At 65.4% G+C, this 57,671-nt stretch carries 44 protein-coding genes and 2 riboswitches (2 of these 46 cut by a window edge); of the genes, 26 read left to right on the top strand and 18 right to left on the bottom strand.

Features of this window, described 5'->3' with window-relative positions; genetic code table 11:
• The 13 genes from mnmG to R2N03_RS13370 form a co-directional block, all read left to right on the top strand.
• Positions 1 to 119, top strand: partial view of a tRNA uridine-5-carboxymethylaminomethyl(34) synthesis enzyme MnmG gene (gene mnmG, locus R2N03_RS13310; RefSeq protein WP_316658121.1) — the end only. Its footprint begins 1,825 nt before the window's first position; 119 of the gene's 1,944 nt are visible here — the last part of the coding sequence; its start codon lies beyond the left edge, outside the window; its stop codon occupies positions 117 to 119.
• Positions 119 to 787, top strand: coding sequence for a 16S rRNA (guanine(527)-N(7))-methyltransferase RsmG (rsmG, locus tag R2N03_RS13315; RefSeq protein ID WP_316658122.1), 669 nt, complete (start codon positions 119 to 121; stop codon positions 785 to 787). Before mnmG ends, rsmG begins: the two co-directional genes overlap by 1 nt.
• Positions 788 to 808: 21 nt before the next feature.
• A complete protein-coding gene (locus tag R2N03_RS13320; RefSeq protein ID WP_316658123.1) occupies positions 809 to 1,594 on the top strand; it encodes a ParA family protein in 786 nt (261 codons plus the stop codon).
• Between the two features lie 18 nt (positions 1,595 to 1,612).
• Complete coding sequence (locus R2N03_RS13325; RefSeq protein ID WP_316658124.1) at positions 1,613 to 2,527, top strand: ParB/RepB/Spo0J family partition protein; 915 nt, start codon at positions 1,613 to 1,615, stop codon at positions 2,525 to 2,527.
• Positions 2,528 to 3,032: 505 nt separating this feature from the next.
• Entirely contained in the window at positions 3,033 to 3,461 is a 429-nt protein-coding gene (locus R2N03_RS13330) for an ATP synthase subunit I (RefSeq protein ID WP_428984408.1), read from the top strand.
• Positions 3,462 to 3,684: 223 nt separating this feature from the next.
• The gene (gene atpB, locus R2N03_RS13335; protein ID WP_316658126.1) at positions 3,685 to 4,566 is read left to right on the top strand and encodes a F0F1 ATP synthase subunit A; all 882 of its coding nucleotides are present in this window, start codon (positions 3,685 to 3,687) and stop codon (positions 4,564 to 4,566) included.
• Positions 4,567 to 4,647: 81 nt separating this feature from the next.
• Positions 4,648 to 4,914, top strand: coding sequence for a F0F1 ATP synthase subunit C (gene atpE, locus R2N03_RS13340; RefSeq protein WP_003262709.1), 267 nt, complete (start codon positions 4,648 to 4,650; stop codon positions 4,912 to 4,914).
• 107 nt (positions 4,915 to 5,021) lie between these two features.
• Positions 5,022 to 5,492 carry a F0F1 ATP synthase subunit B gene (locus R2N03_RS13345; protein ID WP_045205302.1) on the top strand — a complete coding sequence of 157 codons (471 nt, stop codon included), beginning with the start codon at positions 5,022 to 5,024 and terminating at the stop codon, positions 5,490 to 5,492.
• 2 nt (positions 5,493 to 5,494) lie between these two features.
• On the top strand, positions 5,495 to 6,031 hold the full coding sequence (locus R2N03_RS13350) for a F0F1 ATP synthase subunit delta (protein ID WP_009239555.1): 537 nt from the start codon (positions 5,495 to 5,497) through the stop codon (positions 6,029 to 6,031).
• Between the two features lie 73 nt (positions 6,032 to 6,104).
• Positions 6,105 to 7,646, top strand: a complete 1,542-nt coding sequence (atpA, locus tag R2N03_RS13355; protein ID WP_004628633.1) for a F0F1 ATP synthase subunit alpha — start codon at positions 6,105 to 6,107, stop codon at positions 7,644 to 7,646.
• A 64-nt stretch (positions 7,647 to 7,710) separates the two neighbouring features.
• The gene (atpG, locus tag R2N03_RS13360) at positions 7,711 to 8,586 is read left to right on the top strand and encodes a F0F1 ATP synthase subunit gamma (RefSeq protein WP_316658128.1); all 876 of its coding nucleotides are present in this window, start codon (positions 7,711 to 7,713) and stop codon (positions 8,584 to 8,586) included.
• Between the two features lie 42 nt (positions 8,587 to 8,628).
• Entirely contained in the window at positions 8,629 to 10,032 is a 1,404-nt protein-coding gene (gene atpD, locus R2N03_RS13365; protein ID WP_024542535.1) for a F0F1 ATP synthase subunit beta, read from the top strand.
• A gap of 91 nt (positions 10,033 to 10,123) precedes the next feature.
• Entirely contained in the window at positions 10,124 to 10,540 is a 417-nt protein-coding gene (locus R2N03_RS13370; protein ID WP_316658129.1) for a F0F1 ATP synthase subunit epsilon, read from the top strand.
• An 83-nt stretch (positions 10,541 to 10,623) separates the two neighbouring features.
• Here the strand turns inward: R2N03_RS13370 and R2N03_RS13375 are convergent, their stop codons facing one another.
• Complete coding sequence (locus R2N03_RS13375) at positions 10,624 to 12,930, bottom strand: DUF6600 domain-containing protein (protein ID WP_316658130.1); 2,307 nt, start codon at positions 12,928 to 12,930, stop codon at positions 10,624 to 10,626.
• Positions 12,931 to 13,489: 559 nt separating this feature from the next.
• Between R2N03_RS13375 and R2N03_RS13380 the strand changes: the two genes are divergently transcribed.
• Genes R2N03_RS13380 through R2N03_RS13390 form a run of 3 tightly spaced genes read left to right on the top strand, consistent with a single transcriptional unit; the run spans position 13,490 to position 16,134 of the window.
• Entirely contained in the window at positions 13,490 to 14,644 is a 1,155-nt protein-coding gene (locus R2N03_RS13380; RefSeq protein ID WP_316658131.1) for an RsiV family protein, read from the top strand.
• Positions 14,645 to 14,656: 12 nt separating this feature from the next.
• Complete coding sequence (locus tag R2N03_RS13385) at positions 14,657 to 15,118, top strand: CoA-binding protein (protein ID WP_316658132.1); 462 nt, start codon at positions 14,657 to 14,659, stop codon at positions 15,116 to 15,118.
• A 56-nt stretch (positions 15,119 to 15,174) separates the two neighbouring features.
• Positions 15,175 to 16,134, top strand: coding sequence for an alpha/beta hydrolase (locus R2N03_RS13390; protein WP_316658133.1), 960 nt, complete (start codon positions 15,175 to 15,177; stop codon positions 16,132 to 16,134).
• A 9-nt stretch (positions 16,135 to 16,143) separates the two neighbouring features.
• Here the strand turns inward: R2N03_RS13390 and R2N03_RS13395 are convergent, their stop codons facing one another.
• From R2N03_RS13395 to R2N03_RS13405, 3 genes are all read right to left on the bottom strand, one after another.
• Positions 16,144 to 16,347, bottom strand: a complete 204-nt coding sequence (locus tag R2N03_RS13395; RefSeq protein ID WP_316658134.1) for a DUF3562 domain-containing protein — start codon at positions 16,345 to 16,347, stop codon at positions 16,144 to 16,146.
• 172 nt (positions 16,348 to 16,519) lie between these two features.
• Positions 16,520 to 17,581 (bottom strand): phosphate ABC transporter substrate-binding protein PstS, encoded by a 1,062-nt coding sequence (gene pstS, locus R2N03_RS13400; RefSeq protein WP_316658135.1) that lies wholly within the window; start codon positions 17,579 to 17,581, stop codon positions 16,520 to 16,522.
• Between the two features lie 354 nt (positions 17,582 to 17,935).
• Positions 17,936 to 18,865, bottom strand: a complete 930-nt coding sequence (locus R2N03_RS13405) for a sterol desaturase family protein (RefSeq protein ID WP_316658136.1) — start codon at positions 18,863 to 18,865, stop codon at positions 17,936 to 17,938.
• Between the two features lie 243 nt (positions 18,866 to 19,108).
• On the opposite strand from R2N03_RS13405, the gene R2N03_RS13410 reads away from it, so the two are divergent.
• On the top strand, positions 19,109 to 20,911 hold the full coding sequence (locus R2N03_RS13410) for a methyl-accepting chemotaxis protein (RefSeq protein WP_316658137.1): 1,803 nt from the start codon (positions 19,109 to 19,111) through the stop codon (positions 20,909 to 20,911).
• Positions 20,912 to 20,947: 36 nt separating this feature from the next.
• Here R2N03_RS13410 and R2N03_RS13415 read toward each other — a convergent pair whose 3' ends face one another.
• Positions 20,948 to 21,781, bottom strand: coding sequence for a bestrophin-like domain (locus R2N03_RS13415; RefSeq protein ID WP_316658138.1), 834 nt, complete (start codon positions 21,779 to 21,781; stop codon positions 20,948 to 20,950).
• 135 nt (positions 21,782 to 21,916) lie between these two features.
• Positions 21,917 to 22,264, bottom strand: a complete 348-nt coding sequence (locus R2N03_RS13420) for a GFA family protein (protein ID WP_316658139.1) — start codon at positions 22,262 to 22,264, stop codon at positions 21,917 to 21,919.
• 263 nt (positions 22,265 to 22,527) lie between these two features.
• On the opposite strand from R2N03_RS13420, the gene hemE reads away from it, so the two are divergent.
• The 6 genes from hemE (at position 22,528) to R2N03_RS13450 (ending at position 35,009) form a co-directional block, all read left to right on the top strand.
• Positions 22,528 to 23,622 (top strand): uroporphyrinogen decarboxylase, encoded by a 1,095-nt coding sequence (gene hemE / locus R2N03_RS13425; RefSeq protein ID WP_316658140.1) that lies wholly within the window; start codon positions 22,528 to 22,530, stop codon positions 23,620 to 23,622.
• A 583-nt stretch (positions 23,623 to 24,205) separates the two neighbouring features.
• A complete protein-coding gene (locus R2N03_RS13430) occupies positions 24,206 to 26,503 on the top strand; it encodes a primosomal protein N' (RefSeq protein ID WP_316658141.1) in 2,298 nt (765 codons plus the stop codon).
• Between the two features lie 708 nt (positions 26,504 to 27,211).
• On the top strand, positions 27,212 to 31,183 hold the full coding sequence (putA, locus tag R2N03_RS13435) for a trifunctional transcriptional regulator/proline dehydrogenase/L-glutamate gamma-semialdehyde dehydrogenase (RefSeq protein WP_316658142.1): 3,972 nt from the start codon (positions 27,212 to 27,214) through the stop codon (positions 31,181 to 31,183).
• Between the two features lie 130 nt (positions 31,184 to 31,313).
• Positions 31,314 to 32,447: a branched-chain amino acid ABC transporter substrate-binding protein gene (locus tag R2N03_RS13440; RefSeq protein WP_316658143.1), complete on the top strand. Its 1,134-nt coding sequence runs from the start codon at positions 31,314 to 31,316 to the stop codon at positions 32,445 to 32,447.
• Positions 32,448 to 32,645: 198 nt separating this feature from the next.
• Positions 32,646 to 33,869 (top strand): cation:proton antiporter, encoded by a 1,224-nt coding sequence (locus R2N03_RS13445; protein ID WP_316658144.1) that lies wholly within the window; start codon positions 32,646 to 32,648, stop codon positions 33,867 to 33,869.
• 6 nt (positions 33,870 to 33,875) lie between these two features.
• Positions 33,876 to 35,009 carry a YbdK family carboxylate-amine ligase gene (locus tag R2N03_RS13450; RefSeq protein ID WP_316658145.1) on the top strand — a complete coding sequence of 378 codons (1,134 nt, stop codon included), beginning with the start codon at positions 33,876 to 33,878 and terminating at the stop codon, positions 35,007 to 35,009.
• A 25-nt stretch (positions 35,010 to 35,034) separates the two neighbouring features.
• On the opposite strand, the gene R2N03_RS13455 is transcribed toward R2N03_RS13450, so the two are convergent.
• The 7 genes from R2N03_RS13455 to R2N03_RS13485 all read right to left on the bottom strand — a co-directional run bounded on the left by R2N03_RS13455 (position 35,035) and on the right by R2N03_RS13485 (position 46,135).
• The gene (locus R2N03_RS13455) at positions 35,035 to 37,089 is read right to left on the bottom strand and encodes an OPT family oligopeptide transporter (protein ID WP_316658146.1); all 2,055 of its coding nucleotides are present in this window, start codon (positions 37,087 to 37,089) and stop codon (positions 35,035 to 35,037) included.
• A gap of 632 nt (positions 37,090 to 37,721) precedes the next feature.
• Positions 37,722 to 39,098, bottom strand: a complete 1,377-nt coding sequence (locus tag R2N03_RS13460) for an L-serine ammonia-lyase (RefSeq protein WP_316658147.1) — start codon at positions 39,096 to 39,098, stop codon at positions 37,722 to 37,724.
• A 96-nt stretch (positions 39,099 to 39,194) separates the two neighbouring features.
• Positions 39,195 to 40,313: an alginate lyase family protein gene (locus tag R2N03_RS13465; protein ID WP_316658148.1), complete on the bottom strand. Its 1,119-nt coding sequence runs from the start codon at positions 40,311 to 40,313 to the stop codon at positions 39,195 to 39,197.
• A 158-nt stretch (positions 40,314 to 40,471) separates the two neighbouring features.
• The gene (gene gcvP, locus R2N03_RS13470) at positions 40,472 to 43,411 is read right to left on the bottom strand and encodes an aminomethyl-transferring glycine dehydrogenase (RefSeq protein WP_316658149.1); all 2,940 of its coding nucleotides are present in this window, start codon (positions 43,409 to 43,411) and stop codon (positions 40,472 to 40,474) included.
• A 67-nt stretch (positions 43,412 to 43,478) separates the two neighbouring features.
• Entirely contained in the window at positions 43,479 to 43,859 is a 381-nt protein-coding gene (gcvH, locus tag R2N03_RS13475; RefSeq protein ID WP_045206806.1) for a glycine cleavage system protein GcvH, read from the bottom strand.
• A gap of 48 nt (positions 43,860 to 43,907) precedes the next feature.
• Positions 43,908 to 45,035, bottom strand: a complete 1,128-nt coding sequence (gene gcvT / locus R2N03_RS13480) for a glycine cleavage system aminomethyltransferase GcvT (protein ID WP_316658150.1) — start codon at positions 45,033 to 45,035, stop codon at positions 43,908 to 43,910.
• Positions 45,036 to 45,164: 129 nt separating this feature from the next.
• Positions 45,165 to 45,292, bottom strand: a riboswitch (glycine riboswitch).
• A 12-nt stretch (positions 45,293 to 45,304) separates the two neighbouring features.
• A riboswitch (glycine riboswitch) is annotated at positions 45,305 to 45,402 on the bottom strand.
• A gap of 406 nt (positions 45,403 to 45,808) precedes the next feature.
• Complete coding sequence (locus tag R2N03_RS13485; protein WP_316658151.1) at positions 45,809 to 46,135, bottom strand: hypothetical protein; 327 nt, start codon at positions 46,133 to 46,135, stop codon at positions 45,809 to 45,811.
• A gap of 228 nt (positions 46,136 to 46,363) precedes the next feature.
• Here R2N03_RS13485 and R2N03_RS13490 point away from each other — a divergent pair, with 228 nt between their 5' ends.
• Together R2N03_RS13490 and eco are read left to right on the top strand one after the other, a co-directional pair.
• A complete protein-coding gene (locus tag R2N03_RS13490; protein ID WP_316658152.1) occupies positions 46,364 to 48,481 on the top strand; it encodes a UvrD-helicase domain-containing protein in 2,118 nt (705 codons plus the stop codon).
• Positions 48,482 to 48,572: 91 nt separating this feature from the next.
• Entirely contained in the window at positions 48,573 to 49,058 is a 486-nt protein-coding gene (gene eco / locus R2N03_RS13495) for a serine protease inhibitor ecotin (RefSeq protein ID WP_316658153.1), read from the top strand.
• 37 nt (positions 49,059 to 49,095) lie between these two features.
• On the opposite strand, the gene R2N03_RS13500 is transcribed toward eco, so the two are convergent.
• A complete protein-coding gene (locus R2N03_RS13500; protein WP_316658154.1) occupies positions 49,096 to 50,208 on the bottom strand; it encodes an ABC transporter substrate-binding protein in 1,113 nt (370 codons plus the stop codon).
• 234 nt (positions 50,209 to 50,442) lie between these two features.
• Here R2N03_RS13500 and hemN point away from each other — a divergent pair, with 234 nt between their 5' ends.
• Positions 50,443 to 51,927 (top strand): oxygen-independent coproporphyrinogen III oxidase, encoded by a 1,485-nt coding sequence (gene hemN, locus R2N03_RS13505; RefSeq protein ID WP_316658155.1) that lies wholly within the window; start codon positions 50,443 to 50,445, stop codon positions 51,925 to 51,927.
• A gap of 9 nt (positions 51,928 to 51,936) precedes the next feature.
• On the opposite strand, the gene pyk is transcribed toward hemN, so the two are convergent.
• The 4 genes from pyk to hyi all read right to left on the bottom strand — a co-directional run.
• Positions 51,937 to 53,415: a pyruvate kinase gene (pyk, locus tag R2N03_RS13510; protein ID WP_316658156.1), complete on the bottom strand. Its 1,479-nt coding sequence runs from the start codon at positions 53,413 to 53,415 to the stop codon at positions 51,937 to 51,939.
• Positions 53,416 to 54,041: 626 nt separating this feature from the next.
• Positions 54,042 to 55,361: a glycerate kinase type-2 family protein gene (locus tag R2N03_RS13515; RefSeq protein ID WP_260803948.1), complete on the bottom strand. Its 1,320-nt coding sequence runs from the start codon at positions 55,359 to 55,361 to the stop codon at positions 54,042 to 54,044.
• A gap of 77 nt (positions 55,362 to 55,438) precedes the next feature.
• Complete coding sequence (gene glxR / locus R2N03_RS13520) at positions 55,439 to 56,500, bottom strand: 2-hydroxy-3-oxopropionate reductase (RefSeq protein ID WP_316658198.1); 1,062 nt, start codon at positions 56,498 to 56,500, stop codon at positions 55,439 to 55,441.
• A gap of 489 nt (positions 56,501 to 56,989) precedes the next feature.
• A protein-coding gene (gene hyi, locus R2N03_RS13525) for a hydroxypyruvate isomerase (RefSeq protein ID WP_063392273.1) crosses the window boundary here: on the bottom strand, positions 56,990 to 57,671 show its 3' portion. It continues 101 nt past the right edge of the window; only the last 682 of its 783 coding nucleotides appear in the window; its start codon lies off the right edge, out of view; the stop codon is at positions 56,990 to 56,992.

A 57,671-nucleotide genomic window follows, 5' to 3' on the forward strand; every position in this document is an offset into this window, starting at 1 on the left:
GTCAGGCGTCGCGTATCTCCGGTATCACGCCGGCGGCGGTGTCGCTGTTGCTGGTGCATCTGAAGAAGGGCGTGCTGCGCGGACAGGTCGGTCCGCGCGCGGAAGGCGAGGCGGCTTGATGGCGAACGCATTGACTGACGTTCGATCGGAACTGGACGCCGGCGCGCGCGCACTTGGTCTTGTGCTGGACGCCGGACAACTGGATCGCCTGTTGGCGTACCAGGGGCTGCTGGCGAAGTGGAATCGCGTCTACAACCTGACCGCCATCCGCGAAGCGGGCGAGATGCTCACGCATCACCTGCTCGATTCGCTGTCGGCCGTCCCGCGCATCGCCGAGCTGGCGCGCCGCGCGCAACCGCAGGCGCCGCGCGTGCTGGATGTCGGCTCTGGCGGGGGCTTGCCCGGCATTCCGTTGTCGATTGCCTGTCCGGATGTGAACGTCACGATGGTCGACATCGTGCAGAAGAAGACCGCTTTCCTGACGCAATGTCGTGCCGAGCTGGGTCTGACCAACGCCCAGGCGCACTGGGGTCATGTCGAAAAGCTCGCCGACGCGACGGGTTACGGCGTCATCACTTCGCGTGCATTTGCCGAACTGGTCGATTTCGTGAACCTGGCCGGCCATCTGCTGGCGCCGGGCGGTCGCATGGTCGCCATGAAGGGCGTGCGTCCGGATGCCGAAATCGAGCGGCTGCCCGCGGGCTGGGCAGTCGAGGCCATCGAGCGCCTGACCGTGCCGGGGCTGCCGGCCGAACGCCACCTGGTCATCCTTGCGCCGTCGGCGTAAGTCATTCACCGCAGAGGAGTCATGTCGAATATTTTCGTGATCGCCAACCAGAAGGGCGGGGTCGGCAAGACCACCACCACGGTGAATCTCGCCGCCGGGCTGGCCGCACAAGGACAGCGCGTGCTGCTGGTCGACCTGGACCCGCAGGGCAATGCATCGATGGGCTCGGGTATCGACAAGCACACGCTGCAATCCAGCGTGTACCAGGTGCTCGTCGGGCTGGCGACGATCCCGGAGGCGCGCCAGCGTTCGGAGGCCGGCCGCTACGACGTCCTGCCGGCCAACCGCGACCTGGCCGGCGCAGAAGTCGAACTGGTCGATCTCGAGCATCGCGAAAATCGCCTCAAGCTCGCATTGGCCGAGGTGGACGCCGACTATGACTTCGTCCTGATCGATTGTCCGCCGTCGCTGTCGTTGCTCACGCTCAATGGCCTGTGCGCGGCGCACGGCGTGGTCGTGCCGATGCAGTGCGAGTATTTCGCGCTGGAAGGGCTGTCGGATCTCGTCAATACCATCAAGCAGGTGCACGCCAACCTGAACCGCGAGCTGAAGGTCATCGGCCTGCTGCGCGTGATGTTCGACCCGCGCGTGACGCTGCAGCAGCAGGTGTCGGCGCAGTTGGAGTCGCACTTCGGCGACAAGGTCTTCAAGACGGTGATCCCGCGCAACGTGCGACTGGCCGAGGCGCCGTCGTACGGCATGCCGGGCGTGGCGTTCGATCCGGCATCGAAGGGCGCCAAGGCCTACCTGGATTTCGGCGCGGAGATGATCGCGCGCGTGCGGCAGATGGCCGACATGCCGGCCTGATGCTGTAAGAGGAACACCATGAGCACAATGAAGAAAAAGGGACTGGGCCGCGGCCTCGAGGCGCTGCTGGGCAGTCCCGCCGAGATTGTCGAGACCGCCAAGCAGGAAGGCGCGCCGACGGTGCTGAAGCTCGCACAGATGCAACCGGGCAAATACCAGCCGCGCACGCGCATGGACGAGGGCGCGCTGCAGGAGCTGGCCGCCAGCATCCGCGCGCAGGGGTTGATGCAGCCGATCCTGGTGCGCAAGGTCGCGTCGGAAGGGCAGCAGCAGAAGTACGAAATCATCGCCGGTGAGCGCCGTTTCCGTGCCTCGCGCCTGGCCGGCCTGACCGAAGTCCCGGTGCTCGTCAAGGACGTGCCGGACGAATCGGCGGCCGCCATGGCGCTGATCGAAAACATCCAGCGTGAAGACCTGAACCCGCTGGAAGAAGCGCAGGGTATCGCGCGCCTCGTGCGTGAATTCCAGTTCACGCACGAACAGGCCGCGGAGTCGGTGGGGCGTTCTCGCAGTGCGGTATCGAACCTGCTGCGCCTCTTGAACCTGGCGCAGCCGGTGCAGACCATGCTGATGGCGGGTGACCTCGATATGGGCCACGCCCGCGCGTTGCTTGCGGTGGATGGCGCAACGCAGATCACGCTGGCCAACCAGATCGTCAACAAGCGCCTGTCGGTGCGCGAGACGGAGAAGCTCGTCGCACTCACGCTCAAGCCGTTCGAGCTGAAGTCGCTGAAGCGGCAGGGCGGCCACCAGAATGGCCGTGACGTCGCGCGGCTGGAAGAGGAACTCGCGGACCTGCTCGGCCTGGGGGTGCAGATCAAGCTTGCCGCCAAGGGCCGTGGCCAACTGACAGTGCAGTTCGGAAGTCTCGATGAGTTTGACGGTCTGCTGGCCCGCCTGCGCCCAGAGGGTGACGACGAAGCGGCCGCCTGATCCGGCCTTCTGCCTGATCCGCGACAGTTTGCCGCAGGCAATGAGGCCTGCGGAGATGCCCCATGGGCGGGCGTTTGCGGGCACCGAATCGGTGCGATTACCTCCTACGTCATCGACTCCGCCGACAGCCTGTACCACCATGCACCTGAGGGGGCACTCGCTGTGGCGGGTTCGATGCCCCGGCAGCAGCATGTCTTTGCGCGCGGAAAGCGGAACATCAGCGCTTCGAGTGCTGTCGAAGGCCTCCGCACGAGCGTTCGCTTGCGCGTTGACTGGCGAACGCCATGTCCCGTAAAATCGTGCGGTTTTAAATCCGCCTGACCCAAAGCGGTGCGGCATGATGAAAGACCATTCTTCCATGCAGCCAGCCGAGCAGTCAGCTCAACGTCGGCGGCCCGATTCTCATGCTTCGTTGGACGCCGCCCGACCCCGATCGGCGCAGGATCCGAAGCGCGACGACTGGGACGCAGGGTGGGGTGACAGCGCAGGAGAGGCGGAGCCGCCGGTGCATGTGCTTTCCCATGACGAGGCGGTTGCCCTGTTCGGCGAGCAGGCACTGCGCGCTTCGCGCATGACGCCTTTTTCCATCGTGCTCGGCCAAGTGGTGGTCACGTTGCTGTGCGCACTTGGCTGGTATGTCGGTAGTTGGTTTGCCGGCACGGGGGCAGCGTCGGCAGGCAACGCCGCGCTATCGGCGCTGCTGGGCGGCGGAGTGTGCGTTGTGCCTTCGGCATGGTTCGCGATGCGGCTGTCGACGGCCAAGGGGTTCGAGTCCATTGCCCGCCTGGTGGTGGGCGAAGCGATCAAGGTGCTCGGCACGATCGCGTTGCTGGTGATCGTCGTGGTGATGTTCAAGGGGCTACATTGGCCGCCCCTTTTGATCACCCTGATCCTGGCGCTCAAGATGTACTGGGTCGGTCTCGCGCTGCGATGACGGGCTCCGCCTGCAGCCATGCGGCAGGCATACCGGAGGTGTCGGAACCCGGCATGAACCGAGGGCAGGAGGAGCCCGCGTTCATTGCTTCGACATCCCGGACGAATATGGTGGCATGTTCAGGCCGTGTGCGGCCCGCGATCTCCAGGGGGAACCTGTTGAGCATCGGGTGCGCGCTGGAACGGGTCACGAAGAATGTTTCGCAATATTGGACTGAATCATCATGGCAACTGAAGTCGCAGAAGCCGCCGGCCACGCCGCCGAGCACGCTCTCACGCCTTCCGCGTATATCGCGGAGCACTTGCAGAATTTCAATAGCCTCGGCGCCAAGCAGACGTCGATCGTCGATTTCTCCGTCATCAACTGGGACACGATGTTCTGGTCCGTGTTGATGGGCGTGATCGGCCTGGTCTTCCTGGGCATGGCCGCGCGCCGCGTCACTTCCGGCGTTCCGGGCCGCTTCCAGGCCTTCGTCGAGCTCGTCGTCGAGATGGTCGATGACCAGGCCAAGGGCATCATCCATGGCGACCGCTCCTGGATCGCCCCGCTGGCCCTGATGGTCTTCGTGTGGGTCACGCTGATGAACGCAGTCGACTTGATCCCGGTGGACTGGGTTTTTGGTATCAACCACCTGCTCGAAACGTTCGGCATGCACGTGCCGCATCACCGTGCAGTGGCTACGGCCGACCTGAACGGCACGTTCGGCATGTCGTTCGCCGTACTGATCCTGATGATCTACTACAGCTTCAAGATCAAGGGTGCGGGCGGCTTCGCACACGAACTGCTGTCGGCTCCGTTCGGCGCCAAGTGGTATCTCGCGCCGTTCAACCTGATCCTCAACATCATTGAATTTCTCGCCAAGGCTGTGTCGCTGGGCATGCGGCTGTTCGGCAACATGTACGCGGGCGAACTGGTGTTCCTGCTGATCGCGCTGCTTGGCTCGATCTGGACGTTCGGTGCTGATTTGTCGGCGCTGGGTTTCGTGGGTCACGTGGTGGCCGGCGCGGCGTGGGCGATCTTCCACATCCTGATCGTTCTGCTCCAAGCCTTCATTTTCATGATGCTGACGCTGGTGTACATCGGCCAGGCACATGATCACCACTAAGTAGCGGTTCAGGTTCTCCGGTTCCGTTGGGTTTTTTCAAGTTCCTAAGTTCTTAGTCTTTCACGTAAAAAGGGAGTCATCATGCAAGCATTTCTCGCCAACATCCAAGGTCTGACCGCCATCGGCATCGGCATCATCATCGGCCTGGGTGCCATCGGCGCCTGCCTCGGCATCGCACTGATGGGCGGCAAGTACATCGAAGCCTGCGCACGTCAGCCTGAGCTGATGAACCCGCTGCAAACCAAGATGTTCCTGCTGGCTGGCCTGATCGACGCAGCATTCCTGATCGGTGTCGGTGTGGCCATGCTGTTCGCGTTCGCCAACCCGCTGCTGTCGGTCATCAAGTAATTCTTTTCGGTCTGCATGATGCCGGAGGCGGCCAGGGTGAAACGCAACGCGTGACCCTCGCCGCTTCGTGCATTGATCCGTAGTCTCAATACCGAAAGGAACACACCATGAACCTGAACGCCACACTCGTCGCGCAGATGGTCGTGTTCTTCATCCTGTGGTGGGTTGTTGCCAAATTCATTTGGCCGCCCCTGGTGAAGGCGCTCGACGAACGCGCGAAGAAAATCGCCGATGGCCTGGCCGCTGCCGATAAGGGCAAGGCCGAGCTGGAGCTGGCCAACAAGCGGGTCGACCAGGCACTGACCGAAGCGCGCAATGAAGGCGCGCAACGCATCGCGGACGCTGAAAAGCGCGCCCAGATGAGCGCCGATGAGATCAAGCAAAACGCCCAGGCCGAAGCCGCGCGCATCATCGCGCAAGCCAAGGCAGAAGCCGAGCAGCAAACCGTGCGCGCGCGTGAATCGCTGCGTGACCAGGTTGCTGTGCTGGCCGTCAAGGGTGCCGAGCAGATCCTCAAGCGTGAAGTCAATGCGCAGGTCCACGCCGATCTGCTCAATCAACTCAAGGCTGAGCTGTAATCATGGCAGAACTCGCAACCGTTGCCCGTCCGTACGCAGAGGCGCTGTTCCGCGTGGCGAAGGCCGGCAATCTGGGTGCATGGTCTGAGCTCGTGTCGGAAATGGGGCAAATTGCCGCCGTGCCCGACATGAAGGCAGTCGCCGATGATCCGAAGCTCTCCAAAGCCGATGTGGCGGGGATCTTCCTGTCGGCGCTGAAATCTCCGGTATCGCATGAAGCAAAGGAACTGGTTGGCCTGCTGGTGGCCAACAAGCGCCTGTCGTTGCTGCCGGAAATTGCCGCGCAATTCCATGTGCTGCGGAATGCCAGCGAAGGCGCCGCCGACGTCGAGATCACCAGTGCGTTCCCGCTTGAGGGCGCGCCCCTGACCGAACTGGTCGCCACGCTCGAACGCAAGTTCGGCAAGAAGCTGCAGGCTCACGTGAGCGTCGATCCTTCGTTGATCGGCGGCGTGCGTGTGCAGATTGGCGACGAAGTGCTCGACACCTCGGTGCGCGCGCGCCTGACGCAGATGCAGTCTGCGCTGACCGCCGCGTAATGCTGTTTTGCGAGGCGCCGATGCCATCGACGATATCGCGCCCGCAGACAGATTGAAGAATTAGGAGCATTCGATGCAACTGAACCCCTCCGAGATCAGCGACCTGATCAAGACCCGTATCGAGGGCTTGAAGGCTGGCGCTGACGCAAAGAACACCGGCACGGTCATCTCCGTGACGGACGGTATCTGCCGCATTCATGGCCTGTCGGGCGTGATGCAAGGCGAAATGCTGGAATTCCCGGGCAACACGTTCGGCCTCGCGCTGAACCTCGAGCGCGACTCCGTCGGCGCTGTGGTGCTGGGTGAGTACGAGCACATTTCCGAAGGCGACGAAGTCAAGTGCACGGGCCGCATTCTGGAAGTTCCGGTTGGCCCGGAACTGCTGGGCCGCGTGGTCAACGCACTGGGCCAGCCGATCGACGGCAAGGGCCCGATCAACGCCAAGAAGACGGACGTGATCGAGAAGGTCGCCCCGGGCGTGATCGCACGTCAATCGGTGAGCCAGCCGGTGCAGACCGGCCTGAAGTCGATCGACGCAATGGTGCCGATCGGCCGTGGCCAGCGTGAGCTGATCATTGGCGACCGCCAGACCGGCAAGACCGCCGTGGCCGTCGACGCCATCATCAACCAGAAGGGCAAGGGCATCTTCTGCGTGTACGTGGCAATCGGCCAGAAGGCTTCGACGATCGCCAACGTGGTGCGCAAGCTCGAAGAGCACGGCGCGCTGGAATACACGATCGTGGTGGCGGCTGCCGCTTCGGACTCGGCTGCCATGCAGTACCTGTCGGCCTATGCCGGCTGCACGATGGGCGAATACTTCCGCGACCGCGGCGAAGACGCCCTGATCGTGTATGACGATCTGACCAAGCAAGCTTGGGCGTACCGTCAGGTTTCGCTGCTGCTGCGCCGTCCGCCTGGCCGTGAAGCTTACCCGGGCGACGTGTTCTACCTGCACTCGCGCCTGCTGGAGCGTGCTGCACGTGTGAACGCCGAGCACATCGAGAAGATCACCAACGGTGAAGTCAAGGGCAAGACCGGTTCGCTGACGGCACTCCCCGTGATCGAAACGCAGGCCGGCGACGTGTCCGCGTTCGTTCCGACCAACGTGATCTCGATTACCGACGGCCAGATCTTCCTGGAAACCGACCTGTTCAACGCAGGTGTGCGTCCCGCAATCAACGCCGGTATTTCGGTGTCGCGTGTGGGCGGTGCCGCGCAGACCAAGGTCATCAAGAAGCTGTCCGGCGGTATCCGTACCGACCTGGCTCAGTATCGTGAACTGGCTGCGTTCGCGCAGTTTGCCTCCGACCTGGACGAAGCGACCCGCAAGCAGCTCGAGCGCGGCCGCCGCGTGACCGAACTGCTCAAGCAGCCGCAATACCAGCCGCTGCAAGTGTGGCAGCTGGCCGCGTCGCTGTACGCAGCCAACAACGGCTTCCTCGACAACGTGGACGTGAAGGACATCCTGGCTTTCGAAAAGGGCCTGCACGACACGCTGAAGACGAAGTACGCCGATCTCATCAACCGCATCGAAGATACGAAGGATCTTTCGAAGGACGATGAGGCCGCCCTGCGTGCCGCGATCGAGGATTTCAAGAAGTCCGCCGCGTTCTAACCGCGTCATTCCCTGAACTGGCCACGCTTAGCCTGCGTGGCCAGGTCGGAACGGAGAGAGTGAAATGGCCGGAACAAAAGAAATCCGCACCAAGATCAAGAGCGTCCAAAACACGCGCAAGATCACCAAGGCGATGGAAATGGTCGCCGCATCCAAGATGCGCAAGGCGCAGGAACGGATGCGTGCTGCCCGCCCGTACGCCGAGAAGATCCGCAACGTGGCTGCGCACATGGCGCTGGCCAATCCGGAGTACAAGCACCCGTTCATGGTTGCGCGCGACGTCAAGCGTGCCGGCCTGATCGTGGTGACGACGGACAAGGGCCTGTGCGGTGGCTTGAACACCAACGTGCTGCGTGCCGTCACCACCCAACTGCGCGATCTGCAGAACAAGGGCGTTGAGACACAATCCACTGCCATCGGTACCAAGGGCATGCAATTCCTGGGCCGCATCGGTGCGAAGGTGGTCTCGAACGTCGTGCACCTGGGCGACACGCCGCACCTGGAAAAGCTGATCGGCGCAATCAAGGTGCAACTGGACGCGTTCAACGCTGGGCAGATCGATGCCGTGTACCTCGCGTACACCCGCTTCATCAACACGATGAAGCAGGAGCCGGTGGTCGAGCAGCTGCTGCCGCTGACCGCCGACAAGCTCGCGCAGAGCGACGCCGAGAAGCAGGCCTACTCGTGGGATTACATCTACGAGCCGGACGCACAGACGGTGGTCGACGAGCTGCTGATCCGCTACGTCGAGGCGCTGGTGTACCAGGCGGTGGCCGAGAACATGGCGTCCGAGCAATCGGCCCGGATGGTGGCGATGAAGGCGGCTTCGGACAACGCAAAGAACGTGATCGGCGAACTGCAACTGGTCTACAACAAGACCCGTCAGGCAGCGATCACGAAGGAACTGTCCGAGATCGTCAGCGGCGCAGCGGCAGTCTGATAGCCACGGCAAAGAATCAAGTTATTGGAGATACAAATGAGTATCGCAAACGGAAATATCGTGCAGTGCATCGGCGCCGTGGTGGACATTCAGTTCCCGCGCGACGCGATGCCGAAGGTCTACGACGCGCTGGTGCTGGATGACAGCAACGACGCTTCGTTCGCCGAGAAGGGCCTGACCTTCGAAGTGCAACAACAGCTGGGCGACGGCGTGGTGCGTACCATTGCGCTGGGTTCGTCCGACGGTCTGCGTCGCGGCATGCGCGTGGCGACCACCGGCGCGCCGATCTCGGTGCCGGTTGGTCACGGCACGCTGGGCCGCATCATGGACGTGCTGGGTCGCCCGATTGACGAAGCCGGCCCGATCGCCTGCGACGAAAAGCGCGCGATTCACCAGAAGGCCCCGAAGTTCGACGAGCTGTCGCCGTCGGTGGACCTGCTGGAAACCGGCATCAAGGTGATCGACCTGGTCTGCCCGTTCGCCAAGGGCGGTAAGGTGGGTCTGTTCGGTGGCGCCGGTGTCGGCAAGACCGTGAACATGATGGAGCTGATCAACAACATCGCCAAGCAGCACTCGGGCTTGTCGGTGTTTGCTGGTGTGGGCGAGCGTACCCGTGAGGGCAACGACTTCTACCACGAAATGAAGGACTCCAACGTGCTCGACAAGGTGGCCATGGTGTTCGGCCAGATGAACGAGCCGCCGGGCAACCGTCTGCGCGTGGCGCTGACCGGCCTGACGATGGCCGAGCGCTTCCGTGACGAAGGCCGTGACATCCTGTTCTTCGTCGACAACATCTACCGCTACACGCTGGCCGGTACCGAAGTGTCGGCACTGCTGGGCCGTATGCCTTCCGCCGTGGGCTATCAGCCGACGCTGGCTGAAGAAATGGGCAAGCTGCAGGAACGTATCACGTCGACCAAGACCGGCTCGATCACGTCGATCCAGGCCGTGTACGTGCCTGCCGATGACTTGACCGACCCGTCGCCGGCAACGACCTTCCTGCACCTGGACTCGACCGTCGTGCTGTCGCGTGACATCGCTGCACTGGGTATCTACCCCGCAGTGGATCCGCTCGACTCGACGTCGCGCCAGCTCGACCCGCAAGTGGTTGGGCAGGAGCACTACGAAGTCGCCGACCGCGTGAAGAAGACGCTGCAGCGCTACAAGGAACTGCGCGACATCATCGCGATTCTGGGCATGGACGAACTGTCGCCGGAAGACAAGCTGGCCGTGGGCCGCGCCCGTAAGATCCAGCGTTTCCTGTCGCAGCCGTTCCACGTGGCAGAAGTGTTCACGGGTTCGCCGGGCAAGTACGTGCCGCTGAAGGAAACCATCCGCGGCTTCAAGATGCTGGTGGACGGCGAGTGCGATCACCTGCCGGAACAGGCGTTCTACATGGTCGGCTCGATCGACGAAGCCTTCGAGAAGGCCAAGAAGCTCCAGTAAGAGCAACGTCTGGCACCGCGCGTAAGCCGGGGCCAGTACTGGCTTCCTGAAGCCCATTCAGGAAGCCGCTTTTCTGAGCAAAGGAATCGAGATGGCAACCATTCATGTAGACGTCGTCAGCGCTGAGCACGAGATCTTCTCCGGCAATGCCAAGTTCGTGGCACTGCCCGGCGAAGCCGGCGAGCTGGGCATTCTGCCCGGCCACACGCCGCTGATCACGCGCATCAAGCCGGGCGCCGTGCGCATCGAGAAGGAAGACGGCGGCGAAGAGTTCGTGTTCGTTGCTGGTGGCATTCTCGAAGTGCAGCCGAAGAAGGTGACCGTGCTGGCCGACACCGCGATCCGCGGTCACGACCTGGACGAAGCCAAGGCGACCGAAGCCAAGCGTGCGGCCGAAGAGGCGCTGCAGAATCAGAGCAGCGACATCGACCTGGCCCGCGCGCAGAGCGAACTGGCCGTGGCCGCTGCGCAGTTGGCAGCGATTGCGCGCCTGCGTCGCAAGCGCTAAGCGTCGGTTCGCACCGGTCCGCTGCTGGATCGGTACGCCCCGAAAGAAAAAGCAGCCCGCATGGGCTGCTTTTTTTTGCCTGCTCAGCGGCGGTCTTCCTCGCGCCGCGGATCATTGTGACTGCCCTGCTGCGTTGGCGGATACGGCGATGCGGGCGCGGCCTCGCGGTGCTCGATGTGCGGCGGCTGAGGCTGGCCCGGGTGGGGTTCCGGACGCGGCAGCGGCTGCGAAGGATGGATCTCAACCGGACGCGGTGCTTGTGGTGCCGGGCGCGACGCACCGAAGCCCGGTTCGGGCTGCCGCGGCTGCGCTTGCGGAGCGTTATGGGGGCGTTCCCGCGGCCCAAGCGGCTCCGACAGACCATGCTGCTGCGTCGGCGGTTGACCCTGCACGGGGCGCCGATCTTCGCGAGGCATGACCTGCTGTGGCTGGGGTCGCGTCGTCATGCCGCCAGGCCCTTGCGGTGGCAACGACGGCTTGGGCAAGGCCGCCCGCTCTTCGCCGCGGGGCTCCCGCGGCTGCACCGCACCGGGCTGTTGACCAGGTCGCGTCGAGGTGCCGGGGGCCATCAGCGCCTGCGGACCGTGCGGTCGCAACGCATCACGCGGGTTGGGCCCGGCGCCCGGGGCGGACGGCTCGTTGTTGGGGCGAGGTGACTCAGCCCGCGGTCCGCTGCTGGGGGGCACCGCGTGCGTCAGGCGCAGCCCAGCCGCCTGTGCACCGGCAGGCATCGGGCGGGCGTCTGCTCGGGCAGGTGCAACCCCCGGGGCCGGGCGCGGGAGCAGCGTGCCGCCTGTCCACGCGGGGCCTGCGCCGGGCAGCGTGCCGCCTGTCCACGCGGGGCCTGCGCCGGGCAGCGTGCCGCCTTGCGCGTGGAAGCGCTCAGCCAGGGCATCACGGCCACCCGCCGCGACCTGGGGCGCCCGCACCGCGATCGCCTGCCGCGCGAACACCTGCGCCGGTGGCAGCGGGTGCGCGCTCCTGGCGGCGGCTGCGCCCACCAGGCTCGCCTTGACCGGGGCCAGCGCCGGCGTCGACACGATCTGCGCATGCGCCAGCTGCGCACGCATCAGCTCGGGCCGAAGTGTCGTCATCGCCGGGCCAACCGGTTGCCCGCTTACGAAGGTCTTGGCCGGGACCGCCGTCAGCGCGGCCGGGTTGCGGGCATTGACGTACGTGATCCTGTTCACATTGGTGATGTTGGTCACGTTGTTGTTGATGATGGTCTTGTTGATGGTGACGTTGTTCACCACCGTGCGATTGATGTTGGTCACGTAGGTTGGGCTGGCGGCGTAGACCGGGCGATACGCTTCACCCGGCGCGAGCGGGAACCACGCCACGCCCGGCGATCCGATGGAGATGTTGATGCCCCAGCTGACTCCCCCGCCGCCGCCGCCGCCCACAAAGCCGACCAAGGCCGGTGCGTACACCGGGCGCGGCACCACCGGCCCGGGGACCCAGCACCAGGTCGTGCCGACGTACGCCCAGCGGCCGTAGTGGAACGGCGCAAAGCCCCACGGTTCATCGTCAACCCAGGTCCAGCCCCATGGCGCAACCCAGGCCCAGTGGCCGGTCCGGTAGGGCGCCCAGCCGACCGGCACGGCGCGCGGGATCCACACGGCGCCGTAGCCGTCTTCCTCGCGCCACGTGCCGTAGTCGTCCAGCGCTTCATAACCGGTCATCTCGCGACCGACATAGCGGGCGGCAACCGAAGCGTCTTCGCGGGCGTCGCGCGATTCAGCCCAGCGGTCGAAACCATCGCGGCCAGGATTGTCCATGCCGCCCACTTCGGACAGATCGGTCCCCGCGAAGCGCACCTGCTGGCCCGCGTCCAACGGTGTGGAACGGTTATCGCCATAGGCCGTCCCCTGGCCATGCCAGACGGTCACGGTGGTGCTGGAGCCGTCCGGCGCGACGTCGAGGCGGTATTCGCCGGGTGCCTGCGGTGTGAAGGCCAGGTTGGGCGTATCGATCTCAACCGTCTGGTCTGGCGGCAACGCTCGCACGCGCACCGATAGCGCGCCCTGGGTCAGCTTGACCTGGGTGTTGCGATCGTCCAGATCGACCAGTGTGGCACCGGTGTTTTGGCCCAATCGCAGTGCGGTGGAGCCAACGTGCAGTTCGGTGCGGCTGCCCTGGTCGGACCAGAGCCGGTCGCCGGTGGTGAAGGGACGATTGAGCGTAGCGCCTGCCCAGTCGTCGGACCCGGCGGGCGCGAAGCTCACGGCGCCGGAGAAATCCGACAGCCGCGCCACACGCGATGCCGGATCGGCCGCCATCGCGGCCTGTGCGCCGCACACGAGCAGCACGGCAGCGATGCCGACCGCGCGCAGCACGTGCGGTAACCGCGCGCCGCAGAGATGGCGAGAACTGCGGGAAGGAGTGGACATGATGAGCCCTCGTTTTTGTCGCGGCCCGTGCCGCATGGATGTCTCCATTAAACGCAGCAACCCAGTCCATGCCGACCTAGCTTTGTAAGAGGGTGTATCCCCGTGCAGGGCTGGCAAGGGCCCTGACAAGGCGCATGGCAGCCCCCAGTGGCGCACAGATTGCGAAGGCAAAAAAAAGCGCGCGGGCCGGGGAGCACCGCGCGGACGGGAAATCCCTTCGAGGGGTCAATTCGAAAGGGAGGGGTAATCAGGCACCGGGATTCGCGTCTGGCCGATGTCGAGAGGGATCCCGACTCGCGCACAACAATTGGACACAAACGCTCGGTGCGATGGCATTGTGGGCGACGGGGGAGGGCGAAGGCGTAACAAAGTGTGTCGGATTGCAATCGAATGCAAGTGTTGCAAGCGGCGCCGCCAGGCTGCGAAAAGGCGGTGCGTCAGGCCGGTTTCGGAACGTCTGCTGCGCTTGCACAGTCACACCCGTTCGCGGCGCGAGGCAGGCAGAGCGCGTAGAGACGGGGGCCGGCGGGATGTCGCCTACGCCAGGGGTTCGAATTTCATGGAGGGCGGTGTGCAAAGGCATGCAGCGGGTGCGACGGTGCGGGCGTCAACGGGCGCAGGCGTTTTTGTTACCTTGATGACGGCACTCTGCGGGCCGGCAGGCGCACATGGCGCCACAGAAGCGGCTTCCACGCCACCTTTGGCAGCCGAAAGTACCCCAGTCGTCTCCTCGGTTGTGGCATCCGCGCCAATGGCGACGCTTGAAACATCGAAGGAGATACGCGCGCGCCACGCCGGTAGCTTCTGGCGCGGTACGGTGGGCCCAGGGGGCGACAGCCCGGGGTGGCGTGTCTGGTTGAGCGTGTACGACCCACCACCCGCAGCGCAGGAAAAAGGCAAGGATCCCGTCGCCGAGACCCTGACGGGCGAGGCGTACGACGATCGACCGCAGGGGCGCACCCTCTGGAACATCGAGGGGCGCAACGCCCCCGAGCGCCGGTTCGTGTGGCGCGAACGGGCGGATGCCCTCGACACCGACGGGCAGCCGATCGTGCGCGAAGGCGGAACACTGTCGGGCGTGCGGTCTGCCGACGGCGCGAGCGCCACGGGCACCTGGAGCGACGGCGGGCGTAGTCAGCCCTTTGCGTTGAAACGGGCGGCGCAGTATCGCGAGATCACGGGTGTCTCGGGTCAAGCCAGCATCACGGAGCGCTACCCCGTCACCGGAGACGCGGCGGTTGACGCACTGGTGCAATCCTTGCGCATCAGCCGTTGCGATCCGTACGACACCCAGTGCGTCGTTCGCATCAGCGCCGCTGACTTGGGCGACACCGTCAGCCTGCTGCGCATGGTCTGGGCCTACAGCGGTGGCGCGCATGGCAACTACAGTTTCACGGCTGGAAACTGGCGGCGGGGCGCGCAAGGCTTTCAGCCCATCACGCTGGCCGACGTGCTGAATCCGTCGCCGGCCTGCCTTCAGGCGCTGAACACGCAGCTTGTCGACGCCCTCAAACGCGAAGGCGCGCCCGAAGCCACGCGCGGCGCCCTCCAGGAGAAGGATCTGCGTTCCGCCGCGTTTCCGTTTACGCTGCAAGGCGACCGCATCGTCCTCCATTACGGGCCGTATGAAGTCGGGCCCTACTCGGCGGGGGCCTTCCATGCCGCCGTGCGGCTCGACGATCTCGGCACCGCATGCCAGCGGCCCACCACCTGAACGCATAGAACCATGTCAGCCAATCCTTCCTATGTCGACGAGCAGGCCACCATGCGCGGGCTGCTCTCGGGCAAGACCATCGCCGTGGTGGGGCTCTCGCCGCGGCCGACGCGCCCGAGCTATGACGTGGCGCGTTACCTGCAGCAGGCCGGCTACCGGATCGTGCCCGTCAACCCGCAGCATGCTGGCGAGGACGTGCTCGGTGAGCCCTGCTACGCCACGCTGACCGAGGCGGCCACGACCCTGGCTGCGGCGGGCCAGCGCATCGATCTGGTTGATATCTTCCGGCGCGCCGAACACGTGCTGCCCATCGTGCAGGAGGCGATTGCCGTGGGTGTGGGCGGCATCTGGGTGCAGCTCGGCATCGTCAGCGACGAGGCGATGGCCGCCGCGCGCGCGGCGGGCATTCCGGCCGTGCAGGACCGCTGTACCAAGATCGAACACTGGCGGCTCGGCATCGGCCAGCCTGGCTGACAGCATCCCGGCTGTCGCGCGCTACACTTTGGCGCTCATTGCAACCTGCGCACATCATGGCCGTCGATCCGCAAATCCTGCAGTTCTATCAACGCGTTGCCGAGCACTTCGGCGCCTTGCCGCCTCCGGAAGATGCGCCGGCACAGCGCGCGCGCTTCGAGGCGATTGCCGCGCTCTCTGATCGGCCCGATCCGGAAGGCGTCGACGTTTCGGACCTGAGCCTGCCGCTGGCCGGCCGCACGCTCGATGCCCTCGTCTTTCGCCCGAAAGGCGTGGCGGCGCCGCGCCTGATCGTATGGTTCCACGGCGGCGGATGGGTCGTCGGCGCACCGCGCACGACGCATCGCATGCTGACGGCGCTGATCGCGCAGGACACGGGCTGCGCCGTTGTGAGCGTCGATTACCGGCTCGCGCCGGAGCATCCGTTCCCCACGCCCGCAGACGACGCACGCGACGCGCTTGCGTATCTCGCCGAACATCGCGTGCGCCTGGGCTTCGATCCGGACTTCCTGGCCGTTGGCGGCGACAGCGCTGGCGGACATCTCGCCGCGCAGGCAGCGCAAGCCGTGCATGCTGCCGTTCGCCCGGGCCTGGTCAATGCGCAGTTCCTCGTCTACCCCGTCACGACGCCCGCCTTCGGCAGCGAAAGCTACAACGCGTTCGCGCAGGGGCCCGGTCTCACGCGGGACGAAATGCGCTGGTACTGGGAGAAGTTCATCGGTGCAGACGCGCTCGACCGGCCGCTGGCGCAGCAGGACGCGCGCATTTTCCTGATGGCGCAGCCGCCGCGGCACACGCCGCCGGATACGCTCGTCATTGTGGCTGCGCACGATGTGTTGCGTGACGATGGCCTGCGGTACGCCGATTACCTCGTGCAGCACGGCGCGCAGGTCATCACCATCGAAGCTTCGGGCATGACGCACGCCTTTGCGCGCATCCAGTTTGAAGCCGAACGGGCACGTGAATGGATGCGCCGCGCGGCGCATGCATTCGTCGGGATGATCCGCGAGGAATGAGCGCAGGCATCAGCGCGGCGGCGTGCGGCGCTGGCGGAACGCGGCCATGACGCGCCGCGTGACGAAGAGTGCGAGGTAGTCGTGCACCCGGGCGTCCGAGGCCAGCGTGCGGAGGGTTTCCTGGTACTGGGCGCGGACGAGGTCGGCTGGCGCGCCGGTCTCCTGCGCGATCTTGTCGATCTGCTCGTTCTGGTCTGCGATGACGCTACCCATGGTGGCTTCCCGTCGTTGCTTTGGCAGTGACGCGTGAGCGTGACTCGCGCGACGAGTGACCACTATAGGCAACGCGCAGGAACAATCCAGCCTTGTTGCAAAGCTTTCAGCAGGCCCATTGCGGCGCATCAAAACGGTGCGCAGGCCGATGCGGACATGGCACCGGCAAGGGTCATTTTCCCCAGTTCGCGGGCATGCTCTGCAGGCCGATGGCGGCGCCCGAGGCATCCGTCACGCGCGCCAGCTCACGGTACGCGATCGCCTGCACGCGCTCGGGCAACGGCACGAATTTCGCACGCGCGGCCAGCTCATCGCCGTGGAAATAGCCCCAGGTGAGGAACTTCAGTGCCGCCAGCGTGCGCGGACCCGAGGCGCTCACGGCCGGCACGATGATGAAGGTGCCCATGGTGATCGGCCACGTTTCCGCGCCCGGCAGGTTGACCAGCGGCGCGGTGAAATCCCCCTTGCGGTTCCAGGCGCTCTGCACGACGGCCGCGCGGAAACCGCTCACCTGCGCACTGACGAAGCGGCCGGAGACATTGCGCAGCTGCACCGCGTTGAGATCGTTGTCGAGGACGTAGTTGTAATCGACATAGCCGATGGCGCCCGGGGCAGCCTGTACCGCCTTGACGACATCGCCGCTGCCCTTGGCTGCCATGAAGCTGGCCGGCCAGTTGATGCTCGACTTGGTGCCGTAGGTCGACTTCCACTCGGGGCTGACGGCGCTCAGGTAATCGGTGAAGTGGTAGGTGGTACCCGACCCGTCAGAACGCACCACCGGATGGATCTTCAGCCTGGGCAGCGTCACGCCCGGGTTCAGCGCACGCAGTTCGGGCGCGTCCCAGCTCTCGACCTTGCCGAGGAAGATCTGCGCCAGCAGCTCGCCGGTGAGCTTGAGCTGGCCGCGCGGCACGCCCGGCACGTTCACGAACGGTACCGCCCCCGTCACCACCGAGGGCACGCAGACGAGCCCGGCCTTGGCGGCTTCGGCGGCGGAGAGCGGCACGTCGGATGCCCCGAAATCCACCGAGCCCGCGCGGATGCGCTTCAACCCTTCTCCCGAGCCCACGGCGTCATAGCTGAGCGCCACGCCCGAGGATGCGGCATACCCCGCCGACCAGACGCGATAGACCGGCGCCGCGGCGGTCGAGCCCGCACCATGCACATCTGCGCGGGCGAGAACAGGCAATCCCGCAGCCGCGATGGCCAGGGCGACAACAACGTGCTTGAACATGGGAAGACTTGCGGAAGGCGGGACGTGTCAGGAAGCCCGCAATTGTAGCGACGCGGGCGTGACACCGCCGCATGCTGCGTGCATGGTGCGCATCTGCAACACCTGCAGGTGTTGCATCACGTTCCGCAAACGTTGGTCGCGGTAGGGGGTGGGATCGGCGATTTTGATTACGCCATTCGCCATGGTGGTCGGCCAGATGCGCCTGCTCGGCGAAGCGGGCGCCGAGTTCGGCAAAGCGCGTGGCGTCGGGCGGAGCCTTGGCGGCTCATGCATCGGGAATCGCGCCAGCTTCGGCGCATCGCCGTGGTCTACGCGCACCTCGCGCAGACGCTGCGCCCGCCGCTGGGCACCGGTTCAGTTGGCGGCAACGACAGGCGTGATGGCGGGCTCGTCGGCGATGAGCGCGGCGCGGCGGCGGAGGTCTTCGGTCGTCTCGCCGTTCCCGCCCGGCCGCCAGCCCGGCGGGCGAAACAGGTAGCCGAACACCTCGCCGGCCGAGCGCGCGCTCTTGATGTCACGCCAGAGCGCGCGCCAATGCGCGAATTCGATCGTCAGCAGATTGTAGGTGCGCATCGGATGCACGAGGCCGTAGCGGCACGGCACGTCCTTGCGTTCGGGGATGTACGTGCCGAACAGCCGGTCGAACAGAATGAGCACGCCGCCGTAGTTGCCATCGAGGTATTCGAGGTTGGACGCGTGGTGCACGCGGTGCGCCGAGGGCGTGTTCAGCACCCACTCCAGCGGGCCGAGGCGCGGAATCCACGTGGCGTGGGTCCAGAACTGGTACAGCAGGTTCAATGACAGCAGCATCAGCACGATGCGCGGCGGCATGCCCAGCAGCGGCGGCAGCGCAAAGAAGAGCAGGGTGCCCGTCAGCCGGCCCGTCCAGCCGAAGCGGTAGGCGGCAGACAGATTCAGGTCGTTGGGCGAGTGGTGGACGGCGTGGGTGCACCAGAACCAGCGCACGCGATGGGCGGCGCGGTGGTACCAGTAATAGCAGAACTCCTGGGCGAGAAAGCAGGCGGCCCAGCCGGTCCAGTGGTCCATCGGCATGGTCCACAGGCGGTGCTGGTAGATCCAGTCCATTCCCTGCAGCCAGAAGGCCAGGGGCAACAGCCAGCGCAGTGGGTACTCGCGTACCAGGAAATCCACCACCGAAATGCCCGCCGCCTTCCAGTCGTAGCGCTGCCAGCCGCGTCGCAGCGAAAGCACGATCGCCTCGGCCAGCGACGACACCAGCACGAGCACGACGGCAATCTTCAGGAGGGTGAACAGCACGGCCATGACGCGCGGCTCCGATAAGCGATGCCGGCGACGGTACTGCAACGCCGCAGGCGCCGCAATTGGGGCAGACACAGGCATCGGCACCAGACGGCCGGGCGCCATGACGCACCCTTGACTCAAGTTTGGTGGGCGCCGGCCGTAGCAGATGCAGTGGCCCCCGACAGCCTGCAATCGATCTGGAGGGCGCTACGGTCACACCCGTACGCAGTCCGGTTCACGCAGGACCTTTCTCCAAGACGAATCATGGTCTCCTCCCTTCGCTCCCGCATTCTCCTGATCTCGTCGGCCACCGTGATCGGCGCCCTGGCCCTGTCCGGCGCCGCCACGTATTCCATCGTGCGTTCCAACACGATGGAATCGATCGACCAGAACCTCGCTGCCATCGCCAGCGGCAATACGCTCGCCATCGACAAATGGGTCGCCGCCAAGGCGCAGGCCGTCAAGGCCACCGCCGGCGCGATCGAGCATGGTGATCCGCAAGGCTTCGGCAAGCTCATGGGCGATGCCAACGGCTTCCCCATCATCACGATCGGCTGGACCGACAAGTCGTTCATCTCCACCAGCGCCACCACGCCCAAGGACTACGACCCGACAGTCCGCCCCTGGTACAAGCAGGCCATCGCGGCCGGCAAGCTGCTCGTCACCAAGCCGTACGGCGACGTGTCGACCGGCGTGCCCTACGTGTCGTTTGCCGCGCCGCTCATGAAGAACGGCGAGGCGACAGGTGCGCTGTCGGGCGCCGTGCCGCTCGATGGCGTGCGTGAAGTGGTATCGGCGGTGCACCCCACGCCCTCGAGCCTGGCCTTCGTGGTCGCCAGGGACGGCCAGGTGATCGCCCATCCCGACGCCAAGCTGATGCTCAAGCCAGCGACTGACGTGGCCGCAGGGCTCAATGCCGATGCGCTCGCCAGCCTGGTCAAGGCGACCGCCCCGCTGGAGGTGGAGCTGGCCGGTGCGCCTAAGCTGCTCAAGGCACAGGCCGTGCAGGGCACCGACTGGTATCTGGTCATTGCGCTGGACAAGGCGGAGGCCACCGCCGGTTTGCGCAACGTCGTGCGTGCACTCGGCGTGGCCATGGTGCTGCTGACGCTTGCCGCCGTGGGCATCGCCGCGTTCTTTACCTCGCACTCGTTCCGCCGGCTGTCGCAGGTGCGCGATGCGATGGACACCATCGGCTCCGGCGGCGGCGACCTGACGCACCGCCTGCCCGTGGTCGGCAACGATGAGGTCGCGCAGATCAGCGCCTCGTTCAACACCTTCATCGACAAGATCGGGGAGGTGTTGTTCGACGTGCGTGCCAGCGTGGAGAACATGAAGTCCGCCACCGGCGAGATCGAGATGGGTAACCGCGACCTGTCCAATCGCACCGAGGCCTCGGCCAGCAACCTGCAGGAAACCTCGGCGGCGCTGACAGAGCTGACGACGAGCGTGAAGAACTCCGCCGATGCGGCCGTGCAGGCCACGCGCCTGGCCGGCGAGGCCAGCGATGCCGCCACGCGCGGCGGCGAGGTGGTCTCCAGCGCCGTGAGCACGATGGACGAGATCGCCAGGTCGTCAGCGCGCATCACCGAGATCATCGGCGTGATCGACAGCATCGCGTTCCAGACCAACATCCTCGCGCTGAACGCCGCGGTGGAAGCCGCTCGGGCCGGCGAGAACGGCCGTGGCTTTGCCGTGGTGGCCGGTGAAGTGCGCACGCTGGCGCAGCGCAGCGCCACGGCCGCGCGCGAGATCAAGGACCTGATCCAGGCATCGGAGGCCAGTGTGCAGACCGGCGCCCAGCGGGTGCAGGCGGCTGGCGCCACGATGCACGAGATCGTGGCCGGCATCGAGCGCGTTGCGCGCATCATCGGCGAGATCGATGGTGCGATGCACGAGCAGAGCACCGGGATCAGCCAGATCGACCGCAGCGTCGCCGAGATGGACCAGGCGACGCAGCAGAACGCGGCACTGGTGGAGCAGTCCACCGCCGCCTCGTCGATGCTGAATGAACAGGCGCACAGCCTGGCGCGGACGGTAGGCCTGTTCAGGTTGCGTGCCGGCTGAGTGCCGGACCTGCTGCGGCGCTCGCTGGGGAAGGGCTCAGTCCACCAGCGCCGAGAGTGTCGATGCGCTGATGGTTACGCTGCCCGCAAACGGGCGGTCGTGTAGCACCAGCAGGAAGAAGATCATCCCAAAGCCCGCGGTGAACAGCGTCAGCGCAATGCGGCGCTCGCGGGCAGCGGCCCGATGCAGCTCCGCGATCACGAAGGCGTTGGTGAACAGCAGCCATGCCATCGCCGCCAGCTTGACCCCGCTCAGCTGGCGCTTGGCCAGCTGCAGCCGTGTGGCACGCGCGTTTTCGATGGTATCCAGCCGCTTGGCGAGTTCGTCGAACTCGTGGGCGATATGCTGCGGCGCGTCGATCCGGCGGACGTCCACCGAAGTGATGGGCGGCGCCGTTGCGGTCTGCGGGCGCGCTGCCCACAGCGCCTCGCGCAGTTGCGTGAAGGCCCGGCCCGTTACCGGGCTGGCGCTGCGTTGCGCCATGGCCGGCCATTCGTCTTCGACGGCGCTGTGCACGTACGCCAGCAATGCGGTCCGGATGGGCGAGGCAAGGCTGATGGGCAGCGCATCGAGAATGCGCAGCGCCTCGGCGGCGGCAATGCCTTCGCGCTCCACGGCGGCTTCGGCGCGTGCGTTCTGCGTCCAGATATCGCTGGAGATGAAGCCGATGATCACTGCCGTCGGCACCAGCAAGCCCGTGAGGAGCGTGCCGATGATGTTGGCGCCGGGCCGGATCGGCCACAGGCGCGCCAGTCCGGCGGACCCCGCCGACGCGGCCGCCGAGACGAGCCCCAACGAAACGAAGCACACGGCCAGCAAGGCTGGTGTGGAAAGGGTGAAGAGCCAGCTGTAGTAATCGAAATGACGCATGGTGCGTGGCAGGTCCGCCCGGGACGATGGGGCGGGATGCTCTCACGCACGATTGGCCGGTTCAATCGGCGCACGGCCTTGCCGGCGCAAATGGTGATGGCGTCGCGCAGACTGATCGCTGCGTCTCAGGCTGCCCTAGCGCGCGCGTCCGTCGAAGTGCGTGACCGGCACGCTGGCCAGGTCGATGTCCTCCAGGCAGCGGATGTTGACGGCCGTCATCGGCGTGCCGTCGGGCATCACGCCTTCGCCATACGGATGAATGCCGCAGACCGGGCAGAACCGGTGCCGGATCATATGCTTGTTGAACAGGTAGGTGCTGGCGTTGGCCTCCGGTGTCAGCAGGCGGACTTGCCCCCGCGGCACAAACCACATCAGCGCGCCCTTGCGTTGGCAGATGGAGCAGTTGCACGCCATCGCGCTCTCCGGATGGCCTTCGACCTCGAACGCGATGCGTCCGCAGTGGCAGCTTCCCTTGTGTGTCATGCCGGGCTCCTTGGGGTGGTGGAATGGGCGCCGTTCACTATAGGAGCGTTCCTGTGCGATGGGCGGCGGGGGCGGCGAACTCAACTCAACTGGCACGCCGGGGCGTGGATGCCACAGCCGGCAAGGCTGCCGCGCGCGATCACGTGCCCGCAGTGAACCCAGAGATCGATCCAGCGCAAAAGGTCGTGTCGATAACGCGGATGCGCGAGCCAGTCTCGTCGACCCATCCCTTACAATGACGCCCTCCCCAAGAGTCCATCGCCATGTCCGCCCCGCTCGCCAACGACACCTTCCTGCGCGCCCTGCGCCGCCAGCCGACCGACTACACGCCGCTGTGGCTGATGCGCCAGGCGGGCCGCTATCTGCCCGAGTACAACGCCACGCGTGCGCGCGCCGGCAGCTTTCTCGGCCTGGCCAAGTCGCCGGCGTATGCGACGGAAGTGACGCTGCAGCCGCTGGATCGCTACCCGCTGGACGCGGCAATCCTGTTCTCCGACATCCTGACCGTGCCCGACGCCATGGGCCTGGGCCTGTCGTTCGCGCAGGGCGAGGGCCCGCGCTTTGCCAAGCCGGTGCGCACGGAAGCCGACGTGGCGGCGCTGTCGGTGCCGGACATGTCGTCGCTGCAATACGTGTTCGATGCCGTGGCGGAAATCCGCCGTGCGCTCGTGCAGGACGGCCGCCAGCGCGTGCCGCTCATCGGCTTCTCGGGCAGCCCGTGGACGCTCGCCTGCTACATGGTGGAAGGCGGCGGTTCGGACGACTTCCGCACCGTCAAGTCGATGCTCTATGCGCGCTCGGACCTGATGCACCGCATCCTGGAGATCAACGCGCAAGCCGTGATCGACTATCTGAACGCCCAGATCGAGGCGGGTGCCCAGGCTGTGCAGGTGTTCGATACCTGGGGCGGGGCGCTTGCCGACGGCATCTACCAGGAGTTTTCGCTGGCCTACATGGCACGCGTGGTGAAAGGCATCCGCCCCGGGGCCGACGGCCAGCGCGTGCCGGTCATCCTGTTCACCAAGGGCGGTGGCCTGTGGCTTGAAGCCATGGCCGAGACCGGCGCCGATGCGCTCGGCGTGGACTGGACGGTCAATCTCCAGCGCGCACGCCAGCGCACCGGCGGCCGTGTCGCCCTGCAGGGCAACCTGGACCCGACCGTGCTGTTTGCCGAACCGGAGGCGATCCGGGCGCAGGTGCGCCGCGTGCTGGAAGACTACGCAGCCGGTGGCGGCAGCGACGGCCACGTCTTCAACCTGGGACACGGCATCTCGCAATTCACCCCGCCCGAGGCGGTGTCGGTCCTGGTAGACGAAGTGCACAGCTTCAGCCGCGCGCTCCGTGCACGGGCCGGGTAACCCTTCGATGTTGCAGTGCGATGGCGTTTGAATTGAGTCGCTGCGGTGCGTGAAGCCGAGGGCACGGGTGAAATCCTCGCCGCTTTGGTGCAAACAGGGTGAGCGGCCACTCGCGTGCCGGGGCCACAGATTGGGCCCAAAGCGCTGTCAAGCGATTTATTTCGCACCTTTTTGTGCCGTACCGGGCTGTCAAGACTTGACTTATGCACAAAGCTGTCGCGGCTGGTTTTTTTCGCGGCGCAGCAGTGAGCGCGTCACGTCCCCATCATATAAGTATTTGATTTTTCTGGAAGAAAAGCGCGTGCGCGGAAATCGTGCAAGCTAGAAAAGAGCTTGATCTACCGCCCTTCGCGGGCACATCCGGCGACTTTTCAACAAAGTTATCCACAGCTTGTGTGGATAGCCTCGAAAAGGCGCCACCGATCATGGCGCCAAGACGCAAACCTCAAGTAATACTTGAACATCGTGCGGCGGGCGTGATCGCTGCGCCGGCAAGGTGCGACCGAGGCAACGCTTTACTGTGGCGGCCCATTGTCCGCCGCAACGCAACAATCCCTTTGCACTTCAACCGTTTGCGCTTCGCATGACCATTGCCCCCGTCGACGTCGTTGCGCCCCGCTCCGAGGTGTCGGCCGTCATCGCTCGGGTCGTGATCGACACGCCGCTCGACGCCGTGTTCGATTACCGCTGCATGCAGCCGGTGCTGCCTGGGCAACTGGTGGTCGTGCCGTTCGGCAATCGTCGCGTGGTGGCGCTGGTGGTGGAAACCGCCACCGCGACCGACGTCCCGCAGGACAAGCTGCGTGAAATCGAGCGCGTGCTCGACTGGGTGCCGCCGCTCGATGCCGAGTGGCAAGCATTGGCCGCGTTCGCTGCGGGCTATTACCATCGCGCCCTCGGCGAGGTGACGCTGCCGGCGCTCCCGCCGCTGTGGCGCACGCCCGCCAGTTGGGACAATCTTGCGCGCCACGCCACCGAAACCGTCTACGTCATGCGGGATTCGGCCCGCGCCGCGCTGCTCGACAGCGTGCCCAAGCGAGCCGCAGGCGCCATGCGCCTCGCGGAAGCGTTGACCGGGGACGGTGAGCTTTCCACCCATGCGGCCGTCGCCCTGCATGGGCAAGCCGTGGCAAAGCTGCGCGACTGGGCCGCGCTCGGCTGGGTGCGGCCGGACTTGCGGCCGAAAGCGCTGTTGCCGCAACCGCTCGAATTGCCTGCGCCTTCGGTCGCACCCGCCCTGAACGACGAACAGGCTGCCGCCGTGGCCGCCATTGCCCAAGCTGGCGCGGCTGGCACATTCAGCCCGTTCCTTCTGTACGGCGTCACCGGCAGCGGCAAGACCGAGGTCTACCTGCACGCCATCGCCGATGCCCTGGCGCGCGACCCGGCCGCACAGGTTCTGATGCTGGTGCCCGAGATCAACCTGACGCCGCAACTGGAAGCGCGCATCGCCGCACGTTTTCCCGGCGTGCCGATGGCGGCGCTGCACAGCGGCCTGGCCGAGCAGCCGCGTGCGCTGAACTGGCTGGCCGCGCATCGCGGCGAGGCCCGCATCGTGCTCGGTACGCGGCTGGCGATGCTGGCGTCGCTGCCCAACCTCGCGCTCATCCTCGTCGACGAGGAACACGACACCTCCTACAAGCAGCAGGAGGGGCTGCGCTATTCCGCGCGTGACCTGGCGCTATGGCGTGCCAAGCAGCGGAACATCCCTGTCGTGCTGGGCTCGGCCACGCCGTCGCTGGAAACCTGGTGGCGCGCGGAACAGGGCACCACCACGCGCCTGACGCTGTCGCAGCGCGCACAGGCGGAAGCGGTCCTGCCGCGCGTGTCGCTCATCGACCTCACCCTGGAACGCCGCAGTGGACGCGAGATTCGCGATGGGCTGTCCAAACCGCTCGTCGATGCGATTGCCGATCGTCTGGCGCGTGGCGAACAAAGCCTGCTGTTCCTCAACCGCCGCGGCTACGCGCCCGTGCTGTCCTGCGACGCGTGCGGTTGGCTGTCGGGTTGCCCGCGTTGCTCGGCGTACCTGGTGCTGCACAAGCCCGAGCGGCGCCTGCGCTGTCACCACTGCGGGTACGAATCCCGCATCCCCCATCACTGCCCCGACTGCGGCAACGTTGATATCGCCCCGCTCGGGCGCGGCACCCAGCGCATCGAAGAGACGCTTGGCGAACTGTTTCCGCAAGCCCGCGTCGCCCGCATCGACGCTGATTCCACCCGCCGCAAGGGCAGCGCCGAAGCGCTGTTCGACACCGTGCACGAAGGCAGCGTCGACATCCTGATCGGCACGCAGATGGTCGCCAAGGGGCATGACTTCCAGCGCGTGACGCTGGTGGGCGTGGTGGCGCCGGACCCCTCGCTGTTCTCACATGACTTTCGCGCCGGCGAGCATCTTTTTGCTTCGCTGATGCAGGTGGCGGGCCGTGCCGGCCGGGCCGGGCTGGCCGGCGAGGTGCTGATCCAGACGCGGTATCCGGATGCGCCGGCGCTGCAGGCGCTGGTTCGGCACGATTACGGCGGTTTTGCGCGCCAGTTGCTGCGGGAACGCAAGCAAGCCGGTTTGCCGCCGTTTGCGTATCAGGCGTTGCTCACTGCCGAGCACAAGGAGGTGGCGCGGGCGCTGGAATTCTTGGGGGCTGCGCGTTCGGCTGGTGAAGCCTTGGCAGCTGAATTGGGTGCGCCGGTGTTTCTGCATGATCCGGTGCCGATGACGATGGTGCGCTTGGCCAACCGGGAGCGGGCACAGTTGCTGGTGGAATCGGCGTCTCGGGCGGCTTTACAGAAGCTTTTGACGGCTTGGACTGAGGGGTTTGCGGGGATCGGCAAGACGGTGAAGGGGGTGCGGTGGCAGTTGGAGATTGATCCTTTGAGGATTTGAGGCTTGGTGGTCCATTCCTCTTTCGTTCCCTGCCGGGACCGACTCACTTTTCTTTGTCTTGCCAAAGAAAAGTAAGCAAAAGAAAGGCGCGCCCGAGATGGCGAAAGACTCCTTGAATTTGTGTGACCGTGCGGGGAAGGAGGCAAACTCGCTGCGCTCAGACAAGCCTCCTTCCTTATCCGCCCGCTCACAAAAATTCAAGGCGCCATCAAGGGCTCAACGTCAAAAGCAAAAGGCCAACCCGTCGTGAGGTTGGCCTTGTCGTTTGGGCTGGCGCCCAGAGGGTGTAGCTTTTGTCTTTGGACTTTCCCTGCCCTAGATGGCGCCTTGAATTTCTGTTGCAGGGAGGAAAAAGGAAGGGAAACTGTCTGAGCGAAGCGAGTTTTTCCCTTCCCCTCCCTGCGACATAAATTCAAGGAGTCTTTCGCCATCTCGGGCGCGCCTTTCTTTGCTTACTTTCTTTGGCAAGACAAAGAAAGTGAGTCAGCCCCGGCAGGGGATGAAACAGGGGATGCACCAAAAAAAACCCGGAGCCAAGACAAAAAAAGACGTCCAAAAAGCCCCCATCACCCTCTGCGGTTGCACCCCAATCTACCCATTTCGAACCAAGGGGTTTCACTAGGTTGCACCTCCAAGACCGCCGGGCGTATGATCCGCCCAATTTGCCGGCCACAAGCCAGGCAATGGCAGCTCTGGATAGGAACCCACATGGCTACAACCACCCTCGGGGTCAAGCTGGACGATGCTTCGCGTGAACGCCTCAAGCGCGTTGCGCAGTCCATTGACCGCACGCCGCACTGGCTGATCAAGCAGGCGATCTTCACGTATCTGGATCAAGTGGAGCGGGGGCAGCTGCCAACTGATGCAAACGGCCCGGTGGCGGATGGCCTCCCGTCCGCCGCCGCAGCCGTCTCGGACGTGCACGAGGGTGATGAACCTGCGGTGCAACCGTTTCTCGAATTCGCACAGAGCGTGCAACCGCAGTCGGTCTTGCGCGCTGCCATCACGGCCGCCTACCGCCGGCCCGAAACCGAAGCCATTCCGATGCTGCTGGAGCAGGCTCGCCTGCCGGGCGCGCTCGCCTCGGAAGCCAAGCAGCTCGCCCGCGATCTGGCCGGCAAGCTGCGCACGCAAAAGGTCGGCACCGGCCGCGAAGGCCTGGTGCAGGGCCTGATCCAAGAATTTTCCTTGTCGAGCCAGGAAGGCGTGGCGCTGATGTGCCTGGCCGAGGCACTGCTGCGCATTCCCGACAAGGCCACGCGCGACGCGCTCATCCGCGACAAGATCAGCAACGGCAACTGGTATTCGCATGTCGGCCAGAGCCCGTCGCTGTTCGTGAACGCTGCCACCTGGGGCCTGCTGCTCACGGGCAAGCTGGTTGCCACGCACAACGAAGCAGGGTTGTCGAAGGCGCTCACGCGCATCATCGGGAAGAGCGGTGAGCCGCTCATCCGCAAGGGCGTGGACATGGCGATGCGCCTGATGGGCGAGCAGTTCGTCACCGGCGAAACCATTTCCGAAGCGCTGGCCAACGCGCGCAAGTTCGAGGCCGAGGGCTTCCGCTATTCCTACGACATGCTCGGCGAGGCCGCGATGACGGAGGAAGACGCCCAGCGCTATCTCGCGTCGTACGAGCAGGCCATCCGCGCGATCGGGCAGGCTTCGGGCGGGCGCGGCATCTACGAAGGGCCGGGCATCTCGATCAAGCTGTCGGCGCTGCATCCGCGCTACAGCCGCGCGCAGTACGACCGCACGATCAACGAGCTGTATCCGCGCGTGAAGGCGCTGGCGATGCTGGCGCGTGAATACGACATCGGCATCAACATCGATGCGGAAGAAGCCGACCGCCTGGAGCTGTCGCTCGATCTGCTGGAGCGCCTGTGCTTTGCGCCTGAGCTTGCCGGCTGGAACGGCATCGGCTTCGTGGTGCAGGGCTATCAGAAGCGCTGCCCGTTCGTGCTGGACTACATCATCGATCTGGCCCGCCGCAGCAAGCACCGCCTGATGATCCGCCTGGTGAAGGGCGCGTACTGGGACAGCGAGGTCAAGCGCGCCCAGGTCGACGGCCTGGAGGGCTATCCGGTCTACACGCGCAAGGTCTACACCGACGTGTCGTACCTGGCCTGCGCCCGCAAGCTGCTGGCCGCGCCGGAAGCGATCTTCCCGCAGTTCGCCACGCACAATGCACACACACTGGCGGCCATTTATCACATGGCCGGCCAGAACTATTACCCCGGCCAATACGAATTCCAGTGCCTGCACGGCATGGGCGAACCGCTGTACGAACAGGTCGTGGGCAACAAGCCGGGCAAGCTGAACCGCCCGTGCCGCATCTACGCGCCGGTCGGCACGCACGAAACGCTGCTGGCCTACCTCGTGCGCCGCCTGCTGGAAAACGGCGCCAATACCTCGTTCGTGAACCGCATTGCGGACGAGTCGATTCCGCTGGACGACCTCGTCGCCGATCCGGTGGCGGTGGTGGAAAAGATGCACGCCGATGAAGGGACGCTCGGCCTGCCGCATCCGAAGATTCCGCTGCCGCGCCACCTCTACGGTGACGTGCGCGCCAACTCGTCGGGCATCGACCTGGCGAACGAGCAGCGCCTGGCGTCGTTGTCGTCCGCTCTTCTTGCGGGCACGAGCACGGTCTGGAACGCCGAGCCGACCATTGGCGATGCGCCTTACGCAGGCGGCACACCGCAACCGGTGCGCAATCCGTCGGACCTGCGCGATATCGTCGGCCATGTGACGGAAGCCACCGAAGCCGACGTGGATGCCGCCCTGTCGGCCGCCGCCGCCGCCGCCCCGATCTGGCAAGCCACGCCGCCGGAAGCGCGCGCCGCGTTGCTCGATCGCGCCGCCGACCTGATGGAAGGCGAGATGCAGCACCTGATGGGGCTGATCATCCGCGAGGCGGGCAAGACGCTGTCCAACGCGATTGCCGAAGTGCGCGAGGCAGTCGACTTTCTGCGTTACTACGCGGCGCAGGTGCGCGGTGGGTTCTCCAACGACACGCACCGCCCGTTGGGCCCCGTGGTCTGCATCAGCCCGTGGAACTTCCCGCTGGCGATCTTCACCGGCCAGGTCAGCGCCGCGCTGGCCGCCGGCAACCCGGTGTTGGCCAAGCCCGCTGAACAGACCCCGTTGATTGCGGCCCAGGCTGTGCGCATTCTGCGCGAAGCCGGCGTGCCGGCCGGTGCCGTGCAACTGCTGCCGGGCCGCGGCGAGACCGTCGGCGCCGCGCTGGTGAAGGACACGCGCACCAAGGGCGTGATGTTCACCGGCTCGACCGAAGTCGCGCGCATTCTGCAGCGCACGCTGGCCGGCCGCCTGGATGCCAACGGCGCGCCGATCCCCCTGATTGCCGAGACTGGCGGTCAGAACGCGATGATTGTCGATTCGTCCGCGCTGGCCGAGCAGGTGGTGGCGGATGTGCTGTCGTCTGCGTTTGATTCGGCAGGCCAGCGTTGCTCGGCGCTGCGCGTGCTGTGCCTGCAGGATGACGTTGCCGACCGCGTGCTCGCGATGCTCAAGGGCGGCATGGCCGAGCTGGCAATGGGCAATCCGGATCGCCTTGCCACGGACGTTGGCCCGGTGATCGACGCCGAAGCCCGCGACAACATCGTCGGCCACATCGAAGCGATGCGCGCCAAGGGCCGCCGCGTGCATCAGGCGCCTGTGCCGGCTGCATGCGCGCACGGTACCTTCGTGCCGCCGACGGTGATCGAACTCGACAGCCTGTCGGACCTGACGCGCGAGATCTTCGGCCCCGTGCTGCACGTGGTTCGCTGGAAACGCACGGCAGACAACGCCGGCCTGACCAAGCTGATCGAGCAGATCAACGGCACGGGCTACGGCCTGACGCTGGGCATCCACACGCGCATCGACGAGACCATCGCGCACGTGGTGGACCGCGCGCACGTCGGCAACCTGTATGTGAACCGCAATATCGTCGGCGCGGTGGTGGGCGTGCAGCCGTTCGGCGGCGAAGGCCTGTCGGGCACGGGCCCGAAGGCTGGCGGCCCGCTGTATCTGCTGCGTTTGCTCTCGACGTGCCCGCAGGACGGCATGCGCACCGCGCTGCAACTGACCGCAGGTGCCGGTACGGACATCGATACCGATGCGCGCCGCGCGCTGCTGGCGCCATTCGATGCACTGACGGACTGGGCGCGCAAGCAGGCGCCTGAGCTGGCATCGCTGTGCGAACGCCTGGCTGCGGCGTCTGCCACGGGCGCCACGGCCACGCTGCCGGGCCCGACGGGCGAGCGCAACACCTACACGCTGCTGCCGCGCGAAGCGGTGCTGTGCGTGGCGGCCGATCCGGCGGACTGGCTGCGCCAGTTGGCGGCGATTCTGGCCGTTGGCAGCGTGGCCGTTGTGCAGGAAAACCCTGCCATCGAAGCGGTACTTCGGGGCCTGCCGGCGGCAGTACAATCGCGCGTCCGCGTGGTCGGGTCGACCGACGAAGCGGCGTTTGATGCGGTGCTGCACCACGGCGATTCGGACCATCTGCGCGCCATCTGCGAAGGACTGGCACGACGTGCCGGCCCGATCGTGGGCGTGCAAGGCCTGCCGCATGGCGGGGAGGGGCTGGCGCTGGAGCGCCTGCTGATCGAGCGTTCGCTGTCGGTCAATACGGCCGCGGCGGGTGGCAACGCCAGCCTGATGACCATCGGCTGACGGGGAGCACGAGCAGGATTCGCAGCGCCATCCGCACGACGGGTGCGGATGGAGCGCGAAGCGGGAGGAGGGCGACGGTGATCCCGTCGCGCTATTGATCCAAATTGCGTTTGAACTAGGAGACGCACAAATGAAATTGAAGCAACTGTGTCTGGCCGCCGCCCTGTGCGCGCTGGCGGGTGGGGCATCGGCCCAGGAAGTCATCAAGCTGGGCTACGCCGGCCCGATGACCGGTCCTCAAGCCCAGTACGGCAAGGACATGCAGAACGGCCTGACGCTGGCGGTCGAGGAGTTCAACGCCACGCATCCGAAGATCGCCGGCAAGGAAGTCAAGTTCCAGCTGATCTCGGAAGACGACCAAGCTGACCCGAAGACCGGCACCACCGTCGCACAGAAGCTTGTGGACAGCGGCATCAAGGGCATGCTGGGCCACTTCAACTCGGGTACGACCATCCCGGCCTCGCGCATTTACAACAACGCGGGCATCGCAGAAATCGCGATGGCAACGGCACCGGAATACACCAAGCAAGGCTACAAGACGACGTTCCGCATGATGACCTCCGACACCCAGCAGGGTTCGGTGGTCGGCACGTACGCCGTCAAGAAGCTGGGCTACAAGAACATCGCCATCGTTGATGACCGCACGGCTTACGGCCAAGGTCTGGCAGACGAATTCGAGAAGGCCGCCAAGGCTGCCGGCGCCACCATCGTGCGTCGCGAGTTCACCAACGACAAGGCCAGCGACTTCAAGTCGATCCTCACGCAGATCAAGTCCAAGAAGCCTGACGCCGTGTTCTACGGCGGCGCGGAAGGCCAATCGGCTCCGCTGGTCAAGCAGATGCGCGAACTGGGCATGAAGTCGACGCTGATGTCGGGCGAAATGTCCAAGACCGACGACTTCATCAAGCTGGCTGGCGCGCAATCGGCCGAAGGCGTGGTGTGCTCGCTGGCTGGTCTGCCGCTGGAGCAGATGCCGGGCGGCGCCGCCTACAAGGCCCGCTATGAGAAGCGCTTCGGCACGCCGGTGCAGACGTACTCGCCGTACGCCTACGACGGCGCAATGGCCCTGATGCAAGCCATGGTCAAGGCCGGCTCGTCGGACCCGAGCAAGTACCTGCCGATCCTGGCCGCGACCAACATGCAAGGCGTGACCGCCAAGCACTACGCCTATGACGAGAAGGGCGACCTGAAGGACGGCGGCATCACCGTCTACAAGGTCACCGGCGGCAAGTGGGCGCCGCTGGAGAGCGTGGGCGGCAAGTAATCCGCTCGGCTTCGGCCATTCGCAGTACGAAACACCGCCCTCCGGGGCGGTTTTTCTTTGCCCGTCGCGCAGCGTCACATTCGTTGGATTGTCGTGATCTCCGAAGAAAATATTCGATCTTCAGTTAAATTGCGCGCAAAGCGATCCTATCGCGTGTCAGTGCTTGGCTGACTTTTCCGATTGGGTGCATCGGGTACCATGTCGGCCATGACAGGACTTCACGATCTCTTCCCCTCGTGGCCGCCCGCACCCAGCGGCCTGTTTTGGATCGGACTGGCGCTGGTTGGCGCGGCACTGTGCGGCGAGTTCGCGCGCGTGGCGCTGAGGCTGCCACGCATCGTGGGCTATGCGGCGGCCGGGTTGGTGGCGGGCGTGCTAGGCCGTCCGCTGATCGACGCCGACATGCTCGACCAGACCCATATCCTCATCGAAATGGCGCTCGCACTCGCGCTGTTCGAGCTCGGCCACCGGCTCTCGTTTGAGTGGCTGCGTGCCAATCGGTGGTTGCTGCTCACCAGCGGCTTCGAGAGCCTGCTGACCTGGGGACTCGTCACCTGGGCGCTGCAGTTGGCTGGCGTAGCCGCGCCGGTTGCGGTGGCCGCAGGCGCGATCGCCGTGGCCACATCGCCCACGGTGCTCCTGCAGCTGAAGAATGAACTGCGCGCTGAAGGCCAGGTGACGGAGCGGCTGCTTTCGCTGGGCGCGCTCAACAGCATCTATGCCAGCGTGCTGGTGCCGCTGACCGCCGGCTGGCTGCATAGCGAGTACGGCCACTGGGGCGCCGCCCTGATCCACCCGCTGTACCTGCTGGCCGGCTCCGTGCTTCTGGCCTGGGTGGCCGGCAAAGTCGGTCACGCGCTCTACCACCGCATGGCGGGCGATGACCACTACGCGTTTCTCGTGCTGGTGGGCCTCGTGCTGTTTTCGCTGGCGATGGCCAAGCTGCTCAAGCTCTCGGTGCCGCTCACACTGCTGCTGGCCGGGGTGGTTTTCAAGCATCAGGATGCGCACCCGCGCGTGTGGCCGTCGCATTTCGGTAGTGCGGGCAGCATCCTGATCGTCGTGATGATCGTGTCGCTCGGTCTGCCGCTCAAGGCATCGGACTGGATGATCGGCGGCCTTGCAGCTGTGGTGCTGGTGCTGGCGCGCTTTGTCGCCAAGCTGGCCGGCACAGCGGCGCTGGGTTCGTTCTCGGGATTGTCGATGCGCCAGAGCGTGGCGCTGGGCCTGGCGCTCGGGCCGATGTCGGGATTGTCATGGTTGCTGATGCACGATACGGCAGCGTTGTATCCGCAAACCGGCGGGCCGCTCGCCGCCATCATCCTCTGCACGCTGGCGATCCAGCAGATCGTCGCCCCGATCCTGACCGCGCGTTCGCTGCGTTGGGCCGGTGAGGTGCGACAAGATGAAGGGAGGCGATAGGCCAATATGTCCCTCGAACCGTTCTCGAAATCCGAAGCCCTCACGTTTGGCGTCGAGCTGGAATTGCAGCTCGTCAATCGCCATGACTACGACCTCGCCTCGGCGTCGCCCGACCTGCTGCGCATGCTCAAGGGCAAGGAATACCCCGGCGACATCAAGCCGGAGATCACCGATTCGATGATCGAGATCTCCACCGGCATCTGCCACAGCCACGATGAAGCGCTCTGGCAGTTGCGCGAGATGCGCGACCGCATGGCCGAAGCCGCCACGGCGCTGAACATCGGCATCTGCGGCGGCGGCACGCATCCGTTCCAGCAGTGGAGCCAGCGCCAGATTTCGCAATCGCCGCGCTATCAGTACATCTCGGATCTATACGGTTACCTCGCCAAGCAGTTCACGGTATTCGGCCAGCACGTGCACATTGGCTGCCCGAATCCCGACGATGCGTTGTACCTGCTGCACGCCATGTCGCGCTACGTGCCGCACTTCATTGCGCTGGCGGCGTCGTCGCCGTTCGTGCAGGGCGTGGATACGGGCTTTGCCTCCGCTCGCATGAATTCGGTCAGCGCCTTCCCGATGTCGGGCCGTGCGCCGTTCGTGCTCACGTGGGACGCCTTCATCGCGTACTTCGACAAGATGCACGCCACCGGCGTGATCGAGAGCATGAAGGACTTCTACTGGGACATTCGCCCCAAGCCCGAATTCGGCACGATCGAAGTCCGCGTGATGGACACCCCGCTGACCGTCGAACGCGCCGCCGCCATCGCCGCCTACATTCAGGCGCTGGGCCGCTGGCTGCTGCTCGATCGCCCGTTCATGCCCGTGGAAGACGATTACCTCGTCTACACCTTCAACCGCTTCCAGGCGTGCCGCTTCGGGCTGGCCGGCGAATACGTCGACCCGGCCACGGGCAACCGTGGGGCGCTGGCCGATCACATCCTGGAAACGAGCAAGGTGCTGTCGGCACACGCCGAAGCGCTGTCGTCCGAAGGCGCGCTCGACATGGTGCGGAAGGTGGTGGAGGCGCGCGATACGGATGCCGAGTGGATCCGCGCGGCGCAACGTGAAACCCGCAACCTGCACGAGACCGTGCGACGCGGATGCGGGCGTTGGACGCAGGCGGCCGCGCAGCCGGCTTGATCCTGCCGAGCCGGCGGCGCGTCGATCAGTGGGTCGGGCGCACCGCCAGCACACGCCGTGCAAACGCCCAGCACACCAAGGCGAACACGATCAGCCCGAGCCATTGCGCCGTGCCTTCAAACGACGCGCCCACGATCGCCAGCGGAGCATCCTTGCCCGTGGCCCCGATGACGGCTGCCATCAGCACGCCCACCAGGCTTTCGCCCACGATCAGGCCCGACGCCAGCAGCACGCCGTGGCGGTTCGGCACCTCGGCATAGCGCGCGTACGGCACACCGGCCGCCTGCGCGCGCTTGGCGAGAATCTTCTCGATGACCCACGCCAGCACCGCGCCCGTCACCAGCACCGTGCTGATCGTCGGCGGCAGGTAGATGCCGATGCCCACCGCCAGCACCGGCAGCCGGGCGACGCCGCCACGCTGCTTGAGCGCCCAGTCGACGGCGATCAGCAGCATGCCGATGACGATGCCCGCAATCACCATGTTCCATTCCAGCTGGTGCGTGAAGATGCCGGTGGCAATGGCCGTCATGAGCGTCGCCTGCGGTGCGGACAGCGCTTGCGCCGCGTCCATGCCGGCACGCGGCAGCGCGCCGGGAAAGCCATACGCGTTGTACAGCAGCTCCAGCACCGGTGAGATGACCGCCGCGCCCGCCACGCAGCCGATCAGCAGCGCCACCTGCTGGCGCCAGGGCGTGGCCCCGACCAGCCAGCCGGTCTTCAAGTCTTGCAGGTTGTCGTTGGAGATGGTCGCCACGGCCACCACGGCCGACGTTGTGAAAATGGCCAGCGCAATGCCCAGCTTGCTCGCTTCCGGCGAGCCCACGATGCCGTTGTCCGCGCCGATGGCCAACAGCAGCAAAGACACCAACGTGATGGCGATGATGCCGATGCCCGAAATCGGGCTCGACGACGAACCGATCAGCCCGGCCATGTAGCCGCACGCCGCTGCCACCAGGAAGCCGAACACCACCGCAAAGATCACCGCGCAGGTGATCAGCGTCCAGCGCGAGCCGGCCGACAGCATGGTCGGCGCCAGGAACGCGGCAAACGTGATCACCAGCACCACGACCATAGCCAGTGTCACCAGCAGAATCCAGCGCGGCGCCATGTCCTGCTCGGTACGCAGCGCGCCATCGGCTTTCGGGCGCAAGCTACCGAACGAGCGCTTCACGCCGTGCACCACCGGGCCGATCAGCGTGCCCAGCGTCCACACGGCCGCCACTGCAATCACGCCGGCACCGATAAAGCGCACCTGCGTGCGCCACACATCCGTGCCGAACGCCGAGAGCGCCTTGCCCGCCGGCAGCGGCGTGACGGACGTCAGATACGGCACGGCGATACCCCAGGCGATCACCAGGCCCACCAGCATGGCCAGCCCGGCCACCAGCCCGATCAGGTAGCCCGCGCCCAGCAGTGCCGTTGAAAAGCCCAGCGGCAAGCGCACCACTGCGGCCCCCGCCGCGAACCACCAGCTTGCCCCTTCGCCCAGCAGGCGCAGGCCGCTGGTCGCAAACGCCACGATGGCCGCGACAATGCCGCCCGCGGCCAGGTCGCGCATGCCGGTGGCGGCCGGCACCGCCTCGTCATCGGCCGCGTCCTCACCGTCCGCCGACTGGCCGCTACCCACACGTAGAATTTCCGCTGCCGCCACGCCTTCGGGATAGGGCAGGTCACTCTGCACCACCATGGCGTGGCGCAGCGGGATCGTGAACACCACGCCCAGCATGCCGCCCGCCATGCAGACCCCAAACGTTTGCCAGAACGGGAAACCTTGCCAGTGCCCAATCATCACCAGGCCGGGCAGGATGAAGATGATGGAAGACAGCGTCCCGGCCGCGGACGCCTGTGTCTGCACCATGTTGTTCTCAAGGATGTTCGTGCCGCCGAGCATGCGCAGCACCGCCATCGAAATGACCGCTGCCGGAATCGCCGATGAGAACGTCAGGCCGACCTTCAGGCCGAGGTACACGTTGGAAGCGGTAAAAATTACGGTGATGATGGCACCGAGGATCATGCCGCGTAGCGTCAGCTCCGGCAGGGTCGCCGCCGGAATGTGCTTGGGAGGATGGAGGGATTGCATCCTGCGGGTCTCCAAAGAGGGTTCTTGTGGCGCGGATTATAGGAGTGGATGGGGGCGGGGGCTTGTGGGCTTTTTTGGGGTGTCCTCTAGATTTGTTGTTTGTGGTGCATCCCTTGTTTCATCCCCTGCCGGGGCTGACTCACTTTCTTTGGTCTTGCCCAAAGAAAGTAAGCAAAGAAATGCGCGCCCGAGATGGCGAAAGACTCCTTCAATTTCCGTAACCGGGCGGAGGCGGGGAAAACTCGCTGCGCTCAGACAGTTCCCCGCCTTTTTTCCGCCCGCTTACGAAAATTGAAGGCGCCATCCAGGGCAGGAACGGCCAAACCCTCGGTATGCCGGTGCAAACGAAAAAGCGAGCCTTGGTGGCTCGCTTTGTGTTCGACGGTTTGCTTTTCCTTGCCCTAGATGGCGCCTTGGATTTTTGTTGCGGGGAGGAAAAAGGAAGGAGCCTTGTCTGAGCGCAGCGAGTTTGGCTCCTTCCCCTCCCCGCGACACAAATCCAAGGGGAAGTCGCCATCTCGGGCGCGCCTCTCTTTTGCTTACTTTTCTTTGGCAAGACAAAGAAAAGTGAGTCGGTCCCGGCAGGGAACGAAAGGGGGATGGACCACCAACGCAAAAATCCAAACCAAAAATCAACACTCCACAATATTCACCGCCAACCCACCCCGCGCCGTCTCCTTGTACTTCGTCTTCATATCCGCGCCAGTCTCGCGCATCGTCTTGATGACCGAATCCAGCGAAACATAATGCGTGCCATCCCCACGCAACGCCATGCGCGCAGCATTCACCGCCTTCACCGACGCCATCGCATTGCGCTCGATACACGGAATCTGCACCAGCCCGCCAACCGGGTCGCATGTCAGCCCCAGGTTGTGCTCCATGCCGATCTCCGCAGCGTTTTCGACTTGCGCAGGCGTGCCGCCCAGCACGGCCGCCAGCGCGCCCGCCGCCATCGAACACGCCACACCGACTTCGCCCTGGCACCCGACTTCTGCGCCCGAGATTGACGCGTTCATCTTGTAAAGCATGCCGATCGCGCCGGCGGTGAGCAGGAAATCCACCACGCCGTTGTCGTTCGCGCCGGGGACGAACCGGTCGTAGTAATGCATCACCGCCGGGATGATCCCCGCTGCGCCGTTGGTCGGTGCCGTGACAACGCGCCCACCCGCGGCGTTCTCTTCGTTGACGGCAATCGCATACAGATTCACCCAGTCGATGACCGACAGCGGGTCGGACAGTGTGCGTTCGGCCTGCACCGTAAGCCGTGAATACAACTCCGCCGCGCGGCGACGCACGTGGAACGGCCCCGGCAGCTCGCCTTCCGTGCGGCAACCGCGCGCCACGCACGCCTGCATCACGTGCCAGATGTTGAGCAGACCAGCACGCACTTCGGCCTCGGTGCGCCACGTCAGTTCGTTTTCGAGCATCAGCCGGGCGATGGATTTGCCCGTCGATTCGCACATCGCCAGCAGCTCTTTGCCGCTGCGGAACGGATGCGGCAACTGGTCGTGCGCCGCCAGCACCTGGGTGTTGGGTGCACCAGCCGTGACGACAAAGCCACCGCCCACCGACAGGTAGCGCGCCTCGCGTAGCCGTTCTCCGGCCGCATCGAAAGCGTGGAACTTCATGCCGTTCGGATGCTCGGCCATCGCCTCGCGCCGGTAGAAGGCGATGTGTTCCTTCTCGGTAAAGCGCATCGCGTGACGGCCCAGCAGCGACAGCGACTGCGATGCACGCAGCTCCGCCAGCTTGGCTTCGATGGTGTCGGGGTCGATGGTGTCGGGTGCCTCGCCCATCAGGCCGAGGATGACGCCGCGGTCCGTACCGTGGCCTTTGCCGGTGGCGCCGAGCGAGCCGTACAGCTCGACACGCACGCTGGCGACTTGCGACATCAGCCCATCGGCTTCGAGGCCGGAGGCGAACATGAGCGCGGCGCGCATCGGCCCGACGGTGTGCGAGCTGGACGGGCCAATGCCGATCTTGAAGAGGTCGAAAACAGAAACAGCCATGGGGTAGGGCTCCGGGGGCGTTAAAGGGTGCAAGCCGGCTTGTGGCCGCTTGCGCCAAGTTGTTGTCCGCGCGCTGTCAATGCAGCGCCTCGCCAATCAACGGGCCGCGCACAGCGCCAGCCAATCGGGCGCTGTCGCAGTCAGACGCGCGGCGAGCGGGCGGTAGTTCGGGTCCAATCGTGCGGTCTGCCAGTAGAGCGTGCCCGCGCTCTTCGGCTCCCAGGGGCCCGAGAAACCGGGCAAGCCGGCATCCGCGCGCGTCTTGTCGAAGGGAACGCGCGAGTGGACGTATTCGTCGTGTGTGCGGCTGCCATCCGCGTATGGCGTGAGCCAGTCGATGGCAGCGGCCAGCGTGGCGCCGTTGCTCGCGCGCTCGCGCAGCCAGTTCTGGCCGAACGGCTGCACCGCAATCGCCGCCATTGTCAGCGGCTCCAGGTCGTAGACGACGTAGTGCAGCGCATCGCGGTCTTCAAAGTCTTCCACCGAACCGTCGGGGCGCACATTGTTGGCAAGCTGCCGCAGGAACAGGCGATGCACCTGCGCGATCAGCGCGTGGTCACCCAATGCGGCGGCGGACATCGCCATCAGCTTGATGCGATGGCTTTGCCAGTTGTTGATCCAGGTGTGGGCCAGCGGCGGCCGGGCAGCGTCCGTGCGCGCGATGTAGCCTTCGGCCAACGTGCGCAGGAAGCGCTGCGTTTCGTTGCGCGTGCTCGGCGTGAGACCGTCTCGGGCCAGCGTATAGGCCTGGATCAGCGCGTCGAACTTGGTTTCGTCGATCGGGTTGAAGCTGGGCACGTAGGTGCCCGCCCATGCGTGCAGGAAGGTATCGACCTGCTCGGCGAAGCGCCGGTCCCCGGTCAGCCGCCAGGCCAATGCGGCGTCCCGCACGAGCGGGAAATCGCGGGCGGCCACCACCGATTCATCATAGATGCCCTGGTGCGGCAGGGTGCCTTCGGTGTGCAGGCGCGGGAGCGGGTGCGGCGTCTGCGTCAGATGCCGTGTTGCACGCGCCATGAGCTTGACGGCTGCCGGATCACTCGATAGTGCCGGCGAAACGTCGCACCAGTCGTGAGCCGCAGGAGCCTGCGTATGCGTGCCGGCATACACGGCAGCAGCGGCACCGGCTTGCGTGGGCGAGCAGGCGCCGCATGCTGAAACCGCGACGGCACACGCCAGCAGACGAAGAAGCGGGGCGCAATGGAGCATTGGCATGGAAGGCACGCGTCGGTGAGGTGAAATGCAGCCACCTTATACGGCGAGCCGCCCCAAAGCGCCAGTCCTGAAAATGGGTGACGCCGATGGCGTCCGGACACACGTGGCGCTGCGGCCGGGCAGGAGGCCCCGCCGCAACGGTGTGTGACAAGCAGGCATCAGTCCTGCGCGTACTCGCTCATCGGCACGCAGGCGCAGAACAGGTTGCGATCGCCGTAGACGTTGTCGGCACGGCCGACCGGCGGCCAGTACTTTTGCTTGCGCAGCGATGCCACCGGGTAGGCGGCCTGCTCACGCGTGTACTTGTGCGACCAGTCGTCGGCCATCACCACCGCTGCGGTGTGCGGCGCATGCTTGAGCGGGTTGTCTTCGCGGTCGAATTCGCCTGAGATCACCTTGTCGACTTCGCCACGGATGGCGATCATCGCGTCGATGAAGCGGTCGAGCTCCACCTTCGGCTCGCTTTCGGTCGGCTCGATCATCAGCGTGCCCGGCACCGGGAAGCTCATCGTCGGTGCGTGGAAGCCGAAGTCCATCAGACGCTTGGCGATGTCTTCGTTGCTGATGCCCGATTCCTTCTGCAGCGGACGGATGTCGAGAATGCACTCGTGTGCCACCAGGCCGTGCGCGCCCGTGTACAGCACCGGATAGTACGGCGCGAGACGCTTGGCCACGTAGTTGGCCGACAGGATGGCCGTCTCGGTGGCGGCGGTCAGGCCCGCGGCGCCCATCATCGCGATGTACATCCACGAGATCGGCAGGATCGACGCCGAGCCGAATGCCGCAGCCGACACGTTGCCGATGTTCTGGCTGGCGTCTTCACCCGAAGCCGCGCGGCCGGGCAGGAACGGCGCGAGGTGCGCGCCCACGGCCACCGGACCCACGCCCGGACCGCCGCCGCCGTGCGGAATGCAGAACGTCTTGTGCAGGTTCAGGTGTGAGACGTCGCCGCCGAAGTGGCCCGGTGCGGCCGTGCCGACCATGGCGTTCATGTTGGCGCCGTCCACGTACACCTGACCGCCGTGGCTGTGCACGATTTCGCAGACACGCTTCACGCCTTCCTCGAACACGCCGTGCGTGGACGGGTAGGTGATCATGATCGCCGCCAGGTTCTTGCTGTGCTCGGCGGCCTTCTTCTCAAGATCGGCCAGGTCGACGTTGCCGCGCTCATCGCACGCCACGACGACGACCTGCATGCCGGCCATCTGCGCCGATGCCGGGTTCGTGCCGTGCGCCGACGACGGGATCAGGCACACGTTGCGGTGCGCTTCGCCACGGCTGGCGTGGTAGGCGTGGATGATCAGCAGGCCAGCGTACTCACCTTGCGAGCCGGCATTCGGCTGCAGGCTCACGGCGGCGTAGCCGGTGGCTGCGCACAGCATCTGCTCGAGCTGGTCGATCATCTCGCGGTAGCCGACGGTCTGGTCGGCCGGTGCGAAGGGGTGGATGTTCGAAAACTCGGGCCACGTCACCGGCAGCATTTCTGCGGTGGCGTTGAGCTTCATCGTGCACGAGCCCAGCGGGATCATCGTGCGGTCCAGCGCAAGGTCCTTGTCGGCCAAGCTGCGCAGGTAGCGCAGCATTTCGTGCTCGGAGTGGTGTGCGTTGAACACCGGGTGCGTCAGGTACGCGCTCTGGCGCACCAGCGATGCCGGATACGCATCGGCCACGCCCGCTTCGGTCTGGTCGAAGTCCGGCGCGGCGGCGTGGGCGGCGTGCGCGAAGACTTCCCACAGCGCCACGACATCGGCGCGCGTGACCGTCTCGTCCAGCGAGATGCCCAGGCGGGTGTCGTCGATCTGGCGCAGGTTGATGCCGTGCGCCTGCGCGGCGATGTGCAGGTTGGCGGTGCGCGCGCCGGTGGCGACGGTCAGCGTGTCGAAGAAGGCGTCGGATTCCAGCGTGTAGCCGATCGCGCGCAGGCCGGCGGCCAGCGTGGCGGTCAGGCGGTGCACGCGCTGGGCGATGCGCTTCAGGCCTTGCGGGCCGTGGTAGACGGCGTACATCGATGCCATCACGCCCAGCAGCACCTGTGCGGTACAGATGTTCGAGGTGGCCTTCTCGCGGCGGATGTGCTGCTCGCGCGTCTGCAGTGCGAGACGGTAGGCCGGGTTGCCCTGCGCATCGATCGTCACGCCAACCAAGCGGCCCGGCATCGAGCGCTTGAACGCATCGCGCACGGCCATGTAACCGGCGTGCGGGCCGCCGAAGCCAAACGGCACGCCAAAGCGCTGCGTGTTGCCGATCACCACGTCGGCACCCCATTCACCCGGCGCAGCCAGCAGCGTGAGCGCCAGCAGGTCGGCGGCGGCCACGACCAGACCGCCGGCGGCGTGCACGGCATCGGTCAGCGCCTGGTACGTCGCCAGATCGCCCAGCAGCGCACCGTTGGCGCCCGGGTATTGCAGCAGCACGCCGAACGCATCGTGCTTGGCAGCGTCGGCCGCCGGGCCGGTCACCACCTGCACGCCGATCGGCTCGGCGCGCGTGCGAATGACTTCCAGCGTTTGTGGCAGCACGTCGTCGGCCACGAAGAACACGGTCGATTTCGATTTGCCGATGCGCTGCAGCAGCGTCATGGCTTCAGCGGCGGCGGTCGCTTCGTCCAGCATCGACGCATTGGCGATGTCCATGGCTGTCAGGTCGATCACCATCTGCTGGAAATTCAGCATCGCTTCCAGGCGGCCCTGCGAGATCTCTGGCTGGTACGGCGTGTAGGCCGTGTACCAGGCCGGGTTCTCGAGGATGTTGCGCAGGATGACGCCCGGCGTGTGCGTGCCGTAGTAGCCCTGGCCGATCAAGCTCTTGACCACGCGGTTCTGCCCGGCGATGCCGCGCAGCTTGGCGAGCGCCGCTTCTTCGGTCAGCGGCTGCGTGAATTCACCCAGCGGCATGCCGTCCTGGCGGCGGATGGCGGGCGGGATCACGGCGTCGATCAGCTTGGCGCGGCTATCAAAACCAAGTGCAGCAAGCATCTGCGCTTGCTCTTCCGGCGACGGGCCGATGTGGCGGTGCGCGAAGGCGTCGCACGCCTCCAGGGCGGCGAGGGTGGGGCGTTCGGCAGCAAGCGCCGAGGAAGCGGGGTGCGGAGCGTTCATGGCAAGGGCTCGAAATTCAGGCAAAGCGCCGATGTGCGGGTCAGGCACATCGGCTTCGGTGACCGGCTTAGCCGATCTTGGCGGCGTACTGCTCGGCCGACATCAGCGCGTTCACATCGTCGGCGTTGGTCGGCTTGATCTTGAACAGCCAGGCCTCGTAGGCGCCGGCGTTGACCGACTCGGGCGCGCCCGCGGCGTCGGCGTTGTTGGCGATGATCTCGCCCGAGACCGGGGCGTAGATGTCGGAGGCGGCCTTGACCGATTCGACCACGGCAATCGCCTCGTCCTTGGCGACTGCGCGACCAGCGTCCGGCAGTTCCAGGAAGACGATGTCGCCCAGCGCGTCCTGCGCGAAGTCGGTGATGCCGATGGTCAGCGTGCCGTCGGCTTCAACGCGGATCCACTCGTCGTGTTCGGTGTACTTCAGATCGGCGGGGACGTTGCTCATGAAAGGTTTCTCCGGAAGATGGGTATTGGGGGAATGCAGATTCGGTGTTCAGCTGACCAGCGCCTTGCCATTGCGCACGAACGGCAGTTTAACCACAGTCGCGGTCAACTTGCGGTCGCGAATTTCGACCTGCACGTCGGTGCCGATGGACACGTCCTTGGGCAGGCGCGCCAGTGCAATGGAGAGCGACAGGCTCGGGCTGAACGTGCCGCTGGTGATCTCGCCGTCACCGGCAGCGGTGATGACCTTCTGGTGGGCGCGCAGCACGCCGCCCTTGTCGCGCAGGATCAGGCCGACGAACTGTTCGCGCTGGCCGCCGGCTTGCAGCGCGGCCTTGCCGGTGAAGTCGCGTTCGCTTTGCAGGTCGACCGTCCAGGCGAGGCCGGCGTCGAGCGGCGACACGTGCTCGTCCATGTCCTGGCCGTAGAGGTTCATGCCGGCTTCCAGGCGCAGCGTGTCGCGCGCGCCCAGGCCTGCCGGGCGCACGCCGGCTTGCAGGAGGCGCTCCCACACGCCCGCAATCTGCGCGGCCGGCACGACCAGTTCGAAACCGTCTTCACCGGTGTAGCCGGTGCGGGCCACCATGATTTCGCCCACGTTTTCCACGGTGACGAAGCCGGCGTTGAACGGCTTGAGCGCCTCGCCCACGGCCTGCGTGCCGGGCAGCGCGGCGTAGGTCTTGGCACGCGCGTTCGGGCCCTGCACGGCCAGGATGCCCAGCGGCTCGGCGCCAGCGTTGTTGTCGGAGCGGCGCGGCGTGATGGTCACGTCGGTGCCGGCGGCCGCGTTCTGCGCGACGATCCATTCCAGGTCCGTCGGAGCGGTGCCGGCGTTGACCACCAGGCGGAACCAGTCTTCCCGGAAGAAGTAGACGATCAGGTCGTCGATCACGCCGCCCTTGGGGTTGAGCATGCAGCTGTAGAGCGCCTTGCCCGGCGTCTGCAGCTTGTCGACGTTGTTGGCGAGCAGCCCACGCAGGAAGTCGCGCACGCGCGCGCCGGTGAGGTCGACCACGCACATGTGCGAGACGTCGAAGATGCCGGCATCTTGGCGCACGGCGTGGTGCTCTTCGATTTGGGAGCCGTAGTTGACGGGCATGTCCCAGCCGCCAAAGTCGACCATGCGGGCGCCCAGCGAGCGGTGGATGGCATTGAGCGGCGTGTGTTGGAGCGTCATGGAATCTCTCGGCTGAGCGCGCCGCCGCGGCTTGGGCGCGGCGCATGGATCGGGAACCAGAAAAGCAAAAAGGCCACCCGCGCAGCCTGATCCCTCATGGTGACGCCATGAAGATCAACAAGCTGCGCAGATGGCCCCTCTGTCCTTGGTACCTGAGAGATTGCGAAGCGGGGCGCATAGCGGTGCGCGCCGTTCGTGAGCCCCTTCGGTGGGCGCCCGCAGTGGTCGTGCGGCGCCAGCTCTCCAGAGTGCGGTCGGACGCATGTCCGCCGATCCGCCCGGTCCTGGATGCCTGAGAGTTTTCGGGTGCTACCCCTTCGGCGGCGCCTTGCCGTATACGGCGGGCACGCTCTCCCGGATGGATGGCGCGAATGTACGGAAGGGGGATGGGATTGTCAATTGGGGGGGGATTCGACGGTTTTTGAGAGGAGGGCCGGTTTTATGCTTTGGGTCCATCCCCCCTTTCGTTCCCTGCCGGGACCGACTCACTTTTCTTTGTCTTGCCAAAGAAAAGTAAGCAAAAGAAAGGCGCGCCCGAGATGGCGAAAGCCTCCTTGAATTTTCGTAAGCGGGCGGAAAAAAGGCGGGGAACTGTCTGAGCGCAGCGAGTTTTCCCCGCCTCCGCCCGGTTACGAAAATTCAAGGCGCCATCAAGGGCAGGTACGTCAAAGGCCAAATGCCAAAGACAACGGCCACACCCTCGGGGCGCTGGCGGGATCGCCAAGCTCCAAGGGTGTGGCCGGAGTGCGGGTGTTGGCGGGTGGTGCTCTGGCTTACTTGCCGATCTGGCGGCTGACCTGGTTTTCCTGCTGGTTCAGCGTCCGCTGCTCCTGCTTGGTGATGCCGCCGCCATTCTGAGCCGCCATGTCGCGCTCTTCCTGGCGAATCTGGTGGTCTTCCCGGTGCAGCTGGCGCGCCTGGCCCTTGGTGATCTCGCCTTCCTTCACTTCGTTGTGGATGCGCCTGTTCTGGTTGGCAAGGCGGTGGTTGACCTCGGCGCGGCGCGGGTGGTCCTTTTGCCACTGCGTTTGGGCGAAGGCGCCGGTGGTGGCAGACAGGGCGACGGCGCTGATGGCGAGGGCTTTGACGATGCGATTCATGGTGCTTCCTCCGGTGGGCGGCCGACCGATTCAGCCGCTGTCCCATCCATAACGGCGTGTCGCAGCGCTTCGCTTACGGGCTTCGTGTAACGAGGCGTAAGCGGTGTAACCCGGCTGGGCAAAAAGGGGGGGTATGTGCCCTGCAGATCGCCCAATCGGTTCATATCGCGCGTGCTACCATCACCTCCCGCTGTACCTTCCCGCCTGCTTTTTCTTCTGCCTGTTCCCATGTCTTCCGGTCTCGCCCACGGGCTCAATGCTGCCCAATCCGAAGGTGTGCATTACCTCGATGGCCCGTGCCTGGTGCTGGCCGGGGCGGGCTCAGGCAAGACGCGCGTGATCACGCAGAAGATCGCGCACCTGATCCTCGACAAGGGCTTCGAACCGAAGCACATCGCTGCCGTCACTTTTACCAACAAGGCCGCCAAGGAAATGCAGGAGCGCGTGGCCAAGCTGATGGACGGCAAGACACGCGAAGACGGCAAGCGCATTCCCATCAAGCAGTTGACGGTGTGTACCTTCCACTCGCTGGGCGTGCAGATCCTGCGGGCTGAGGCCGAGCATGTCGGCCTCAAGCCGCGTTTCTCGATCATGGATTCGGACGATTGCTTCGGGATGATCCAGGAGCAGCTCGCGACGACCGACAAGCAGTTGATCCGCCGCGTGCAGAGCACGATCTCGCTGTGGAAGAACGGTCTCGTCGACCCGGACACCGCGATTGCCGAGGCGCTCGCCAACAACAACGTCGATGACCACCAGGCGGCGCTCGTCTACCGCAACTACGTGGCGACGCTGCATGCGTATCAGGCGGTGGACTTTGACGACCTGATCCGCATTCCTGCCGAGCTATTCGCTCGCAATGAAGAGGTGCGGCTGAAGTGGCAGAACCGCCTGCGCTACTTCCTCGTGGATGAATACCAGGACACCAACGCCTGCCAGTACCAGCTGCTGAAGCTGCTGGCGGGCGGTTCGCACCTGCGGGCGCCGGCCTTCACGGCGGTGGGCGACGACGATCAGGCCATCTACGGCTGGCGCGGCGCCACGCTCGACAACCTCAAGCTGCTGCAGACGGATTTCCCGAACCTGAAGGTCATCAAGCTGGAGCAGAACTACCGCTCCACGGTGCGCATCCTGAACGCGGCCAACGCCGTGATCGCGCAGAACCCCAAGCTGTTTGAGAAGACGTTGTGGAGCGAGCACGGCATGGGCGACGCGATCAACGTGACGAGCGCCAATGACGAAGAGCACGAAGCCGAGAGCGTTGTCTTCAAGCTCTCTGCCCACAAGTTCGAGCGTCGCGCGCAGTTTCGCGATTACGCGATCCTGTATCGCGGCAACTTCCAGGCGCGCCTGTTCGAGCAGATCCTGCGCCGCGAGCGCATTCCGTATGTGCTCTCGGGCGGGCAGAGCTTTTTCGACAAGGCCGAGATCAAGGACCTGTGCGCCTACCTGCGGCTGATTGCCAATGCGGATGACGATCCTGCGTTCATCCGCGCCATCACCACGCCCAAGCGCGGCGTGGGCAATGCGACGCTCGAAACGCTGGGTTCGTTCGCGGGGCAGGCCAAGGTGTCGCTGTTCGAGGCGGCGATGATGGGCGGTATCGAGGCGCAGCTCGCGCCGCGCCAGCTGGAGCCGCTGCGGGTGTTCTGCGAATTCATCGTGCGCTTGTCCGACCGCGCTGCGAAGGAGCCGGCCGCCACGCTGCTCGACGAGATGATGGAAGGCATCCACTACGAGGCCTACCTGTACGACACCTACGACGAGCGCCAGGCGCAGAACAAGTGGACCAACGTGCTGGAGTTCCTCGACTGGCTCAAGCGCAAGGGCACCAAGCCCGAGAAGGACGATGACGAAGAGGCCACCGGTTTCGATAATGCCGATGGCCTGATGGACACTGGCAAGAACCTGCTGGAACTCACGCAGACCATCGCGCTGATCAGCATGCTCGAAGGCAAGGAAGAAGACCCGGATGCGGTGCGCCTGTCCACGCTGCATGCGAGCAAGGGGCTGGAGTATCCGCACGTGTTCCTGGTGGGCGTGGAGGAAGGCATCCTCCCGCATTGCCGCGAAGACGACGACCTGACCGACGAGAAGATCGAAGAAGAGCGGCGGCTGATGTATGTGGGCATTACGCGGGCACAGCGCAGCCTGCATATCAGCTGGTGCAAGAAGCGCAAGCGTGCGCGCGAGACGGTGGTGTGTGAGCCGTCGCGCTATATCGCCGAGATGAAGCTTGGCGAAGACGCGGGGCCGACGCCGGAGGACACCATGCCGGCGATGTCGCCGAAGGACCGGCTGGGCGCCCTGAAGGGCCTGCTGGCGTCGAAGAAGTCCGTTGCCTGATGCACCAGGATTGGCCGGACGCCGTATTCCTGTCTAAAGTGACGCTCACGAAGAACCGCCCAGGAGCGCACATGAAGCTGACCCCGAATCTTTGCTGCCCGCCGTATTCGCGACGTTGTGCTGCGTTGCAGGTGCCGCGCCAGCGGCTGCCCCGGGCGCGGCGTTGAGCGCCGACGACATCAAGATGTTTCCCAAGGCCCCCGACGGCCAGAAGCGCGTCGTCATTGCATTGCCGGCCACCGCGCACGAAGACGACATCCGCGTCGAACTCATCGTCGGCAAGACCATGCGCGTGGACTGCAACCGCCACTGGTTCATGGGCAACCTGAACCAGGAGACCGTGCAGGGCTGGGGCTATGGGTATTACCGGCTCGCTGGCGCCAAGGGGCCTGCTGCCACCATGATGGCGTGCCCCGGCCAGGCGGAACGCGAAGCGTTCGTGCCCGTGCAAGGCGAGGGCTACCTGCTGCGATACAACAGCCGCCTGCCGCTGGTGGTCTACGTCCCGCATGCGTTCGAGGTGCGCTACCGGCTGTGGCACGCCTCGACGGACGTCCAGTCGGGCCGCGAGCAATAGCGTCACGGCGAGCGGCGCGTATGCCGCGTCGGCCTGCCTAGTTGCCGCTGCCTTGGATGTAGTTCAGATCCACGAAGTCGCTGCCGCGATTGCCGCGCGTGAAATCGAGCGTGAAGCCGCCGAGGTCGATGCGTGTCCGCAGCGCTCGCCGCAACTCCGCGCCCGCAACCTTGCCGCCTGCCGCGTTCATCGCCTGCACGAGATAGGTTGCCGCGATGTAGCCCGACAGCGTTGCGGCCGATGGCGGTTCATCCAGAAACTGTTTCATGCGCGCCATGTGCTCGCGTGCGATCTTCGTGCCGGCGCTGGCAGGGTTTGGCACGGTCTGCGCGAGCAACATGCCACCGCTGTAGCCTGCGCCGAGGATCTCGCGTGCCACCTGTGGGTTCACCGACGACAGCCCGACCAGAAAGCCATACCAGCCGTGCTGCGCCAGCGCGCGGCCCACGGTCGAGTAGGCGAGGGTGTCGCCCGCGACGATGACGGCGGTCGGCTTGGTCGGGGCGATGCGCGCGGCGAGTCCGCCCGGGTCGTCCGCCAGTGTGTATACCTCGAGCGTCTCCGCCGCGTCGCCTTTGCCTGTTGCGGCGGCGGCCAGGGTCTCACGCAGATGCGCACCGACTTGCGGGTCGAAGCCCGCGGTGGTGACGAGCGCAATGCGTCGCATGCCGAACTGGCGCAGCCGGTTGTGTGCCGCGACGATCTCGTGGTCGTCATCCGGGCGGATGAACCAGACGTTGTCGGAGTGCGACGTCGCCCCCGACAGCGGTGCCAGCAGCGGGACGTTACGCCGGGCAATGTCCGGTGAGGCGGCCAGCGCAGGCAGTAATCGCTCGCTCACGCCGAAGAGCACCTCCGCGTGATCGCGCTCGATCATGTCGACTGCTTGCGGCACGGCCGCGGTCTGGTCGACCTCGCGCCTCACCAGGGTGATACGCCTGCCCTTGATGCCGCCACCCTGGTTGGCGGCGTCGAAAGCCACCTTGGCTCCAGCCATGAAATCGCGTGCGTAATCGGCCTGCGCGCCGCCCCGCTCCAGCAGTTGACCGACGACAAACGCGGCGTCGCCTTGCGCATGCGCGGGCAACGTCACAACGGCGGCCGCGCAGGCCAGGGCGCACGCGTAGCGGCGTGCGATTTTCTGCCACATGGTGCTTCCCCCAAAGGTCGAACCGAGCGCACGCGTTGTTGTTATCTGCAGACAGCGCAGGCGTGCGCGGATCGGCGATGTTAGATAGGGAAGCGTGACAGATCGGTGAAGTTCGACCCCTCCCATGGGAGGGGGAGGCGTGTTTGAACACCCTTTGCACCACGTTGATACACATCAACGCGCGGCGATGGGGCCGGGCATAGCATGAGCCATCGCCCTCGCAATCCACGCCCCATGTTCCCCTTTGCCCAACCGGCTGCCGCGGATCCGGCTGCCGCTGACACCGCCTTCCGCTGGTCTGCGCCGCAAGTGCGCGCGCTGGCCCAACGCTTCGACACGCACGGCCCGCGCTATACGTCGTACCCCACGGCGGATCGCTTCCACAATGGCTTCGGCAACGCTGATTACCTCGATGCGTTGCACCGCCGCGCCGCCATTGCGCCGGCCTTGCACGCACCGCTGTCGCTGTACATGCACCTGCCGTTCTGCGCCAACCTTTGCTACTACTGCGGCTGCAACAAGGTCATCACGAAAGACCATTCGCGCAGCGCCCGGTATATCCGCGCGCTCGCCCACGAAATGGCGATGGTGGCCCGGCATGTCGGACCGCTGCGCCGCGTCACGCAACTGCACTGGGGTGGCGGCACGCCCACGTTCCTTGCCCACGACGAAATGCGCGCCGTCATGGCCGCCGCGCGCGAACACTTCAGCCTGGCAGCGGACGCGGAAATCTCCGTCGAACTGGATCCGCGCCACGCAGATGACGCCACGCTCGAGGTGTTGGCCGAGATCGGCTTCAATCGCGCGAGTCTCGGCATCCAGGATTTCGATCCCGACGTGCAGCGTGCCGTCCATCGGATTCAGAGCGTGGAAGATACGCGCCGCGTGGTCGATACCGCCCGCCGCCTTGGCTTCGAGTCGATCAGCTTCGACCTGATCTACGGCCTGCCGTATCAGCGCACCGAGACGTTCAACGCCACGCTCGATCGCGTGCTGGAGATGGCGCCTGACCGGCTGTCCGTCTACAGCTATGCGCACATGCCGCATCTGTTCAAGGCGCAGCGCCGCATCGATCCGCTCACCCTGCCGACCGCCGACGACAAGCTCGACCTGCTGGGCATGACGGTGGAACGCCTCGTGTCGGCGGGCTATGTCTACATCGGCATGGACCACTTCGCGCGGCCGGATGATGCGCTGGCCATTGCGCAACGGGAAGGGCGGCTGCAGCGCAATTTCCAGGGTTACTCCACGCACGCCGACTGCGACCTGCTGGCCTTCGGCGTCTCCGCCATCAGCCGCGTGGGCGATGTGTATGCGCAGAACGAAAAGGATCTCGATGCGTACTATGCGCGTGTCGATGCCAACGAGCTGCCCGTTCTGCGGGGCCTGTCGCTGACGCCGGACGACCACGTGCGCCGCGCATTGATCGGCGAGCTGATGTGTGGGTTCGAGCTGGACATGCGCGCGTTCGGGGCGCGGCACGGCATCGACTTCAAGCGTAGTTTCGCTGACGAGCTGAAGGCGCTCGCACCGCTGGAAGAGGGTGGGCTGGTGAAGGTGGGCGACGAGCGCATCGTCATCACGCCACAAGGCCGGCTGCTGGTGCGGCGCATCGCCATGGTGTTCGACGCGCATCTGCGTGCCGGCGGCACCGAGCGCGCGGTCGAAGCCGAGGGCAAGCCCATCAGCTTCGTGCCGCGCTACTCCAAGGTGGTGTAGCCCGCCGTCCTATGCCGACACGGGCTCGGGCTGCTGCGCGGCCATGGCCGGCAGCGTGCCGGTCGCCGTCTGGGGCCAGATTTCCGCCAGGCGCAGCAGGTTGGTTGAACCGGCCTGACCGAACGGCATGCCCGCCGTGATGGCGATCTGATCGCCCGGCACGGCAAAGCCCTCGCGCGCGGCGGCACGGCAGGCTGCATCCACCATTTCATCCACGCTCGCCACATCGGCGCTGACGGTGCTGTGCACGCCCCAGGCAATCGCCAGGCGACGGGCGGTGTCCAGGCGCGGCGTGATGCTGACGATGGGCGCCAGCGGCCGCTCGCGTGCGGCGCGCAGGCTCGTCTTGCCGCTGGACGTGTACGTGACGGTGGCCACCGCGCCCAGGATGTGCGTCACGTCTCGCAGCGCCGCGCAGATGGCGTCCTGGCGCGTGGGCAGCGGTGCCAGGTGTTGCGCGTCGATCAGGTTGCGGTACAGCGGGTCGCGCTCCGTCTCGGCAATGATGCGGTTCATGATGCTGACCGCCGCCACCGGATGCTTGCCGCTGGCCGACTCGGCCGACAGCATCACGGCATCGGTGCCGTCGTACACGGCGCTGGCCACGTCCGACGCTTCGGCGCGCGTCGGTACCGGCGCCTCGATCATCGATTCCAGCATCTGCGTGGCCACGACCACCGGCTTGCCGTGGTGGCGCGCCATGCGCAGGATGCGCTTCTGCACGCCGGGCACGCGCTCGGGCGGCAGCTCCACACCCAAGTCGCCGCGTGCGACCATCAGCGCATCGGACGCCTGCACGATGTCTTCCAGATGCAGCAGCGCTGCGGGCTTCTCGATCTTGGAGAGCAGGCCGGCGCGGTCGCCGATGATCTCGCGCGCGGCGATCACGTCTTCGGCGCGCTGCACGAATGACAGCGCAATCCAGTCCACGCCCAACGACAGCGCGAAGTCCAGATCGCGCAGGTCTTTCTCGGTGAGCGCGGGGATGGGGATCACCGCGTCCGGCACGTTCACGCCCTTGCGGTCCGACAGCGGGCCGCCATCGACCACGCGCGTGACGATAGCCGTCGGGTCGGCGGCTTCCACCGCCAGGCGGATCTTGCCGTCATCGAGCAACAGCGATTGCCCCGGCGCGGCAGCCGCGTACAGCTCCGGATGCGGCAGGTGCACGCGCGTGACATCGCCCGGCGTCGGGTCCCGGTCGAGCACAAAGCGATCGCCGTTCTTGAGCACGACACGGCCGTCGGCGAACGTGCCGATGCGCAGCTTCGGGCCCTGCATGTCAGCGAGGATGCCGATCGGGCGGCCGGTCTCGGCCTCCACCGCGCGCACGGTGTCGTAGCGCTTGCGGTGGTCGTCGTGCGAGCCGTGGCTGAAGTTCAGGCGGAAGACGTCTGCGCCCGCGTCGAAGAGGGCGCGGATGGTGTCTTTGTCGCTGCTGGCGGGGCCAAGGGTGGCGAGGATTTTGGTGTTGCGGAAGCGGCGCACTTTGTTGCTCCGGGTGGGGTTGTTTGTTTGCTTGGTTGGGCCTTGGCGGTCCACTCCCTTTTCACCCCCTGCCGGGGGCGACTCACTTTCTTTGTCTTGCCAAAGAAAGTAAGCAAAGAAAGGCGCGCCCGAGATGGCGACCCCTTCCTTGAATTTGTGTAACCGGGCGGAGACGGGGAAAACTCGCTGCGCTCAAACAGTTCCCCGTCTTTGTTCCGCCCGCTTACACAAATTCAAGGCGCCATCTAGGGCAGGGTACGGCCACACAATCTGTGTGCTGTCCTAGTTGGCTCCGTTTGTTGCTGTGTTGCTCGCCTTGCTTCGCGTTGTGCTGCTGGTTCCTACTGCACTCGTGATCGACGGTTTGGCCCTTGACGTTCCTGCCCTTGATGGCGCCTTGAATTTCTGTTGCAGGGAGGAAAAAGGAAGGGAAACTGTCTGAGCGAAGCGAGTTTTTCCCTTCCCCTCCCTGCGACATAAATTCAAGGAGTCTTTCGCCATCTCGGGCGCGCCTTTCTTTTGCTTACTTTTCTTTGGCAAGACAAAGAAAAGTGAGTCAGCCCCGGCAGGGGATGAAACAAGGGATGAACCACAAACATCAATCAATCCATCCCCCCAATCCAACATCAGCCAGTAATCAAAACCGCCCGAAAATCATTCACATTCGTCCGCGTAGGCCCAGTCACAATCAAATCGCCCAACGCATCAAAAAACCCATACCCATCGTTGTTGTCGAGCAACTGCTTCGGCTTCAACCCAAGCGCTTCAGCACGCGCCAAACTATCCGGCGTCAACATCGCACCCGCGTTGTCTTCCGAGCCATCAATGCCATCGGTATCGCAGGCAATCGCGTACACACCGGGCAGGCCATCCAACGCCACACCCAGGGCTAACAGGAACTCGGCATTGCGCCCACCGCGGCCGTTGCCGCGCACGGTCACCGTGGTTTCACCACCCGACAGAATCACGCACGGTTTGGTGAACGGCTGGTTGCGCGCCACGATCTGCCGCACGATGCCGGCGTGGACTTCGGCCACATCGCGCGCTTCGCCTTCAATGCTGTCCGACAGGATGTGCGCCTCGTAACCGAGCGAGCGTGCCTGTGCTGCGGCGGCTTCCAGCGCGTGCTGCGCCGTCGCAATGACATGGCTGCGATGGCCTTCGAAACGTGCATCGCCGGGCTTGGGTGTTTCGCCCGCGCCGGTTTCCAGATGACGGCGCACCGCTTCGGGCACGTCGATGCCGTATTTGTCGATCACGGCCAGGGCATCCGCGCAGGTGGTGGCGTCGGGCAGCGTCGGGCCGCTGGCGATGAGCGTCGGGTCATCGCCGGGAATATCGGAGATCAGCAGCGTCTCCACGCGCGCCGGTGCGCACGCCAGCGCCAGGCGCCCGCCCTTGATCGATGAGAGGTGCTTGCGCACGCAGTTCATCTCGCCGATGCTCGCGCCGCTTTTGAGCAGCGCACGGTTGACGGACTGCTTGTCGGCCAGCGTCAGGCCTTCGGCCGGAGCGGCCAGCAGGGCAGAGCCGCCGCCCGAGATCAGGCACAGCACGAGGTCGTCTTTCGTCAAACCTTCGAGCAGGCCGACCATGCGTTGCGCGGCACGTTGGCCGGCGGCATCGGGCACGGGGTGCGAGGCTTCCACCACTTCAATGCGGCCTTGCGTGCCGGGCGCGCGGCCGTGCTCGTAACGCGTGACGACCAGGCCAGACAGCTCGCCCTTCCAGTGCTGCTCCACCGCCTCGGCCATCGCCGCTGCGCCCTTGCCCGCACCGATGACGATGGTGCGGCCACGCGGCGGTTCGGGCAGGAATGCAGGCAGGCATTGCGCAGCGCTGACCGCAGCCACCGCGGTATCAAACAGGCCGTGCAGCAACGCGCGCGGCGACGGATTGGGCAAGGCGGCGCGCAGGGCGGCCTGGGCAGACTGGTCGTGGTGCATGGCAGAAGGCGGGGAGACAGCAAAAAGAACTGCCGCCGCCCGAAGGCTGCGACAGTGCACACAACTTAGGCACGCATTCAGGCGATGTCGTGGTTCGACATGATCTCGATCGCGCGGCACAGCGCCGAGTGGTCTTGCTTGCCCATGCCGTTGGCGGCGCAGGTGTTGAACAGCTCCTGCGCGGTGGCCGTGTTCGGCAGCGCCACGCCCAGCGTCTTCGCACCTTGCAAGGCCAGGTTCAGATCCTTCTGGTGCAGCTCGATGCGGAAGCCCGGCTCGAACGTACGCTTGACCATGCGCTCGCCATGCACCTCAAGAATGCGCGAGGCAGCGAAACCGCCCATCAGTGCCTGACGCACCTTTGCGGGGTCGGCGCCGGCCTTCGATGCGAACAGCAGCGCTTCCGACACGGCCTGGATGTTCAGCGCCACGATGATCTGGTTGGCCACCTTGGTGGTTTGGCCGTCGCCGTTGCCGCCGACCAGCGTGATGTTCTTGCCCATCAGGTTGAACAGCGGAGCCACGCGATCGAACGCAGCCTGCTCACCGCCCACCATGATCGTCAGCGATGCGGCCTTCGCGCCCACTTCGCCACCCGACACCGGAGCGTCCAGGTATTGCGCGCCGGTCTTGTTGATGCGGGCTGCAAAGTCCTTCGTCGCGATCGGCGAGATCGAGCTCATGTCGACGACGATCTTGTTGGCAGCAGCGTCCTTGCCGGCATCCTTCAGCGCCTTGGCGACGCCCTTCTCGCTGAACAGCACGGCTTCAACGTGCGGGGTGTCCGGCACCATGATGAAGATGATGTCGGCGCGCTTGGCGACTTCTTCCGCGCTCGTGCAGACCGTCACGCCGGCTTCCACCAGCGCGGCCGGGGCCGGGTTGACGTCGTGCACGAACAGCGTGTGGCCGGCGGCGCGCAGGTGGCCTGCCATGGGGGCGCCCATGATGCCGAGGCCGATGAAACCGAGGTTGAGATTGTTTGCCATGGTGAGGGATCTCCTTGGTTTGAATGTGTTGGTGGTTCGTGGTTTGTGGTTTGGGCCTTGGTGGTCCGCCCCCTTTTCACCCCCTGCCGGGGGCGACTCACTTTCTTTGTCTTGCCAAAGAAAGTAAGCAAAGAAAGGCGCGCCCGAGATGGCGACCCCTTCCTTGAATTTGTGTAACCGGGCGGAGACGGGGAAAACTCGCTTCGCTCAGACAGTTCCCCGTCTTGCTTCCGCCCGCTTACACAAATTCAAGGCGCCATCTAGGGCAGGAACGTCAACGGCCGAACCGTTGGTGTGCGGGCCCTAGTGGCCCTTGTTTGTTGCTGTGTTGCTCGCTTTGCTTCGCGTTGTGCTGCTGATTCCTACTGCACTCGTGGTCGATGGTTTGGCCGTTGACTTTGTTGCCCTAGATGGCGCCTTGAATTTCTGTTGCAGGGAGGAAAAAGGAAGGGAAACTGTCTGAGCGAAGCGAGTTTTTCCCTTCCCCTCCCTGCGACATAAATTCAAGGAATCCTTCGCCATCTCGGGCGCGCCTTTCTTTGCTTACTTTCTTTGGCAAGACAAAGAAAAGTGAGTCAGCCCCGGCAGGGGATGAAACAAGGGATGCACCACCGGAGCAAAACCAAACCGAACAAAAGCTCAAGCAACGTTGTGCGCCGCCCGCCAACCAAGACCTTCAACCGTCCCAGCCTTAGGCTTGTACTCACACCCAACCCACCCGGTGTACCCAATCTCATCCAACCAACGGAACAAGAACTGGTAATTGATCTCCCCAGTCCCCGGCTCATTGCGCCCAGGGTTGTCGGCCAACTGCACATGCTTGATCTTGTCCAGATGGCGCTTCAGCGTGCTAGCCACTTCGCCTTCCATCCGTTGCATGTGATAGATGTCGTACTGCACGTACAGGTTGGACGCGTCCACGTCGTTGATCAGGTCCAGCGCCTGCTGCGTGCGGTTCAGGTAGAAGCCCGGAATATCGAACGTGTTGATCGGCTCGATCAGCAGGTCGATCTTCTCGGCCTTCAGTGCCTTCGCCGCAAACTTCAGGTTCTCCACCAGCGTCTTGCGCGCAGCGTCTTCGCTCACGCCTTCGGGGCGAATGCCCACCAGGCAGTTGAGCTGTTTCACGCCGAGCACCTTCGCGTACTTGATGGCTTCGCCCACGCCGTCCTGAAACTCGCTCACGCGATCCGGCAGGATGGCGATGCCGCGCTCGCCGCCGTCCCAGTTGCCGGCCGGCAGGTTGTGCAGGACGAGGTCGAGCTGGAAGCGGTTCAGGCGATCGGCAATCTGGTCGGCATGAAACGCGTAGGGGAACAGG

The organism is Ralstonia condita (genome assembly GCF_958405655.1).
GTDB classification, from domain to species: domain Bacteria; phylum Pseudomonadota; class Gammaproteobacteria; order Burkholderiales; family Burkholderiaceae; genus Ralstonia; species Ralstonia condita.

Bases quoted from the DNA above. Each gene is read 5' to 3' on its own strand.
- rsmG (WP_316658122.1), top strand. From the start codon at position 119: ATGGCGAACGCATTGACTGACGTTCGATCGGAACTGGACGCCGGCGCG.
- R2N03_RS13320 (WP_316658123.1), top strand. From the start codon at position 809: ATGTCGAATATTTTCGTGATCGCCAACCAGAAGGGCGGGGTCGGCAAG.
- R2N03_RS13325 (WP_316658124.1), top strand. From the start codon at position 1,613: ATGAGCACAATGAAGAAAAAGGGACTGGGCCGCGGCCTCGAGGCGCTG.
- atpB (WP_316658126.1), top strand. From the start codon at position 3,685: ATGGCAACTGAAGTCGCAGAAGCCGCCGGCCACGCCGCCGAGCACGCT.
- atpE (WP_003262709.1), top strand. From the start codon at position 4,648: ATGCAAGCATTTCTCGCCAACATCCAAGGTCTGACCGCCATCGGCATC.
- R2N03_RS13345 (WP_045205302.1), top strand. From the start codon at position 5,022: ATGAACCTGAACGCCACACTCGTCGCGCAGATGGTCGTGTTCTTCATC.
- R2N03_RS13350 (WP_009239555.1), top strand. From the start codon at position 5,495: ATGGCAGAACTCGCAACCGTTGCCCGTCCGTACGCAGAGGCGCTGTTC.
- atpA (WP_004628633.1), top strand. From the start codon at position 6,105: ATGCAACTGAACCCCTCCGAGATCAGCGACCTGATCAAGACCCGTATC.
- atpG (WP_316658128.1), top strand. From the start codon at position 7,711: ATGGCCGGAACAAAAGAAATCCGCACCAAGATCAAGAGCGTCCAAAAC.
- R2N03_RS13370 (WP_316658129.1), top strand. From the start codon at position 10,124: ATGGCAACCATTCATGTAGACGTCGTCAGCGCTGAGCACGAGATCTTC.
- R2N03_RS13375 (WP_316658130.1), bottom strand. From the start codon at position 12,930: ATGTCCACTCCTTCCCGCAGTTCTCGCCATCTCTGCGGCGCGCGGTTA.
- R2N03_RS13380 (WP_316658131.1), top strand. From the start codon at position 13,490: ATGGAGGGCGGTGTGCAAAGGCATGCAGCGGGTGCGACGGTGCGGGCG.
- R2N03_RS13385 (WP_316658132.1), top strand. From the start codon at position 14,657: ATGTCAGCCAATCCTTCCTATGTCGACGAGCAGGCCACCATGCGCGGG.
- R2N03_RS13390 (WP_316658133.1), top strand. From the start codon at position 15,175: ATGGCCGTCGATCCGCAAATCCTGCAGTTCTATCAACGCGTTGCCGAG.
- R2N03_RS13395 (WP_316658134.1), bottom strand. From the start codon at position 16,347: ATGGGTAGCGTCATCGCAGACCAGAACGAGCAGATCGACAAGATCGCG.
- pstS (WP_316658135.1), bottom strand. From the start codon at position 17,581: ATGTTCAAGCACGTTGTTGTCGCCCTGGCCATCGCGGCTGCGGGATTG.
- R2N03_RS13405 (WP_316658136.1), bottom strand. From the start codon at position 18,865: ATGGCCGTGCTGTTCACCCTCCTGAAGATTGCCGTCGTGCTCGTGCTG.
- R2N03_RS13410 (WP_316658137.1), top strand. From the start codon at position 19,109: ATGGTCTCCTCCCTTCGCTCCCGCATTCTCCTGATCTCGTCGGCCACC.
- R2N03_RS13415 (WP_316658138.1), bottom strand. From the start codon at position 21,781: ATGCGTCATTTCGATTACTACAGCTGGCTCTTCACCCTTTCCACACCA.
- R2N03_RS13420 (WP_316658139.1), bottom strand. From the start codon at position 22,264: ATGACACACAAGGGAAGCTGCCACTGCGGACGCATCGCGTTCGAGGTC.
- hemE (WP_316658140.1), top strand. From the start codon at position 22,528: ATGTCCGCCCCGCTCGCCAACGACACCTTCCTGCGCGCCCTGCGCCGC.
- R2N03_RS13430 (WP_316658141.1), top strand. From the start codon at position 24,206: ATGACCATTGCCCCCGTCGACGTCGTTGCGCCCCGCTCCGAGGTGTCG.
- putA (WP_316658142.1), top strand. From the start codon at position 27,212: ATGGCTACAACCACCCTCGGGGTCAAGCTGGACGATGCTTCGCGTGAA.
- R2N03_RS13440 (WP_316658143.1), top strand. From the start codon at position 31,314: ATGAAATTGAAGCAACTGTGTCTGGCCGCCGCCCTGTGCGCGCTGGCG.
- R2N03_RS13445 (WP_316658144.1), top strand. From the start codon at position 32,646: ATGTCGGCCATGACAGGACTTCACGATCTCTTCCCCTCGTGGCCGCCC.
- R2N03_RS13450 (WP_316658145.1), top strand. From the start codon at position 33,876: ATGTCCCTCGAACCGTTCTCGAAATCCGAAGCCCTCACGTTTGGCGTC.
- R2N03_RS13455 (WP_316658146.1), bottom strand. From the start codon at position 37,089: ATGCAATCCCTCCATCCTCCCAAGCACATTCCGGCGGCGACCCTGCCG.
- R2N03_RS13460 (WP_316658147.1), bottom strand. From the start codon at position 39,098: ATGGCTGTTTCTGTTTTCGACCTCTTCAAGATCGGCATTGGCCCGTCC.
- R2N03_RS13465 (WP_316658148.1), bottom strand. From the start codon at position 40,313: ATGCCAATGCTCCATTGCGCCCCGCTTCTTCGTCTGCTGGCGTGTGCC.
- gcvP (WP_316658149.1), bottom strand. From the start codon at position 43,411: ATGAACGCTCCGCACCCCGCTTCCTCGGCGCTTGCTGCCGAACGCCCC.
- gcvH (WP_045206806.1), bottom strand. From the start codon at position 43,859: ATGAGCAACGTCCCCGCCGATCTGAAGTACACCGAACACGACGAGTGG.
- gcvT (WP_316658150.1), bottom strand. From the start codon at position 45,035: ATGACGCTCCAACACACGCCGCTCAATGCCATCCACCGCTCGCTGGGC.
- R2N03_RS13485 (WP_316658151.1), bottom strand. From the start codon at position 46,135: ATGAATCGCATCGTCAAAGCCCTCGCCATCAGCGCCGTCGCCCTGTCT.
- R2N03_RS13490 (WP_316658152.1), top strand. From the start codon at position 46,364: ATGTCTTCCGGTCTCGCCCACGGGCTCAATGCTGCCCAATCCGAAGGT.
- R2N03_RS13500 (WP_316658154.1), bottom strand. From the start codon at position 50,208: ATGTGGCAGAAAATCGCACGCCGCTACGCGTGCGCCCTGGCCTGCGCG.
- hemN (WP_316658155.1), top strand. From the start codon at position 50,443: ATGTTCCCCTTTGCCCAACCGGCTGCCGCGGATCCGGCTGCCGCTGAC.
- R2N03_RS13515 (WP_260803948.1), bottom strand. From the start codon at position 55,361: ATGCACCACGACCAGTCTGCCCAGGCCGCCCTGCGCGCCGCCTTGCCC.